General features: G+C 54.5%; 44 protein-coding genes, 1 pseudogene and 1 riboswitch (1 of these 46 running past the window's edge). Of the genes and pseudogenes, 13 read left to right on the top strand and 32 right to left on the bottom strand.

The features are described from left to right. On the top strand, positions 1-736 hold the end of the coding sequence (locus ABF979_RS03380; RefSeq protein WP_415557776.1) for a CHAD domain-containing protein. Its footprint begins 761 nt before the window's first position; only the last 736 of its 1,497 coding nucleotides appear in the window; its start codon lies off the left edge, out of view; it ends in the stop codon at positions 734-736. Between the two features lie 311 nt (positions 737-1,047). On the opposite strand, the gene ABF979_RS03375 is transcribed toward ABF979_RS03380, so the two are convergent. Then, on the bottom strand, positions 1,048-3,165 hold the full coding sequence (locus ABF979_RS03375) for a TonB-dependent siderophore receptor (RefSeq protein ID WP_415557774.1): 2,118 nt from the start codon (positions 3,163-3,165) through the stop codon (positions 1,048-1,050). A gap of 443 nt (positions 3,166-3,608) precedes the next feature. After that, positions 3,609-4,457, bottom strand: coding sequence for a fumarylacetoacetate hydrolase family protein (locus tag ABF979_RS03370; RefSeq protein WP_415557772.1), 849 nt, complete (start codon positions 4,455-4,457; stop codon positions 3,609-3,611). A gap of 187 nt (positions 4,458-4,644) precedes the next feature. Further along, a riboswitch (cobalamin riboswitch) is annotated at positions 4,645-4,847 on the top strand. 90 nt (positions 4,848-4,937) lie between these two features. Between ABF979_RS03370 and ABF979_RS03365 the strand changes: the two genes are divergently transcribed. From ABF979_RS03365 to ABF979_RS03350, 4 genes are read left to right on the top strand one after another with little or no spacing between them, the layout of a single operon-like run. After that, positions 4,938-7,163, top strand: coding sequence for a TonB-dependent receptor (locus tag ABF979_RS03365; protein WP_415557770.1), 2,226 nt, complete (start codon positions 4,938-4,940; stop codon positions 7,161-7,163). A gap of 2 nt (positions 7,164-7,165) precedes the next feature. Further along, positions 7,166-7,924 (top strand): ABC transporter ATP-binding protein, encoded by a 759-nt coding sequence (locus ABF979_RS03360; RefSeq protein WP_415557768.1) that lies wholly within the window; start codon positions 7,166-7,168, stop codon positions 7,922-7,924. Next, complete coding sequence (locus ABF979_RS03355; RefSeq protein ID WP_415557766.1) at positions 7,921-8,874, top strand: ABC transporter substrate-binding protein; 954 nt, start codon at positions 7,921-7,923, stop codon at positions 8,872-8,874. Before ABF979_RS03360 ends, ABF979_RS03355 begins: the two co-directional genes overlap by 4 nt. Next, positions 8,874-9,866 carry a FecCD family ABC transporter permease gene (locus ABF979_RS03350; RefSeq protein WP_415557764.1) on the top strand — a complete coding sequence of 331 codons (993 nt, stop codon included), beginning with the start codon at positions 8,874-8,876 and terminating at the stop codon, positions 9,864-9,866. Before ABF979_RS03355 ends, ABF979_RS03350 begins: the two co-directional genes overlap by 1 nt. 21 nt (positions 9,867-9,887) lie before the next feature. Here ABF979_RS03350 and ABF979_RS03345 read toward each other — a convergent pair whose 3' ends face one another. Both ABF979_RS03345 and ABF979_RS03340 read right to left on the bottom strand, forming a co-directional pair. Then, positions 9,888-10,643, bottom strand: a complete 756-nt coding sequence (locus ABF979_RS03345; RefSeq protein ID WP_415557762.1) for an SDR family oxidoreductase — start codon at positions 10,641-10,643, stop codon at positions 9,888-9,890. A 46-nt stretch (positions 10,644-10,689) separates the two neighbouring features. Further along, entirely contained in the window at positions 10,690-12,030 is a 1,341-nt protein-coding gene (locus ABF979_RS03340) for a gluconate:H+ symporter (protein WP_415557760.1), read from the bottom strand. A 399-nt stretch (positions 12,031-12,429) separates the two neighbouring features. Here ABF979_RS03340 and ABF979_RS03335 point away from each other — a divergent pair, with 399 nt between their 5' ends. Beyond that, a complete protein-coding gene (locus ABF979_RS03335; protein WP_415557758.1) occupies positions 12,430-13,428 on the top strand; it encodes an LLM class flavin-dependent oxidoreductase in 999 nt (332 codons plus the stop codon). Positions 13,429-13,437: 9 nt separating this feature from the next. On the opposite strand, the gene ABF979_RS03330 is transcribed toward ABF979_RS03335, so the two are convergent. From ABF979_RS03330 to ABF979_RS03290, 9 genes are read right to left on the bottom strand one after another with little or no spacing between them, the layout of a single operon-like run. Continuing rightward, positions 13,438-14,640 (bottom strand): tetratricopeptide repeat protein, encoded by a 1,203-nt coding sequence (locus ABF979_RS03330; protein ID WP_415557756.1) that lies wholly within the window; start codon positions 14,638-14,640, stop codon positions 13,438-13,440. Continuing rightward, entirely contained in the window at positions 14,637-15,500 is an 864-nt protein-coding gene (locus tag ABF979_RS03325; protein ID WP_415557754.1) for an alpha/beta fold hydrolase, read from the bottom strand. The genes ABF979_RS03330 and ABF979_RS03325 overlap by 4 nt, the downstream gene beginning before the upstream one ends. Beyond that, on the bottom strand, positions 15,493-16,521 hold the full coding sequence (locus ABF979_RS03320) for a P1 family peptidase (protein WP_415557752.1): 1,029 nt from the start codon (positions 16,519-16,521) through the stop codon (positions 15,493-15,495). The genes ABF979_RS03325 and ABF979_RS03320 overlap by 8 nt, the downstream gene beginning before the upstream one ends. A gap of 13 nt (positions 16,522-16,534) precedes the next feature. Next, positions 16,535-17,311, bottom strand: a complete 777-nt coding sequence (locus ABF979_RS03315) for an ATP-binding cassette domain-containing protein (protein ID WP_415557749.1) — start codon at positions 17,309-17,311, stop codon at positions 16,535-16,537. Beyond that, a complete protein-coding gene (locus ABF979_RS03310) occupies positions 17,308-18,141 on the bottom strand; it encodes an ATP-binding cassette domain-containing protein (RefSeq protein WP_415557747.1) in 834 nt (277 codons plus the stop codon). Before ABF979_RS03310 ends, ABF979_RS03315 begins: the two co-directional genes overlap by 4 nt. Then, positions 18,138-18,971 (bottom strand): ABC transporter permease, encoded by an 834-nt coding sequence (locus tag ABF979_RS03305; RefSeq protein ID WP_415557745.1) that lies wholly within the window; start codon positions 18,969-18,971, stop codon positions 18,138-18,140. The genes ABF979_RS03310 and ABF979_RS03305 overlap by 4 nt, the downstream gene beginning before the upstream one ends. Beyond that, positions 18,968-19,918: an ABC transporter permease gene (locus ABF979_RS03300; RefSeq protein ID WP_415557743.1), complete on the bottom strand. Its 951-nt coding sequence runs from the start codon at positions 19,916-19,918 to the stop codon at positions 18,968-18,970. Before ABF979_RS03300 ends, ABF979_RS03305 begins: the two co-directional genes overlap by 4 nt. Next, positions 19,915-21,393, bottom strand: coding sequence for an ABC transporter substrate-binding protein (locus ABF979_RS03295; protein WP_415557741.1), 1,479 nt, complete (start codon positions 21,391-21,393; stop codon positions 19,915-19,917). Before ABF979_RS03295 ends, ABF979_RS03300 begins: the two co-directional genes overlap by 4 nt. Continuing rightward, positions 21,390-22,718 carry an LLM class flavin-dependent oxidoreductase gene (locus tag ABF979_RS03290; protein ID WP_415557739.1) on the bottom strand — a complete coding sequence of 443 codons (1,329 nt, stop codon included), beginning with the start codon at positions 22,716-22,718 and terminating at the stop codon, positions 21,390-21,392. Before ABF979_RS03290 ends, ABF979_RS03295 begins: the two co-directional genes overlap by 4 nt. 154 nt (positions 22,719-22,872) lie before the next feature. On the opposite strand from ABF979_RS03290, the gene ABF979_RS03285 reads away from it, so the two are divergent. Then, entirely contained in the window at positions 22,873-25,224 is a 2,352-nt protein-coding gene (locus ABF979_RS03285; RefSeq protein ID WP_415557737.1) for a TonB-dependent receptor, read from the top strand. 40 nt (positions 25,225-25,264) lie between these two features. On the opposite strand, the gene ABF979_RS03280 is transcribed toward ABF979_RS03285, so the two are convergent. From ABF979_RS03280 to ABF979_RS03270, 3 genes are all read right to left on the bottom strand, one after another. Then, a complete protein-coding gene (locus tag ABF979_RS03280; RefSeq protein WP_415557735.1) occupies positions 25,265-27,955 on the bottom strand; it encodes a secretin and TonB N-terminal domain-containing protein in 2,691 nt (896 codons plus the stop codon). Between the two features lie 100 nt (positions 27,956-28,055). Then, positions 28,056-28,994, bottom strand: coding sequence for a FecR family protein (locus tag ABF979_RS03275; protein ID WP_415557733.1), 939 nt, complete (start codon positions 28,992-28,994; stop codon positions 28,056-28,058). Next, the gene (locus tag ABF979_RS03270) at positions 28,994-29,482 is read right to left on the bottom strand and encodes an RNA polymerase sigma factor (RefSeq protein ID WP_415557731.1); all 489 of its coding nucleotides are present in this window, start codon (positions 29,480-29,482) and stop codon (positions 28,994-28,996) included. Before ABF979_RS03270 ends, ABF979_RS03275 begins: the two co-directional genes overlap by 1 nt. Before the next feature lie 173 nt (positions 29,483-29,655). On the opposite strand from ABF979_RS03270, the gene ABF979_RS03265 reads away from it, so the two are divergent. Next, entirely contained in the window at positions 29,656-31,251 is a 1,596-nt protein-coding gene (locus ABF979_RS03265; protein WP_415557729.1) for an alkaline phosphatase D family protein, read from the top strand. A 16-nt stretch (positions 31,252-31,267) separates the two neighbouring features. On the opposite strand, the gene ABF979_RS03260 is transcribed toward ABF979_RS03265, so the two are convergent. From ABF979_RS03260 to ABF979_RS03235, 6 genes are all read right to left on the bottom strand, one after another. Then, positions 31,268-32,485 carry a Bcr/CflA family efflux MFS transporter gene (locus tag ABF979_RS03260; protein ID WP_415557727.1) on the bottom strand — a complete coding sequence of 406 codons (1,218 nt, stop codon included), beginning with the start codon at positions 32,483-32,485 and terminating at the stop codon, positions 31,268-31,270. Next, complete coding sequence (locus tag ABF979_RS03255; RefSeq protein WP_415557861.1) at positions 32,478-33,215, bottom strand: DeoR/GlpR family DNA-binding transcription regulator; 738 nt, start codon at positions 33,213-33,215, stop codon at positions 32,478-32,480. Before ABF979_RS03255 ends, ABF979_RS03260 begins: the two co-directional genes overlap by 8 nt. Before the next feature lie 135 nt (positions 33,216-33,350). Beyond that, positions 33,351-34,778: an outer membrane beta-barrel protein gene (locus tag ABF979_RS03250; protein WP_415557859.1), complete on the bottom strand. Its 1,428-nt coding sequence runs from the start codon at positions 34,776-34,778 to the stop codon at positions 33,351-33,353. A 67-nt stretch (positions 34,779-34,845) separates the two neighbouring features. After that, complete coding sequence (gene eat, locus ABF979_RS03245; RefSeq protein ID WP_415557725.1) at positions 34,846-36,210, bottom strand: ethanolamine permease; 1,365 nt, start codon at positions 36,208-36,210, stop codon at positions 34,846-34,848. Then, the gene (gene eutC / locus ABF979_RS03240; RefSeq protein ID WP_415557723.1) at positions 36,207-37,004 is read right to left on the bottom strand and encodes an ethanolamine ammonia-lyase subunit EutC; all 798 of its coding nucleotides are present in this window, start codon (positions 37,002-37,004) and stop codon (positions 36,207-36,209) included. The genes eat and eutC overlap by 4 nt, the downstream gene beginning before the upstream one ends. A 2-nt stretch (positions 37,005-37,006) precedes the next feature. Then, a complete protein-coding gene (locus tag ABF979_RS03235) occupies positions 37,007-38,389 on the bottom strand; it encodes an ethanolamine ammonia-lyase subunit EutB (RefSeq protein ID WP_415557721.1) in 1,383 nt (460 codons plus the stop codon). A gap of 182 nt (positions 38,390-38,571) precedes the next feature. Here ABF979_RS03235 and ABF979_RS03230 point away from each other — a divergent pair, with 182 nt between their 5' ends. From ABF979_RS03230 to ABF979_RS03215, 4 genes are all read left to right on the top strand, one after another. After that, positions 38,572-39,630, top strand: a complete 1,059-nt coding sequence (locus ABF979_RS03230; RefSeq protein WP_415557719.1) for an AraC family transcriptional regulator — start codon at positions 38,572-38,574, stop codon at positions 39,628-39,630. Positions 39,631-39,673: 43 nt separating this feature from the next. Beyond that, entirely contained in the window at positions 39,674-40,096 is a 423-nt protein-coding gene (arfB, locus tag ABF979_RS03225) for an alternative ribosome rescue aminoacyl-tRNA hydrolase ArfB (RefSeq protein WP_415557717.1), read from the top strand. A 16-nt stretch (positions 40,097-40,112) separates the two neighbouring features. Further along, positions 40,113-40,670 carry a DsbA family protein gene (locus tag ABF979_RS03220; protein ID WP_415557715.1) on the top strand — a complete coding sequence of 186 codons (558 nt, stop codon included), beginning with the start codon at positions 40,113-40,115 and terminating at the stop codon, positions 40,668-40,670. Between the two features lie 74 nt (positions 40,671-40,744). Beyond that, a complete protein-coding gene (locus ABF979_RS03215) occupies positions 40,745-42,874 on the top strand; it encodes a M3 family metallopeptidase (protein WP_317214370.1) in 2,130 nt (709 codons plus the stop codon). Positions 42,875-42,878: 4 nt separating this feature from the next. On the opposite strand, the gene ABF979_RS03210 is transcribed toward ABF979_RS03215, so the two are convergent. From ABF979_RS03210 to ABF979_RS03170, 9 genes and pseudogenes are all read right to left on the bottom strand, one after another. Continuing rightward, positions 42,879-44,123: a cytochrome-c peroxidase gene (locus ABF979_RS03210; protein WP_415557713.1), complete on the bottom strand. Its 1,245-nt coding sequence runs from the start codon at positions 44,121-44,123 to the stop codon at positions 42,879-42,881. A gap of 89 nt (positions 44,124-44,212) precedes the next feature. Then, positions 44,213-45,865 (bottom strand): annotated as a pseudogene (locus tag ABF979_RS03205) (phospholipase C). A 1,178-nt stretch (positions 45,866-47,043) separates the two neighbouring features. Beyond that, positions 47,044-47,817: an SDR family NAD(P)-dependent oxidoreductase gene (locus tag ABF979_RS03200; protein ID WP_046901882.1), complete on the bottom strand. Its 774-nt coding sequence runs from the start codon at positions 47,815-47,817 to the stop codon at positions 47,044-47,046. A 23-nt stretch (positions 47,818-47,840) separates the two neighbouring features. Next, positions 47,841-48,944: an ABC transporter ATP-binding protein gene (locus tag ABF979_RS03195; protein ID WP_415557711.1), complete on the bottom strand. Its 1,104-nt coding sequence runs from the start codon at positions 48,942-48,944 to the stop codon at positions 47,841-47,843. Between the two features lie 53 nt (positions 48,945-48,997). Further along, the gene (locus ABF979_RS03190; RefSeq protein WP_086633853.1) at positions 48,998-49,825 is read right to left on the bottom strand and encodes a carbohydrate ABC transporter permease; all 828 of its coding nucleotides are present in this window, start codon (positions 49,823-49,825) and stop codon (positions 48,998-49,000) included. A 1-nt stretch (position 49,826) separates the two neighbouring features. After that, positions 49,827-50,735: a carbohydrate ABC transporter permease gene (locus ABF979_RS03185; protein WP_046901879.1), complete on the bottom strand. Its 909-nt coding sequence runs from the start codon at positions 50,733-50,735 to the stop codon at positions 49,827-49,829. 11 nt (positions 50,736-50,746) lie between these two features. Next, positions 50,747-52,063 carry an ABC transporter substrate-binding protein gene (locus ABF979_RS03180; RefSeq protein ID WP_415557709.1) on the bottom strand — a complete coding sequence of 439 codons (1,317 nt, stop codon included), beginning with the start codon at positions 52,061-52,063 and terminating at the stop codon, positions 50,747-50,749. A 71-nt stretch (positions 52,064-52,134) separates the two neighbouring features. After that, a complete protein-coding gene (locus ABF979_RS03175) occupies positions 52,135-53,781 on the bottom strand; it encodes an FGGY-family carbohydrate kinase (RefSeq protein WP_415557707.1) in 1,647 nt (548 codons plus the stop codon). A 310-nt stretch (positions 53,782-54,091) separates the two neighbouring features. Continuing rightward, on the bottom strand, positions 54,092-55,120 hold the full coding sequence (locus tag ABF979_RS03170; RefSeq protein WP_415557705.1) for an aldo/keto reductase: 1,029 nt from the start codon (positions 55,118-55,120) through the stop codon (positions 54,092-54,094). Positions 55,121-55,379: 259 nt separating this feature from the next. On the opposite strand from ABF979_RS03170, the gene ABF979_RS03165 reads away from it, so the two are divergent. Then, positions 55,380-56,498: a THUMP domain-containing class I SAM-dependent RNA methyltransferase gene (locus ABF979_RS03165; RefSeq protein WP_415557703.1), complete on the top strand. Its 1,119-nt coding sequence runs from the start codon at positions 55,380-55,382 to the stop codon at positions 56,496-56,498. On the opposite strand, the gene ABF979_RS03160 is transcribed toward ABF979_RS03165, so the two are convergent. Continuing rightward, positions 56,477-57,385 (bottom strand): LysR family transcriptional regulator, encoded by a 909-nt coding sequence (locus ABF979_RS03160; RefSeq protein ID WP_415557701.1) that lies wholly within the window; start codon positions 57,383-57,385, stop codon positions 56,477-56,479. The genes ABF979_RS03165 and ABF979_RS03160 overlap by 22 nt on opposite strands. Between the last annotated feature and the right edge of the window lie 286 nt (positions 57,386-57,671).

The raw sequence follows: 57,671 nt of genomic DNA, 5'->3' as shown, positions 1-57,671 counted from the left end.
AGTGGCTCTTCGGCGGCTACGGACAATCCTGAAAGCCTTTCGCCCTCTGTTTCCAAAAGGCGCGTTTGAGAATGAAGCGAGAGTGTTGCAGAAAATTGGACGATCTCTTGGGAATGTCAGAGATTGGGATGTTTTCCTGACCGAGATTGTACCGAACCACATGATCAAAGAGGCTCGGACCGAATTTACCCAATTTGCAGAAGAAAGACGATCAGAAGCTTTAAGGCAGATGCGGCAGAATTTGACTGATCCGCGCATAACTTCCGCACTGCTTTCTTTGGGGCAGAGTACGGAAGATCCCGCTGCTGTCTTTGGGCCAAAACTTACTGGAGCACTTTTGGAAGATCACGCACCTGTTTTGCTGGATAGAATGGCGCGCAAGGTCCAGCATCGGGGGCGTCATATCGGGAAACTATCAGACCGGCAGCTTCATAACGTCCGCAAGGCATTGAAAGGGCTGCGATACAGTATCGAGACTGTTCTTCCCCTTTATAAGGGCCGCCACCTCGAAACCTACATGAGCCATTGCAAGGATTTGCAGGAACTGTTCGGTCGTTTCAATGATGCCGCAACAGCAGATGCCCTGGTGAACCAGGCGATCCGGGAAAGGCCGGATCTAGCCGAGGCAGGGGACGCGATCATCCGGGCTGCACATCAGGATCGGAAGAAAATCCTCAAGAAACTCCCCAAACGATGGAAGAATTTTTCGAAAGATGCTCCGTTCTGGTGCGAGTGAGGTTATTTCCTTGTGTGTAGCGGAAACCCTTGGTCATGCTCTGGCTTATGATTTTCAGAGGCAGCCGACGAATATGGCTGATTGCTGCCGGGAGTGAAGATCATGGAGAGACGCTGGGTTTTTTTGACAATCATTGTCGTGGTTGCCGGACTTATCATGATATTGTTGTGGTCTAGGCAGACCGATCCTGGAACGACCGGACCGGATACACATACCGAAAAAACGGCCCCACAAGCTCTGAACGCGGTAGATCCTTACCTGTGGAGCCCCGCCCATTTGCAGAGAGCTTATGAAGCCGCCTGAAATCTCCCTCAGAAATTTGACCTGAGTGTGAACATGAAGTTCCGCGGCTCTCCATAATAGTTGTAGTAGTAGAGATTGCCCAAGCGCTGATAATAGCGCTTGTTGGCAATATTATTGAGCGTCGCGGAGAGGGAAAGATACTTGTTCCACTGGTATCCCGCCTGAATGGATCCGATGATATATCCACCCTGCGTTACGGTGCGGTTTGTCCCGAAGGTACTGGTCTGCGCATTGAGCCCGCCACCAATGCTCCAGACGTTTTTCTGCGCACCGCGATAGGGTTCGAAACGGTAATGTGTCCAGAGTTTCCATAGATGTTTGGGTGAGTTGCCAGCATAGGTCAGGCCAGACTGTGTCGCGCTACCGTTATTGACGATCCTGTTATCGTTGTACGTATAGCTGGCATTGATGTCCCAGCCCTCCAGAGGCCGCCCGATCAGTTCTGCTTCCGCGCCCTGACTGCGCGTCTTACCTGTGGCGACATAGCAGTCATCTATGCCACCGGGGCCACAGATAGCGCCGATTGTGCCGTTATAAATGGCCTCATTTTTCTGGATGATCTTGTAGCCAGACAGGGTCATACCGAGGTGTCCGCGGAAGAACTCTCCCTTGATGCCTCCTTCAAGCTGATTGCCGCGGACAGGCGCAAGACGTCCCGTTGTGTCAAAGACGGACTGGGGCGAGAAGGTGGAGACGTAACTGGCATACATTGAGATGTTCGGTCGCAAGTGCCAAACCCCGCCAATATAGGGCGTCAGAATGCCTTGCTGATCGATATCTGTGTTGGTTCTGCCCACATAGGGCGAGATTCGACGTGTCTTGCTAACGTACCCGCTAACGCGTCCACCGATCAGGATAGCAAAGCTTGAGATCGGTTTGATCTGCGCCTGACCATAAACCCCCCATTGTGTGGACGGCTCCCAATAGCGATTGGTGATTGTAGGGAGGGCAAGGGACGGGATGGCATTGTTGGCACTGATCGGGATTCCAGCCAGGGCCGTATAGGTGCGAGAGTTTGCACTGGCGCCGCCACCTTCATAGAGGTAACGGTCATAGTTCGCTCCCATCATCAGGACGTGTTTCTGTCCAAAAAGATGAAGAGGCCCAGCGACGTAGGCGTCCAGACCGTCATTGGTCTCATCGTAGCGTGTGTTGGCCGCGACGAAATTTCCGCTCTTTGCACCGGCATTATAAGCGTTGAGATAAGCGTATTGAAGCGTCGTGGCCGCGATCCGATGACGGTAGTTGAAGCGCCCGCGCCAACCATGAGAAAAAAGATGTTCGAGTTGTGCCTCGACTTCTGTCATGGGCACGTCGGACTTACCCCAGTTCGCGCCTATGAAGGTGCTGGTGGGTAAATCAAGATCTGCACCATTGCTGGCTCTGGGAAGGCCCATGTAGCGGGTTGTATCGTTGCTTTGAGACGTTACAGAGACTGTCAGTGTGTCGTGACGCGTCAGGTGCACATCCGTAACCCCATAGATCGTCCATCGCCGATCATAGGCGTTGCTATAAAACTGATTACGGTCTGTTCCTGCGACGACCAGTCGTGCGGAGACGATTTTCGAATTCGCGACGGGGCCGCCAATATCAAAGGTGGCGTGATAATTGCTCCACGAGCCAGCAGAGAATGAAGCATTCCCCTGAAACTGCTCTGTCGGGCGTTTATGAACGAAATTGACACTCCCACCTGGCGTGCTGGAGCCTTGCAGCATTCCATCTGGTCCCCGAAGGACTTCAATCCGATCATAGATGGACAAATCGTATTGCTGGCTGAACGTCAGACCACTCATGGAAGGAACGCCGTCATACTGAGCCTGCAGCGAAAAGCCACGGGCCGTATAGCCACCTGTTCCATCACCGTACATGTTAACGTTGACGCCCGCGACCTGTTTGAGAGCTGCATCAATCGTATTAAGATTCTGGTCCTTCATCTGTTGACTGCTGAGAACAGAGATGGATTGCGGAATATCCATCGGTTTGAGAAGCATCTTGGTCGTGGAAACCGCGGAAACCGTATAGGTTCCGGTGCCGTCTGTGGACGCATTGCGTCGATGTCCCTGCACAAGAAGCTGTTCGATGCTACCAGGCGTATCATCTTCCTGCGCAACGTGTTTGCGCTGCACATTATGAGACTGTGTCGAAGCGGAACGTTTCTCTGCGTTACTCGTCGCTAAAGATGATTTCTTGCGTGTATCTGGCGAACCCTCATCAACTGCAGCGGCGAAGGCACCATTGCATGTGCCAGAGAGGAGGAGCGCCGTAAAAAGCATTGGAGCAAAATTTGTACGTTGAGGAACGTTCGACGCTGGAAGTCTCATGGAACGGGCTAACTGCCTCCGCTGAAATGAATTTTCACGGGAATTTCAACCGAGTTCCCGGCTTTCTTAAAGTTACAAATGATATTCATTCTCAAAAACATCAATCTTTAATTCACTCAAATTCGCAGTTGTTACATTCAGCGCAGCTTTCCTGCCACCTTGAGCGGGCAAGTATTTTCTACAAAAAAAGAATTACGAAAGCGGATGTTTTTTCAAGAATCGCGCTGTGTGAAAGTCTTTCTATCCGTTCAGGCGTGAGTTGACCTCACCATCTGCCTTTGAATTCCAAGCCCTTCGATTTCCAGCTCTACGACATCTCCTGGTTCGAGATAGACCGGGTGAGGCTTGATGCCCATTCCGACGCCGGCAGGTGTGCCTGTAGCAATGATATCGCCCGGCATCAGGGTCATGTAGTTGCTGACATGTGAAATGATGCTGCGGACGTCAAAGATCATGTTGGAGGTATGCCCCGTCTGCCGACGGTGTCCGTTGATATCTAACCGCATGGAGAGTGCTTGCGGATCGGCGATTTCATCGGTCGTCACAAGCCATGGTCCCAAAGGCCCGAATGTGTCGCAGCCTTTGCCTTTGTCCCATTGGCTTGTCTGCATCTGAAATGAGCGTTCAGAGACATCATTGGCGACACAATATCCCGCAACATGCTCCAAAGCCTTCTCCGGGGAGACGTAGGACGCTTTCGTGCCAATAATGACTGCGAGCTCGACTTCCCAGTCCACTTTGGTGGCTTGTTTAGGGATCAGGATACCATCGCTCGGACCCGTCAGGGCAGAGATGGCTTTCATGAAGACGATTGGCTCTGAGGGGAGGGGAAGGCCTGCTTCCTCGGCATGATCCCGATAGTTCAGGCCAATGCAGATGTACTTTCCGGCACCTGAGAACGGAATACCGTAGCGTGGTGCTTCTGAAACGACAGGGAGAGTGTTCGGATTAATGGCCCGTAAGGCGTCAAGCTTATCCGGAGAGAGATAGGCAGCCGTAATATCAGGTAGAACCCCTTTGAGGCTTCGCAGCATGCCAGTGTCATCAATGAGTCCAGGTGTTTCCTGATCCAAGGGACCAAAACGACAGAGCTTCATCCTGCGACACTTTCTGTCCAGAGTGGGGAAGTATGAGATTAGGCATGTTTAGGCGCTCTTTCCAAGGGATTGAGGAGCCTGTTCATGGCCGCTGCCCCAAACGCGAGGCGCCCCCATTGTTCAAGTTGATAACTTCAGTTATTGATATGTTATAACATACGTGTTTGACTATATGGGAGTTTCGGTTATGCCCCTGCTCAATGATGGTTCCCCGGAAGGGGATGAAAAGGGAACGCAGTGAAATGCTGCGGCTGCCCCCGCAACTGTGAGCGGTGAGGCTGATCACGATGGGTTCCGGGAACCCGGCCACTGGGGCGTCAGCCTTGGGAAGGCTCGCGATCTGCCGATGATCCGCAAGCCAGGAGACCTGCCATCGAAAATGGTCATGGACGAAGCGAAAGGGCGGGGTGCACCGGACGCAGCAGGATGTTTATCCTGCTCATCGTAGTGACGCATTGTTGAGTGAAGTTTGCGTTATCCATGAGGAAAATCAGTTTTGTCGGTGTGTTGCCCGTCGCGGCATTGACCGTTTTTCAGCCTGCGTTCGCCCAGACAGAAGACGTCAGGAAGGCGGCTGCCAAAGCGAAAGAAGAACACATTACGGCGCACGGTCGGGCGCAGCCATTGAAGGACAGTGCTGTTATCGGGGGCAGGCTCGGGCTGACGGTTCAGCATAACCCTGCAACCATCAATGTCATTCAGCGCAGCGTGATGGAGCAGCGCGGCTATGCGCATGCTGAAGACGCCGCAGACAGCGCACCGGGCGTTTCTTCCGGTGGATCTCCTGGAAGTCCGGCGCAGATGATGATGCGCGGCTTCAGCGGAAATCAGGTTCTGATCCTGCGGGACGGAATTTATTACGGCCCGACCACGATGGTGAACCGTCCGCTCAACAGCTTTAATCTTGAGAGCGTTCAGGTTCTCAAGGGGCCGTCGTCTGTTCTGTACGGGCAGGGCGCTGTTGGCGGCACGGTGGACATGCGAACGCGTGACCCTGCGTTTGATGGGCCGCATGCCAATGCTCTGGTATCTTATGGCAGTTTCAATACGTGGAATGCTGGCGTGGGTGGTTCGGTTCCCATTACCGACACTTTGGCCATTCGAAGTGATTTCAGTCGTACCTCGTCTGATGGATATGTTGCTGGCGCAGACCCACACAGCAACGATTTCACGACAACGTTGCTCTGGCACCCTTCGAAGAAATTTACAGCCCGCTTTGGCGTCGACTATCTGACAGATCGCTTGTCGACGTACTATGGAACCCCTTTGGTCCCGCTGGCTCAGGTCCATGATGGCGTAGGCGGCCTGCTGTCGTCTTCCAGGGGGTTAGGCGTAAGCCGGTCATCGCTCTGGCGTTATTACAATGCCAAGGATGCAAAAGCTGGCTCGGTCAATGTGACTCCGACGCTCCATCTGACGTGGCAGCCAACGGAGAACATGACGTTCCACAATAAAACCTATGTCCTTTACGCCAAGCGCAACTGGAATAACGCTGAATCCTACAGCTATATCGGTTCAGCCGGGCAGACAGACGCAGCCGGAAATGCCATCGCACCCGGTCGGCTCGGCCGGGATCGGTTCTATGTTTATATGAACCAGCATCAGGTTGGTGACACGCTGGATGGCCAGTTTGATTTCCACGTTTTCGGAATGAAGAACCGTCTGGTCGTCGGTGGAGACGCGTATTATGTGCGGCTCATTCGGAACCGTGGTTTTCCGGATGCGACATATGCGGACAGTGTTTCTCTAAGTAGTCCTGAGAGTACGGCCGTTGGGAGCTTTGCTGGGGAGTATCCATATACGAAATCTCCAACAACCATGGTGGACGCAGGCATTTTTATGGAAGATGTCGTGACCGTGCGGGACGACCTGCGTGTAGTGGGTGGATTTCGCTATGACTGGCTGAAACTGGACCGTCAGAATTATAGCCAGTCCGGCGCGTTCAATCCTGCGACCAGCTTTAAGGGGAACTACAATCCTGCCAACTTCAGGATTGGCCCTGTTTATGATCTCACAGACAACATTAGCCTCTACGGCGTGTATACGACGGCTGAAGATCCGCCGGGCTCCAATATCTTCCTGGTTAATAAAGGGCAGTTTTCACGCCTGAGTCAGTCCAGGCAGGGAGAAATCGGCGCCAAGGGCTCTTTTTGGAAAGGGCGCCTGTCTTCTACACTGTCTCTGTACGATATCCGTCGTACCCGAGTTCTCGTTGCCACCGGTGTGGACAGCGTGGCAACGGCGGGCGTTCAGAAGTCACGGGGTGTGGAATGGCAGGGGGACCTCACGCTGGGCAAACACTGGAGCCTGTCCGGAAATGTTGCCTATACGTGGTCTCGTTATGGATCATTCCATCCCTCAGCGTCAGTGAATGCTTCCGGGAACGAGGTCCCGAACGTTCCGGCTGTCACGGCTAACCTGTGGGGTGTCTGGTCCCGGGTTGCAGATCTGCCGGTCGATCTGGGGGCTGGTATGCGTTACGTATCTGCCCGCAAGGGCGATTACGCCAATACCCTGAGTCTGAAAGACTATGCGCTCGTCAATCTTTTCGCGGCATGGCATGCCTATCGTGGCGTGACGGTTTATGGCCGGGTAGACAATGTGGGAAACAAGCACTTCATCCAGTGGGCTGATACCAGTTATCCGAGTGAAGTGATGTTGGGGGCGCCGCGGTCCTTCTCGATCAGTGTTCAGGCCGGTTTCTGATCGTGTCTGAGGTTGTGCTTCAGACACATGGTGCTGGGTATGACCGCATACTCTCTTTGACGGATTTCTCCGTCAGGGAGGGTGAGCATGTTGCACTCATTGGCCCGAATGGTGCAGGGAAAAGCACGCTTCTGAGGCTCCTCGCGGGATTAATTTCGCCCACGGAAGGGGAGATAGTTCTGGAAGGAACGCTGCTCAGTACCCTGTCCAGACCAGCGGTAGCGCGCGAGATTGCGTGGCTTTCCCAGACCGATGATGTAACTCCTGAATTCGTAGTTGAAGATTATATCGCACTTGGTCGTCTCCCGTTTCGAGGCATTCCTCAGGCGCAGCAGGATACTGCGGCTCTGCAGACGGCGATCCAGTATTTCCGTGTCGAACCTTTTTTAAAGCGGTCGATTGGCAGTCTTTCTGGTGGTGAGCGTCAGCATGTGATGCTGGCGCGATGTCTGGCCCAGACCCCCAAAATACTATTGCTGGATGAACCCACCAATCACCTGGATCTTGCGGCCAGAGCAGAACTGCTAAGTTTATTGCGTGACCTCCCTCTGACAATCGTGGCCGTCCTGCATGACCTGTCTTTCGTGCCTGATTTTGCGCCGCGAACTCTCTTAATGAGGGACGGAAAAATCATTCTGGATGGGGCGTCCTCTGAGGTTTTTCTCTCTTCGGAACTAGGGCATGCGTTCGGCTTGAATGTTCATCCCGTTCAACTGGATGATGGCAGCACGACGTTCGTTTTTAGGCCGCGAGGCGCATGAAAACGCCTGCTTTAATGCTGTTTCTCGGGTTTTGTGGCTTTGCCGTGCAAACGGCCTTCGCCTACCCGGTTACCGTGCAAAGCTGCGGGAAGTCCGTAACGATCACGCATCAGCCAGAGCATGCTGTCATCCACGACGTTAATATGGCGGAAATGGCCTTTGCTCTACATTTGCAGCCCTATATTCGCGGTTTGACCGGGATATCAGGCTGGAACAAATACACACCGGGTTTCAAAGCTCAACAAGGTGATATCCCCGAAATCGCGACCCATTATCCCAGTCTCGAACAACTGCTTGATGCCGGAACAGATTTTTTCTTTGCCGGCTGGAATTATGGGATGCATGTCGGTGGAGATGTGACACCTGAGACCTTGGCAATTCAGGGTATCCCGACGCTTGTTCTGTCTGAAAGCTGCTTCCGGGCCGGGCAATCTACAGCTCTTCCGACGTTAGACCTTCTGTATGGCGACGAAGAAAAACTTGGACAGGTTTTCGGCCGGGAGCAGCAGGCTCGGCAATTGGTTGAAAGCTGGCAAAGGCGCGTTCAGCACATTCAGGATCGTCTCAAGGGCCATCATCCGTTACGTGTTTTTCTCTATGACAGTGGACGCGATCGGCCATTTACGGCTGGCCAATATGCCCTCGCGACAGAGCTGATCCGGCTGGGTGGGGGCGAAAATATTTTTCGTGATTTACCAACAAACTGGGGTGCTGCTTCGTGGGAAAACGCGGGTTTGCGTGATCCTGAAGCTATTTTGGTGATGGATTACGGGGCGGGTGTTTCAGACAGTCTGAAATTTCTGCGAAGCCAGCCATTGCTGACGGAGAGTACCGCCCTGAAGACAAACCGTTTTCTGGTTGTGCGCTATGATGAAATGACGCCGTCTCCAGCGAATATCGATGTGATCGAAAAGATTGCAGCCTTTCTCCATCCGGACGCAGTACCTTGATGAAACGCGTTCTTGGCATCAGCGCTTTGCCGGCTCTGAGTGTGCTGGCATTTTTGGAAGTTACGCTCGGAAGTGCTTCTCTTCCCTGGCCTTCGTTGCAAGCGGGACTTTTGGCCGGTCCAGCCAGTCATGATATTGCCGCCCGGATCATCTGGTCCCTGCGAATGCCAAGGCTGGTTCTGGCCTTCTTGACCGGAGCAATTCTTGCCGGTGCAGGAGCACTTCTTCAGGCCGTAACCCGCAACCTTTTGGCAGATCCGTTTCTCTTCGGGCTATCCTCGGGCTCAGCGACGGGCGCTGTTGCTGTCATCGTATTGTTGGGGGATGTTTTCGGCGTCTGGACGATCGCTTTTGGTGCAGTCGGTGGGGCATTTCTGGCAACCTCAGCACTTCTGTTGCTGGTATCGTTTAGATCCCGGTCTGGCGCACGGGTCTCAACGGAACGGATGCTGCTGTCTGGTCTGGCGATTTCCTTTGTCTTCTCTACTCTGACAAACCTGCTGATCTTCTGGGGTGATCGTAATACGGCGCAATCCGTCCTGTTCTGGACGATGGGCAGCTTTTCTGCCGCTCGCTGGTCGGCTCTGCCACTTGTCGTTCTGGGGCTTCTGCCCGTGATCTTTGGTAAATGGGCCTTTGGCGCTGATCTGGATGCCTTGATGGCCGGGGAGGAAACCGCAGCGTCCCTCGGGGTACAAACCAGAAGGCTACGGCTTTGTGTTCTTGCCCTTTGCGCGTTCAGCTGTGCAACGACAGTGGCATTGTGTGGGCCGATTGGCTTCGTCGGATTGATTGTGCCTCATCTCATAAGGCCCATCTGGGGACGGTCTGTTCGAAATATCCTTATCCCCGCTATAGTCGCGGGGGGGATGCTGACAATCCTCTCAGATCTTGTCAGTCGCTGTCTTTTGCCGTCTCAGGAGCTACCGGTTGGGATAGTCATTTCTGCGATAGGTGCCTGTTTCCTGATGGGGCTTCTAACACGGCGTTGATGTGTCTTTGGCGCGTTTGCTTCAGAGAGACACCGTGATACCGCCGTCCACATACAAAACATGGCCATTCACAAACGAAGATGCGCCGGAAGCAAGGAAAATACAGGCCCCCGTCAGTTCATCAAGCTGTCCCCACCGACCCGCAGGTGTGCGTTTTTCCAGCCATGTTGAAAATTCTGCATCATTTACGAGTGCAGCGTTGAGAGGCGTATCAAAGTAACCTGGCGCGATGGCATTGCACTGAAGGCCATGTCTTGCCCATTCGGTTGCCATCCCCTTCGTCAGATTCCCTACGGCACCCTTGGTGGCCGTATAGGGGGAGATATTCGGCCGGGCGAGGGCCGTCTGGACGCTGGCAATATTGATGATCTTACCTTGTCCACGGCCTAGCATATGTCTCGCAACAGCCTGTCCAACATTGAAAATGGAGGTCAGGTTTGTTTGAAGAACCTTCTGAAACATTTCTGGTGGGAAGTCCTCCAAGGGCGCGCGGTGCTGCATTCCTGCGTTGTTAACCAGAATATCAATGGGCCCGGTATCTTCTTCGAAGCGATCGACTGCAGTTCGAACAGCTGCATGGTCGGTCACGTCAAAAACAAGTGTCTCGACACCTCCCAGTTCCTCGGCTGCGGCCGAGAGTTTGGAAGCATCCCGCCCATTCAGAACGACTTCAGCGCCCGCCGCTTGCAGGCCTTTGGCCAAACTGAAACCGATACCTTGAGACGATCCCGTAATCAGAGCGCGACGTCCCGTCAGGTCAAAAAGAGATACACTCATGGAAAATCCTTCTTCCTTTGCTGTGTCAGCGCTCTGCAAACGCGGATCAGATGAACATTGAAATACCAACGCAGAAGAGCAGTCCCAGAACGGCAATGATCGTCTCCAGAACTGACCAGGTCTTGATTGTCTGCGGAACGGTCAAGCCAAGATATTCTTTCATCTGCCAGAAGCCAGCGTCGTTCATGGGGCCGAAAGCCACGGACCCTGCGCCGGTGGCAATCACCATGAGTTCTGGCGATACGCCCTGCGAGTGCGCGAGGATCGGACCCGCAATGCCGGAGGCCGTACTCATGGCAACGGTAGAAGACCCGCAAGCGACGCGGACGATCGCGGCCAATAGCCATGCCAGCACGAGAAGAGGAACATGAGCGCTGACGGCCGCGTCCGTGATGGCTTTGGAAACGCCACTATCAATGAGTTCACGACCAAAGCCCCCGCCGGCACCAACCAGAAGCATGATCAGGGCTGTTGGGCCAAGACACTCATTGGTGAAGCGAAGAATGGTTTCCCGCGAAAATCCACGAGCCAGTCCCAGCACGTAAAACGACATGACGGTTGCCAGAAGCAGTGCAATGTCCGTGTTGCCGATGAAGTGCAGGAACATGTTTGGTGCGCTTCTCGGAGTCGTAAACATGTCCGCGGAAGAGCCGATCAGCATCAGAATGACCGGGCATGTGATGGTCAGAACCGTAACCGTAAAGCCTGGGAGGTTTGTCGGGATTTCACGCCGTACAAACTGTTCTGCCAACGCATTCTTTTCTGTGATGAGAACACGGGGGCTGATGAAGCGCGCGAATAGCGGGCCCGAGATGGCCGCAATCGGTGTTCCCAACAGAACGCCCCAGAAAATCGTTGTGCCCGTGTTGGCGTGATAGGCCGAGAGGGCGAGGAGCGTTGCGGGGTGAGGCGGGATCATGGCGTGCGTAACGGAAAGCGCCGCACCCATGGGAAGGGCCACTCGCAGCAGCGATGTTTCTGTTCGGGCTGCAAGAACGAAAGCGAGCGGGAAGAGCAGGACAACGCCAACTTCGAAGAAGACTGGCAGCCCCACGAGCAGGCCAATCACCATCATGGCCCAGTCGATCCGTTGACGACCCGCGCGCTCTGAAATTGTCAGGGCAATACGGTCCGCGCCGCCGGATTCAGCCAGCATTTTGCCAAGCATGGTGCCGAGCGCAATGATCGTGCCGACATGCCCGAGGACGTGCCCGGCTCCAGCCTCGAAAGACGCAACAACTTTGTCCGCAGGCATACCCGAGCAGAGAGCCAGCAGAATGGAGACGCTGAAGAGAACGATAAAGGGATTCAGACGAAAACGCGCAATGAGTACGACGACTGCAATGATTGCGGCTGTTGCCAGCAGAATGGCAAAGGTTGTTGTCATATGGAACGCAGCCCTGTCAGAACGAGGAAACAGTTCAGAAGCGGAAACCAGAAAAAACCGTTACGTGAGAGGCTCCTGCAGAGAACTGAAACTTTCTCAGACCCATACGCCGATTGCCTCAAAGAACGGATGTAAAGTCTGCGTCATGATCTCGACAGAAGGCTTCCACCATGGCTCAAGTGCGTGGGTTGAAGAATATGGAAGCTGTCAATTTTTAAATTATTCCTGCATTTTTCGCTCCTGACCCGACATTAAAGAAGCGTCTGAATGACGGGAACTTGAACGCAACGCATCAGTGAAGTGCCGCGTCAGGAGTCTGTACGGTGACAATGGCTACGGCTTTGTCTGTTCGTGCTACGATGCCGTACGTCTGAACGCATTGACCTCAAGGACCACACAATGATCCCGTTTTCCGTTCTTGATCTTTCAATCATCACGCGGGGCGCAGGCCCTCGTGAGGCGTTCAGGAATACAATCGATTTTGCCAAACTAGCGGAAAATCTGGGGTTTCATCGGTACTGGCTGGCTGAGCACCATTCCATGCCGGGAATTGCGTCCGCGGCAACGGCCATTCTGATCGGTCAGGTGGCTGGGGCAACGACCCGTATTCGGGTGGGCTCTGGCGGGATCATGCTCCCAAATCACTCGCCCCTTATTGTCGCAGAGCAGTTCGGAACATTGGAGACGCTCTTTCCGGGCCGCATAGATCTGGGTCTGGGCCGGGCACCAGGTGCTGACCAGAGAACGGCTCGTGCTTTGAGACGCGACCCGTCAGCGCCTGACAGGTTTCCGGAAGATGTGGTTGAGCTTCTGCATTACTTCGAGCCCATGGCGGCGGAAGATACGCATTTGATACGTGCCATTCCCGGAGTGGGCCTGCGCGTTCCGGTCTGGATTTTGGGGTCGTCTCTGTTTTCGGCCGTTCTGGCCGCCCAGTTGGGGCTACCGTACGCCTTTGCATCTCACTTCGCGCCAGCGCAGATGGAAGAGGCCATTGCTCTCTATAGGTCGCGGTTTGAGCCGTCCGAAAGATGCGCGCGGCCTCATGTGATGCTGACAGTCAATGTCATTGCAGCGGATGAGGAAGCAGATGGTAAGCGCCTGGCGACGTCACTATACCAGTATTTTATGGCTTTGCGCCGCGGGCGGCCTATCGCGTTCCCGCCGCCTGTCAATAATATCCTGTCGTCGTGGTCGGCAGAGGAGCAGGCGCTCCTTGAGCAGACGCTAGCTTATACGTTTGCCGGGTCCAAAGAGAGTGTGAAGGGACAGCTGAGACACTTCCTGGAACGTCACAAGCCTGACGAGTTGATGGTGGCAGTCCCGATTCATGATCAGGACAGCCGCAAGCGCTCGCTTGAAATTACAGCCAGGATCAAGGCAGACGTGGGGGCTTGATCAAGCCTCTCACATGCGCCGCTGCAGGTCCTGATGGATTTGAATGAACAGGTCTCTCTGGGCGTGGCTGCCACCAATGTCCTGCAAGTGAGGAAGCGCAGCGTTGAAGAAGAGTAGGGCTGAAGCGTTTTCATTGTGGAGATAGGCGTTCAGCCCACGGGCTAAAGGAATGCCTACCAGATCCCACGCTCGCTGATCTGGCAGGTTTTGCCCGGAGAGGCCCTCGATACGATGCAGCAGATGCTGCCCTTCCGGACGATGGGCACGGAGTAATCCGTAAAGATATTGCAGGGTCAGAAAGGGCTGACTGACATCGTCCTGTCGTGAAGCGAGCCAGTTCGCCAAATCCATCCATCGGTCTTCGACGTCAGCTCCCGCCAGCTCCAGACGGACCAGAAGGGATACTGCGCCAATCTGATCCTGTGAGAAGCTGCGTTCTCTGGTCCAGCAATGCTGGTCATAAACCGAAACAGCGTCGCTTACCCGATTGCGTGCAAGGTAAAAGAGAGCCAGATGCCACCATAGGTGGGTGTCCATGAAGGAGGTGAGCGTTTTCCAGCCAGCAGACCGCTCTTCAAGAAACGCGGTACCTTCATCAATGCGTCCCTGCGTCAGGAAAACATGAGCAAGGGCATGTTGGGCCCATGGCTCTGATGGATCCATGGCAAGAGCTGTGCGGGCAGAACGCTCAGCGGCAGGAAAATCATGGCACTGCTCATAGGCAAAAGCCAGCATACCGTGCAGGGCGGCAACGTCTCCGGCGGCGTCTTCGCTGCGCAGTGCAACGGCCAGCATGTCCTCAAAGCGACCCCGAATGAAATCGTGGTACTGGCGAAGCTTCAAAGTCACCAGATCGCGCGGCCACTGGGCGAGTATACGATCTGTCAGGCGAATAATAGCCTCTGGATCATCCGCAATAGAGGCCTCCAGAACTGAAAACAGAAGCTTTTCACGAGGAAGGGCATTGGTAACGGATTGAGCTGCGCGTTCATGATATCGGCGCGCTTCTGATGGAACATCACCTGTTTCAGATAGCATCCAGAGCAGACCGGCATAGGTGTTCGCCAGGCAGTCTTCTGACTGGTCTGCAACTTCGAGAATTTTGACCAGACGCAGGTCATATCCAAGGTAACCAAGGATAAAATCATTGATGCCAGCGATCGTGGACGCTTGGTCAGCAGAAATATCGTTGTTCAGAACGTCCTGTGTCATGGCGCCTCTCCCGGAGAGGAGGAAAGGCGCTGAAGTTCTCTTTCAATGTACTGGTTTACGATAACAGGCTGTTCCAGCATGATTTGATGACCACAGTCTGGCAGGATATCCAAGGTGCTGATGGGGATAAAATCATGCACTTTTCTGACTTCCGTCAGAGGGACGATGCCGTCGTTCTGACCCGCAAGAATATGCACAGGCTTGTCAAAATGGCGCAGGATTTCCGTATTGACCGGGCCTGCACCGGAGCGGACAGCATTGATCATGAACAGGTTGTTGCGCTTCGTCGCCTGACGCTCGGTTTGGAGTATCTCTGGATCTATGTCTGGAGCCCACGCCAGCTTTTCGAAGCGCGCCTGTAAAACCGGTCTCGCAAACGAGGCGAGCCAAAAGGGCAGACGGTCCATCCAGTTTCCAAACATCGGCCCCTTCAGGGACGTGGCAAGAGATGCCGGCCCCAACAGAATGAGGCCATCAACGGGTATGTCCTCTCCAGCAGCAAGTAATCCGGAAATCCATTCCAACGTGATGCGGCACCCGAAGGAATGAGCGACGATAATGCGTTTGCGGGAGGGGAAAGCTTCTAGAACAGCGGCAAGATCTTGTACCAAAAATTGACTGGAAAAAACCTGTTCATGCTTGGAGCGCGCACTCTCGCCATGTCCAAGCGCATCCCATGCGACGAGATTGACGGGCTCTTTGGAAAACCGGTCCCACTGCAGCCGCCACTGCTGACGGTTTCCGCCCAATCCGTGCACGAAAAAGAGCGTTGTGTCGCTTCCAGTCTGTTTTGAAGAGAGGGCAAGCCTGCGGCCTGGAACGCGGAAGAATGTTTCTGCTGGTGGAAGTGTCTCAGTCATGGCTGGTATTCCTCCCAAAACGTTCTTGCCACGTGGGGCGAGTGGACTCGCCTGGCAAGGGCGATGCCTCATAAACGCCGCGCGCAATCGCTCGGGTTGTGACCTGCGTGGCCGTATGCAGAATTTCGGTCCACGCCTCAATGGAAGCGGGCGCGGGTGCATCGCCTGTAGCGATGCCGAACACTGCGTCTCCGTCCTGCGGAAGATGCGCGGGGAAAACGCCACGTGCGACGCCATCCTGCGCCAGAATGGCCAGCCGTTTGGCTTGCGCTTTCGTCAGGGTGGCATCAGTTGCAATAACGCCGATTGTGGTTCCGGCGACGTAATTCGGCTTCATGCGGAGTTTGAGGTCATCTGCTGTCAGATGTGGCGGGTAACCGAGCCCTCCGAATTCAGCATCCTGTTCGAAAGGCGCGCTCCAGAAGTGAGGTCCGTCTCCAATCGTAGCCGTCCCGACAGTATTGACGACCATAAGCGCTGCGACCGTGTGGCCGCTGGAGGTTATGGCGCTTGCTGATCCAAGTCCCCCTCTTACGGTCGCAGTGGTTGCGCCAGTGCCAGCGCCTTCGGTCCCGAGTTTGAAGGGACCGTGACACGCTGCTTGTGCGGCCTGATAGCCTAGTTCTGCATAAGGCGAGTATCGCCCCCAGTCTTTGTCGCCGCCGTTCACAAGGTCAAAAAGACTGGCCTGCACCACAATAGGCACGCGGACCTGGCCGTTTGGCGGGGGAAGAGCGTCAAACTCTTCTCTTAGCCAGGCCTGCACGCCCGCGGTTGCATCCAAACCATACGTCGATCCACCGGATAGCACGATGGCGTGAATGCCATCCACCAGCATCTCTGGCTCCAAAAGCGCGTTTTCCCGAAGTGCAGGGGCTCCGCCAAGGAAGCTGCCTGAGGCGACAACTGGCCGGTCGAACACAAGCGCAGTAACGCCAGTTCTTTGTTGAACATTGCGCACATTTCCGACGCGAATACCGGGAATGTCCGTGATGAGATTATGGCGGATTTTGGAAGTCATGGCACGTGTGATTTCAGAGGGTGGCGTTAATGAGAGCGCGGGTTGTCGGGTGTTGAGGGTGCATCAAAACGTCCGCTGTGGGGCCCGTTTCGACAATTCTCCCACCATCTAAAACAGCAATACGATGTGAGATGTGCCGAATTACAGCCAAGTCATGGCTAACAAAAATATATGACAACCCATGACGCTCCTGCAGATCCAGCAAAAGGTTCAGAACGATGGCCTGAGTGGAGACGTCCAGCGCCGAAACAGCCTCGTCTGCCACGATAACATCAGGGCGGGTTACGAGCGCGCGGGCGATAGCGATACGCTGTCTCTGGCCTCCGGAAAATTCTCTAGGATAGCGGCTGAAGGCGTCTTTCGGCAGAGCCACGTCTGCCAGAACGTCAAGAACACGACGGTTCCTTTCTTCAGCACCTAAACTGGTCTGATAAAGAGGTTCTGCGACGATTTTTTCAACCGTCTGCCGAGGGTCCAGAGCTCCTTGTGGGTCTTGGAAAATCATCTGGATGTGGGGTCTGAAGCGGTGTCGGGCAGCGCCGGTGAGGGACGTAATATCCTGTTCTTCAAAGAAAATTTGACCACTTTTCGCACCGACTAAACCCGTTAGGATACGAGCCAACGTAGATTTTCCGCTGCCTGAGGACCCAACGAGCCCCAGTGTTTCGCCCTTATCTACGTGAAGCGAGACATCTTGTAGAATGATCTTCGGTTTCTGCGAGCTAAGCAGCGATGTTCCCCGGCCTGCAACATCGTACTGGATATGTCTGGCTTCCAGAAGATGGCTCATGGCTCCACCCCAGACGCCAGATTTTCTGGCACTGGCAGGCGTGTCAGCGGCGGATGGTTCACTCCGTGTAGGGACATGCTCAGTAAAGCACGTGTGTATGGGTGCTGAGGTGCTGAAAAAAGTGTTTCCGTCTTTGCACTTTCCACGAGTGTCCCGTGTTGAAGAACCAGAACATGACTGGCTTTATGGCGGATCAGGCCCAGATCATGGGAAATCATCAGAATGGCCATCTGATTTTCAGATGCCAGATCCTGGACCAGATCCATGACCTCGGCTTGGATTTGGCTATCCAGTGCGGTTGTGAACTCGTCAGCAATCAGCAGTGCTGGTTTGCACGCGATTGCGATAGCCAGGAGCACACGCTGTCGCTGACCGCCTGACAGCGTGTGAGGGTAGTCGTTTGCTGAAACCCCTGCGCGACTGAGGCCAACACGATCCAGAAGCTGATGAACGGCCTCTTTGATTTCGCGACCTGTCATGGCGGTGTGCAGTCGGAACGTATCCCCGATTTGCTGACCAATCCGGCGGACTGGATTTAGCGCGGTCATGGGCTCCTGAAAAACCATGGCAATCTTCTGACCGCGCAGGCTTCGAAACTGGCGCTCCGGAAGAGAAATGAGGTTCTGGTCTTCAAACAGAGCCTGACCTGATGTTTCAAAGCCATCAGGGAGCAATCCCATAAGCGCACGGGCAAGGGTGGATTTTCCCGAACCAGATTCTCCCGTGACAGCGACGGTTTCACCAGCGTTCATGGTGAAGGACAAAGGGTGCAAAATGGCTGTGGAGCCAGCACGAACTGACAAATTTTGAACGGACAGAAGATGGCTCATGATGGCTGTCCTTTCAGTCTATTGAAAGGGCGCTCCAGAAGGTCACGTAGGCCGTCGCCAAGCAGATTAAACCCGAGCACCAGAACCATCACGGTCACACCTGGAATTGCAACAAGCAGGGGATGGTCAAAAATATGGATTTGATAAGACGCGAGCGTTCGTCCCAGATCCGGCTGAGGGGGCGGTGCCCCAAGCCCCAGATAGGATAGGCCGGCTTCTGAGAGAATGGCCAACGCCAGAGAGGTCGAGGCATGAACGATCAGAATAGGCGCGATGTTTGGAAGAACATGCCGAAGGATCGTATTGATAGAGTTCAGCCCTGCCATGCGAGCGGCTGCAATGTAATCGAGCACAAGAATGGAGTGCGCAGCCTGTCGTGTAATCCGGATCTGGGCTGGGATGCCGAAAAGTGCAATAGCGAAAATTTCGCCAGTGGCAGAGGCGCCTTGCGCTGTGACGAGCATGGCGGCGATCAGAATAGGTGGAAAAGCCAGTCCCAGATCTGCTGTGTTCATCACGGCTTTGCCGCGTAAACCGCCGTAAGCCGCGACGAGCCCCAAGGCTGTCCCAATGACTGTCGCGAGTGTCACCGCGATTACGGCGATTACCGTGCTGTTGAAAGCCCCTGTCAGGACATAACTCGCAATGTCACGTCCGAACGGGTCCGTCCCCAGTGGGTGAGAGAAAGAAATCGGAGCGTAACGATGCGCGATATCAATCAGAGGAGAGCGGCCACCCCGCCAGATCCACGTAACTGTTGCCGGGACAAGGCACGCCAGAAGAAGGGTACTTCCAGAAATCAGGCTCCTGTTCGTGCGAAGCCGGGTCATGCCCTTTCTCCTGCAAGGCGCGGGTCCAACCAGCGAACAATGATGGAAAGTGCCAGATTGAGCAGCAGGACACCCGCGACAATCAGCATGACAAGATTTTGTACGACCGGAATGTCACGCTGGTTCACGGCTTCCAGAAGAAGTTTTCCGCAGCCCGGAATATTGAACACGCTTTCGACAATGATTGCGCCAGTCACCAGAACGGGAAGCTGAATGCCGATCAGTGTTAGCACTGGAATCAATGCGTTTGGAATGGCGATTTTCCAGAGAACGGCCGTGCGGCTGTAGCCTTGAGCGCGTGCTGTCCGGATAAAGTCCTGGTTCAGAACATCAATGAGAGAGGAGCGCATGAAGCGTGCCGTGATGGCTGCCTGTGGGATGGCGAGCGCGACTGTGGGGAGGAAAAGAGCTCGCAGTCCAGTAAAAAATCCTGCGTTCCAGCCTGTAAATCCTCCTGCGGGAAACCAGTGCAGTGTCAGGGAAAACAGCAGCGTCATCATCATGGCGAGCCAGAAATCCGGAATGGATTTGAGGAACTGCAACGTCGCCATGACGGCAAGATCAAGACCTTTTCCACGATGAGTGGCTGCGATGGCTCCCGTGGGTAACCCAATGAGAAGAGCGAGGCCCGTAGCCAGCAGGATCAGAGGGAGGGTGCTCTGGAAGCGCTCAAGGATCAGTCCACGAACGGGGACATCATAGGCGTAACTCGTTCCAGCCTCTCCATGCAGCAGGCCAGAAATCCAGCGCAGATACCGTGTTGCGGGGGAAGCATCGAGGCCTAGCTGGTGATGGAGAGCTGCGATGCTGTCCGGGCTTGCATCCAGCCCGAGCATCACTGTGGCCGGATCCCCCGGAAGTAGGTTCAACAGAGCGAACACGATCACACTGGCGACTGCGAGAACCACCAGTCTTCCTGAAATGGCAGAGGCAAGATTTGTCATCATGGTTGCCACGTCACATCTGCCATAGGGCAGGCTGCGATCTGCTGGTCGATCCATAAGCCGGAGATATGTCGGTTCAGAACGGTGTCCCGAGGGCGGGAATATAGGAAAACGTTGGGCTCATCCTGCGCGAGGCGATCCTGCATGGCGATGGAGAGGTGATGCCGATCCTCCGCGTTGTCGCTGGCTTCATACTGCTCGAATAGCTCATGAAACTGCGGGCTTTTGTAATGAAAATAGATGTTATCCCGATCATAGATCCCGATGTCGTGCGGCTCTGTATGGGCAATGACTGTCATGTCAAAAGAGCCCTGCCCAAAAACACGGCCCAGCCATGATGGCCATTCCAACGGCTGCAACGTAACGATCAGGCCAACCTGCTCCAGATAAGCGGCAACGATTTCGCTCGTATCGCGAGCATAGGTGATGGGCGGGTAAGAGAGCGTCAGTTGTGTTCCCGGTTTGATGCCAGCCTCTTTGAGAAGCTCCCGTGCACGTTCCGGATTGTATGGGTACCGATCGGGGAGTGCAGTGTAGTCTGGATCATTGGGAGCCATATGAGATTGCAGGACTGTCCCGTCTCCATCGGCCCCAGCCTGAATGAGGGCTTTTCGATCGATAGCGTAGGCAAGAGCCTGACGTACGCGTAGGTCATTGAATGGCCTGCGCGCATTGTTCAGTGCCAGAATGGCTTTGAACGGGAAGGTCCCGCGCACGACCTTGATGTTAGGATTTCCTGCAAAACGGCCAAGAATTTCAGGGGCAGGGAATGAGGGATAAGCATCCAGTTCTCCCGCCAGAAGCGCATTGCTGGCAGCAAGCGGATCAGGCATGAACCGGAATGTGACAGCCTTTAGTTCTGGCGCCTTTCCCCAATAATCGGGATTACGGGACAGCGTGACATGATCGCCTCTTTGCCAGGCTTGGAAGAGAAACGGACCTGTCCCTATGGGATGGCTGGCGTTCTTGTCTGCTGATGAGGGTGACAGGATGGAGGCATCATTCCACGCAAGCTCATAGGTGAAGCTGCCATGGGCTTTTTTGAGTGTGATATCTGCGTGGGTAGTGTCGGGACAGTTCACATCCGCGATGTTTGTAAAGAATGTACGGTCGGGGTTTGTGCTGGACGTCGCCCCTGCACGCAAAAGGGAAAACCGCACATTTTCACAGGTGAGAGGAGTTCCATCATGAAAATGAACGTTTTCTTGCAAAGTGAAGTGATAAACGCGGCCTTCATCTGAGACAGTCCAATCCCGTGCAAGCAGGGGTTGGACGTGCCCGTCACGGTCCAGCCGGGTCAGGCCTTCAAAGACGTTGTTGTATGTGATTGTGCCGATGGCCTCGCTTGGGCTGCGGGTCGGGTCCAGGCCAGGCGGCTCAATAGAGACGCCAATGCTCATTGTGTCGCGCGTCTGAGCCAGCGCAGACGTGCCCAGACTCAGGCCTGCCATGGTTAAAAGCGCAAAAGTTGACTTCATGGGGTCTCGCCGGGAGCCGGGCGCTTGAGGCCAAGATGCTCGCGCAGGGTGGAGCCTTCATAGGCTGTGCGAAACAGGCCGCGTCTCTGAAGTTCTGGCACCACATGATCCACAAACGTTTCAAGGCTTTGCGGCAGAATGGGAGGCATGACATTGAACCCGTCTGCCGCGCCCTCCACAAACCACTCTTCAAGCTGATCTGCAATCTCCTTTGGGCCACCATAAATGGACCAATGGCCGCGAGCGCCGCTGACTTCGAGGTAGAGGTCGCGCAGGGTCATGTTGCGCTTCTTGGCCATTTCTACGAGCAGTGTCTGGCGGCTACGGTTTCCGTTGAAGTCTGCTGGAGCTTCTGGAAGGGGGGCATCAAGGGGGAGGCCACGGAGATCTGTGCCCGTCATGCCGCCAAGCAGAAATAGCCCGACGTCAGGGTGGGTAAGTTCGTCAAGTTCAGCCTTCAGATCTTCCGCTTCCATCTGTGTGCGACCAACAAGCGGATAGACGCCTGGCATGACTTTCAGGGATGCGGGGTCTCGCCCAATTTCCCTCATACGGCGGTGGAGATCGAGGCGGAAAGCTTTTGCTTCCTCAAGGTCTTGCTGGGCGGTGAAGACCATTTCGGCAGTTTCCGCAGCCAGTTGGCGGCCTGGTTCAGAAGAACCCGCCTGCACAAGAACGGGTCTGCCCTGTGGCGAGCGGGGGATGTCGATCTGACCTGCTGCAGAGAGAAACTCGCCCTTGAAGTCGAAGGGACGTCGGCCTTCTGGCGCAAAAAAGGCGCCGCTTTCTGTGTCTCTCAGGAAGGCGTCATCGCTCCAGCTATCCCAGAAGTTTTCTACAATTTGTGCAAACTCTCGGGCCTGACGATAACGGTCCGCATGCGGGACATGGCTCGGACGTCCGTAATGAATGGACTCCTTGACGTTGGCTGTCGTGACAAGGTTCCATCCGGCACGTCCGCCGCTGATCTGGTCAAGTGAGAGGAACTGCCGCGCGAGGTGATAGGGGACAGAGTATGTTGTGCTGACAGTGCCGATCAGACCAATCTTATCTGTTGTGGCAGCAAGCGCGGCAAGAAGCGTTAAAGGTTCGAAAGATGCTGCATATGTCATTCTGCGGAAGCCATCGATTGTGGCTTCGTCGATGGAGCTTGTAAAATCTGCGATGAACACGGCATCAAATAATCCCCGTTCAGCAAGGCGTGCCTGTTCAAGCTGACGCTTGAAATTGCTTCCTGCATCAGGGGCAGATCCAGCATGACGCCAAGCCGCCGCATGATGGCCGGTAGGGAGAAGAAATGCGGCGAGTTTCATCTGGGAAGCCATGGATCTTGATCTCTTGTTTTCAACGCGTTCAGAAACACAAAAAAATTGTTGCATTCACAACATAACCTGTTGTGAATCGTTTTTCTATCCCTTAAACGCAATTAAATAGTTGTTTTAAAGAACGACGAAGAAACTTAGTTATTAGGCGGAACCGATGCACGACGTCCTCACTGCTCCGTACCGCAGGAATGCCCTCCTTGTTCGTGGGCGTATCGCACTGATTTCCAGCGTTGCATTCCTGCCGCTCTGGAATGTTGCTGCGGCTGCGGAAGAGAATGCTACGAAAAAGCCCACCCAGGCTGCGTCACGGAAGGGAAGCACTGTCCCTACGGCTGCTCATTCCCAGATTGCATCCAAAGTGCATGCGGCTGAACCTTCACGGGTGGAAAATGTTGTCGTGACGTCTGAGCGTCGTGCAGACAGCCCGCAAAACATTGGTACATCAATCAGTGTGGTTTCCGCAAAAATGCTGGAAAACCGAAACATTAACAATGTGTTCGATCTCCAGTATGCCACGCCATCACTTCAGATCCAGCCTTCCTATGGAAGTGGACAGTTCACGTATACCATCCGTGGTGTAGGCTTCAACAACTACTCCAGTAACAATTCCCCAACAGTCGGTATCTATATCGATGAGGTGGCAAACCCGGTTCCGTTCGGCATCAATGGAATGATGTTTGACATGCAGCGCGTGGAAGTTCTGCGTGGGCCTCAGGGCACGCTCTATGGACGCAACACCACGGGCGGCGCCATCAATTATATTACGAATAAGCCCACCGACAAGCTGGCTGGGGGCCTGAGTGCTCAGTATGGCCGTTTCGATAGCGCCAAGATCGACGGTTATATTTCCGGCCCAATCAATGACAAGCTGAAATTCCGTCTCTCCGGCGAAACACAGCAGGGCGGGGCGTGGCAGTACAACCCTGAAGCGCAAGCGCATCTTGGCAACGTCAATCGTGGGGCCGCCCGCTTGTTGGTGGACTATGCACCGTCAGAGAGCTGGAAAATCGAATGGAATCTGCATGGCAGCCGTGACCGGTCTGACGGAACAGGGGTTTACGCCTGGCGCCCGATTACCAGCCTGAGTTCGACTAATCCAATGCCGGCATCTACCAGTCGTTACAACACGCGCTGGGGCACATCTGCGCAGTTTGCCAAGGAAACCGGACTGACACCGGACCAGAAGCCTTACAGCCATATTGATACGGGCGGGAGCAGCTTGCGGGTTGAGAAGCACCTTCGTGATTTCACGATCACGAACCTGGCCAGCTATGACTACATGCAGCGGAATGAATACGACAATTTTGATGACTCATCGCTGTCACTCGCCGATGTAAAATTTAACACGCGCGCCAATGTGGTGGCAAATGAACTGCGGTTCTCATCCAATACGTCTGGGCGTCTTCACTGGATCGATGGCATTTACTACGGGCACCAGTGGTTGAATGATCGCTACCAGTCTGGCTTTGAAGCGCTCTATAATACAGATGGCGATGTCCGTTATTCACAGACGGTCAATACCATCAGCGGATTTGGTCAGGTTACGTATGACCTGACGCCAAAACTGCAACTGGTCGGCGGAATTCGTGTCGAACACGAAAAGCGCACCCTCGACAATGTGTATGCGCATTATCTGGTCGGGGGCGTCGTCACGAACCCGAACAACTCTCTGGCTCAGCAGTCTCAGTCCTATACGCTGCCATCTGCAAAGTTCAGCGTTCAGTATCATCCGTTCAGTCATGACATGACGTATTTCACCTTCAGCAAAGGTGTAAAATCCGGTGGCTTCACGGTGTACAACTCATCTGACGTTACGCAGATGACCAACCCATTCAAGCCTGAGCAGCTTTATTCTTTCGAAGTGGGCAACAAGCTGATCCTGCCGCGGTATAACCTGCGAGTGAATGCTGACTTCTTCTACTATGACTATTTTGACCGTCAGGTTCAGTCCATCGCGTACAGCCCGACCACGGGCTCTGCCATTGGCCTGTTCGTCAATGCGCCACGTTCCCACATGTTTGGTGGGGAATATGAAGTCGAGTGGTCTCCGGTCCCTGGGCTGCATGTGGCGCAGTCTGGCGCTTATGTTGAAGGCGCATACGATGAGTTCAGTGCGGTCACGAGTTCCAGACGAGTTAATGGTGTCTGGGTTGGCGTGAAGCAGGACGTCTCCGGACGTGGCATTGAAGTCCCGCATTTCACAGCCAATGGTTCTGTGGATTATACGTGGCGCGTCGGCAAATACGACCTCGTTTCTGGTGTTGATTACAGCCTGCGTACGACGAGTACGGCCCTGAACTCTGCCAATACGATTCCGGGATATACCCTCTGGGGTGGATATATCTCTTTTGCCCCGCATAAGGGGCACTGGAAGATCGAGGGCATTGGTCGCAACATCACGGACAAGCATTATGACGTGACGCGCGGCTATTTTGTGGGTGGCGACAACATTGCAGTTGCTGGCCGGCCAGCAACCTGGGAAGTGCGCGTTCGCGCAGACTTCTGAAAAAGCGAGGGATGGCGTTCTTGCCATCCCTCTGATTTTTTCAGAACGAGGCCGCCACCGTGCCAAAGAACATGCGTGGCGGTGTAGGATAACCCACATACGTTGAGCCATCTCCCGCGGTGATGGTGGACCAGGAGCGCGTATTCGTCAGGTTGCTGACGTTGAACTGGAGTTTGAGGCTCTGCATGTGCGGGATATGCTTGAACGTATAACCAGAGCTGAAACCAAGCTGGAACCTTGGTGGCACCATGACGGTATTGGTAATCGTACCTGGACGAACACCCATATAGGTTCCGAAGAGCTGAGCGTTGAAGCCTGCCTGATTGTAGTTGATGGCGAACTTGTCAGACCAGACAGGAATAGCCGGGACTTTCTCGCCTTTTGTCGCGTAAAGCGTGGTGCCGTCCATGAAATCGCTGCCGTAGATGCTGCTGACATAGGATACGGCATCATAGATTGAGAAGTGCTGCCCGAACCGGAGTGTGAATGACAGATCCATACCATTTGTCGAAACGCTGCCCAGGTTGGCGACAGTGCCACCAACGCCGGAAATTCCCTGATTAGGTGGCTTGATCGAGCCAAGGCGATTGAAGAAATCGACATGATAATATTCAAGCTGACCACTGATCCCCGTGAGTGGGCCAAGAAACAGCGGTCGATTGGTTCGAATACCAGCTTCATAGGTCCAGGACGTTTCTGGTTTTCCTGTTTTCTTGAAGTCTTCAAATGCATCCTGACTGGTCACAGCCCAAGGTGACGTGCTGCCATATCCGGTCTGGGCAAACGAATTCATGTTTTCCTGAATGTTGGCGAATAACTGCTCATGTGGCGTGAAGCTCCACAAGGCACCGAAAGCGGGAAGGAAGGGTTTGTAAGACGGGATCGTTCCGCCAGCCACTGTGTGGGTGCTGGTATCGACAATCGTTTTTGCACCTTTAACAGATGATGCCAGAGACTGCGGCAAAGCAGCGACGGGCAACGTGCCGTTGGTATAAACCATCTCGGACTTGAAGCCTGCTGTCAGGGTCAGATGGGGCGTTACGCGCCAGCTATCCTGCAGGTGTGTGACAAACGTGTTCGTGTAAAACGCATTCATCCACTGAGTAAAAAGAGGATTGGTCGCGCGCTTATACGGCGTCAGCGTGTCCGTTGCGGTGAGCGGATACCAAAGACGCCCTTGTGTATTGTTGTTGCGTTCGTACCATCCGCCAACCTCAATATTATGGTGGCCCAGATGATAGTGCAGGGTGCTGGTCAGGCCTCCGCGATAGTCTTCATACTCCGTCGTACGAACAGCAAAACCTGTTCCGCCGGTTGCATTCCAGACCTTCGGATCAATTCCGGCATTGCTATACGTAAACTGACCATTCTTGATGTATTTGGATCCAGTAGGGTCCAGGTAGCTTCCAAGGATTGTCAGGATAGCGTTGGTGCGAATAGACGTTGCGACCACGCCCGCGCCATCGTCATAGTGAAAGTAAAGCTGGTTATCCCACGTTAGGTTTGGAGAAAATTTGTGCGAAATTTTCAGATAGGTGAGGTAATCGGTTCGCTGCGCTGCTGAGTAATAGTATTTATTATTGGGCGTTCCTGGGGCTGCGGGTTTGGAGGTCATGGCAGGGTAGTTGGCCATGGCAGCGTTCAAATCAGGGAAAAACGCACCGCGAGCATAGAGGTCTGTGGGCGCCGTTAGTCCTTGTGTGTTGGGCTCTGCCTTGTCCTGCCAGTCAAAATACGCCGTGATGGTGGTGTTTTTACCTTTATGAACAAACTTGCCATTTACCTGATAGCCACCCTGATTGTTTCCTGCACCAAGATTCCAAGGTCTGGCATCTTGCCGTGAGAAAGAAACATAGGCCGCGTTTCCGTTGCCAAAATTACCAGTGTCTAGACGGGCATAGGTGCGAAACGTGGAATAGCTGCCGAAAGTCTGCCGGATTGTTGCGCCGGCTTTTGCTTTCGGGTCCCGCGTATTGAACTCAATTGTTCCGCCCAGGTTACTGGTGGACGCTGTTCCGAGTGCGCCCGCCCCAGAGGAGAGGGACGTTTGGCCGATATTTTCGCTGATGGCGGCTCGTTGCGGAGAGAGGCCATTATAATTGCCGTAAGCGCCCGCACCGAGCGGCACACCATCAAGGGTGTAGCCAAGCTGGCTGTTGGAAAAACCGTGAACGTAAATGCTTGAGTTCTGCTCGTTGTTGCCCCACGGATCAACATTGTTGAATGTCACGCCAGGTAGAAGATCCAGCGCCTGCATCGGGTTCTGACCCGGCATCATTTCCTGCATCTGGTCGCCGCTGATGCTCAACACAGACCGTGTCCGATGGCCTGTCGCAACAATCTGCTCAATGTCGCGCTCATCACAGGTCCGCGATGCGCGTATGCGCTTTGGGGGGCGTTTTGTAGAGGCACCACGTCGAATGACCATTCCGCCGCCTGGAGCAACCTCGGCAACCAGGCCGATCCCACTGAGCAACCGCGCTACGGCTGCCTCAACTGACAGGGCGCCATTAACGGACGGAGCCTGAAGGTGGTCCACCAGTTCAGGAGAGAAAATGACACTCTGGCCGGTCTGTTGGCTCAGGGATTCCAGTGCCTGTGCCATTGGCTGACGGTTAATGTGAATATTCGCTGTGGCTGACGGTGTAGCCAGAGCAGAATGGGTCAGAATGGTCGTCCCTACAGTCAGAAGCAGAACTGCGCGAAGGGGGCACCGGACGTTGACGGCCATGTATTCTCTATCCTGTTGGTGATCGCAGAAGGCGATCTCAACAGGAAGACAAATGAAAACTGAAAAACCTCAGCATTGTTCAACGGTTTTCATGAAACCGTCATAAAGCACGAAAGATGAAAACGTTTCCCTGTTCCTGGAGCGTCAAGGGAAGAAGGCGCGGAAGCATCCGCAAAAACATCTCGCCCTGCGACACAAAATAAACCCCGCTTAACCGCATATTTGAAACAGTTGGCGACGCCAGGATGATCTGACGTTGGCTATACCGTCGGATTTCTGAAACAGCCTCCTGCAGAGGCGTATTGCGGAAAATCAGACGTCCGGTCTGCCAGGAAAGAAGCGCTTCGATGTTGGGATAATCGATGCTCACCGCACCATCCTGGGCAATTCGAAAGCGCTGCCCCGTGCGGATCCAGATATCATCTGCGGCAGTTGTTCCGCTTCGGAGCAATATCCTGCCCCGAAGTGCCGTGATGTCTGTGCAGTTCTGTTCCATGCGGACATTCGCTGAGGTCTGTCGTGAGAGCCGAACTGTGACGTTTCGAACTGAGAGGTGGAAATCTGATGAGCTTTCAGGGGAAAGCAGCACTTGCCCGTGCTCCAGTCTCGCGCGGTGCCCATCTTCAGACAGCGTCATCCGGCTTCCTGAATCCAGGAGGCATGTGCCGTAATTAGGCAATGCAATGCGAAGAGTATGCCCAGTCGATGCCTGCAGAACACGGGATGCTCTGGCAGTCTTGTTCATCGGCACAAGTGCGATGAGAGCAGCTGAGGCAAGGGCCAGTGCACTTCTACGCCCTAACGAAAAACCATGCGTATCTAAGCGTTTTGCGGGCGTTGCAGGAATGCTTTGTGTTGGAACCCCGCCGCCAAGCTCCCAGTAATCCGTCAGGAGTTCAAAAGTATTGGCGTTACAGGTGTCCTCACGCATCCACTGTACAAAGCGGGCACGGTCCGTGTCGTTACAATCATCAGCGTGCAGGCGCGCAATCCAGAGGGCGGCCTGTTCTCGAACTGCGAACTGCTTTTCGGAAGGCATTAATGGTCCATCCAGGAAGCAAGAAAGACAAGGGCTTTTGCAATATGCTTTTCCACGCTGCTTTCGCTCATTCCCAGCGTTAAAGCAATCTCCCGATACTTCATTTTTTCAACACGATTGAGAAGAAAGGCCTGCCTTGTCTTTTCGGGAAGCTGTCTGCAACCCTCGTGAAAGCGACCCATTCTTTGGCCTGACGCATAAACGTCTTCCTGGGATGGCCCAGGATCTTCTATTTCTAATGTAATATCCCGATCATCGCTGAAAGATTGTAGGCGCGATGAGGCTTTTTTCAAATCATTGAGATGCAGGTTGAGCGCACTTCTGGCGATGTATGCTTCCGGATGCGTCACGTCGTCTTTGGCGCGTTCATAATAATTCGCCAGCGCCGTCTGCAGATGATCCTCCGCATCGTCGCGATGTGTCAGGCTTTTGATGCGGCGGCAAAGGCGCAGCCATTCCTGCTGACAGGGAAACCAGTTTTCCGCCAAAGCTTCTATCATCCTGTTTTAAAGATGGACTGCCTGCAGCGCTCCATTACGGATTTTGGCGGGATGGGTCTGTGACAGTTTCATGAAAAGAGGCTGAAGGGCATGGGCAAACGCTCTCATTCGCTGTCTTGGAAAGAGTGCGACCGCTCGATTTCAGCGAAAGATTTTCCATCATGCTTTTAAACCGCCGACGGGTATTGACAGGTTTGGGAGCAGGGCTCCTGTTTTCCTACCGCCTGAAGCAGTTGTCTGCTGCCGCCCCGCATAATCTGGACAAGACTCCTGAGTTTGATGCATCGCCCTTTCAGTTGGGTGTAGCATCCGGAGATCCGGCACCAGACGGTTTCGTAATATGGACACGCCTTGCGCCGCACCCGCTGGAAGAAGCGGGAGGAATGAAGCGCCTGAAGCCTGTTCTGGTGGACTGGGAAATTAGCGAGGATGCGCGTTTTTCAACACGCCTGCGGTCGGGGCAGACCATTGCTCACCCAGAACTCGCTCATTCCGTTCATGTTGAAGTTGATGGGCTCCAACCAGATCGGCCTTACTGGTATCGTTTCCATATTGCCGGACATGAGAGCCCGATGGGTCGCGCCCGTACTTTGCCGTTGCCCGGTGCAAGCGTGCAGCGTGTAAGGTTCGCCGCCGCAGGGTGTCAGCACTACGAATTTGGGTATTACAGTGGCTGGCGAGCTATCGCGAACGAGAACGTCGATTTTGTTTTCCATTACGGGGACTATATTTACGAAGGAGCCGATATTGGGGCAGGCGTACACACCGTTTATGGAAAGCCATTTACGGCGGTCCGTCGGCACATCGGGCCAGAAATCTATTCCCTCGACGAGTATCGCCGCCGTTACGCGCAGTACAAAATTGACCCGGACCTACAGGCTGCTCATGCCGCTGCGCCATGGCTGGTAAGCTTTGATGATCATGAAGTTGATAATAACTGGGCAGGGGATACCGATCAGGACGGTACTCCGGCGGATATTTTCCGTCTGCGTCGGGCATCCGCCATGCAGGCCTATTACGAACATATGCCCCTTCGTATCAGTTCTCTTCCAGATGGCAGTCACATGCAGATGTACCGAAGCTTCCGCTTTGGTGATCTGATGAATACGTTCGTGTTGGATACCCGTCAGTACCGGAGCGATCAGGCTTATGGTGATAAAGACGTTCCGCAGGGACCGGATGTCTGGTCACCCGAACGCACAATGATGGGACAACAGCAGGAGGCCTGGCTTTTCAACGGGCTGGGACAATCTGACACGCGGTGGAACCTGCTGGCGCATCAGGTGATGGTTATGGATCTTGCTCACCGTAAGTCAGCCCATTCGGAACTGCTTTACAGCATGGATCAGTGGTCCGGTTATATGCATAGCCGTAACCGACTGCTTCAGTTCATCGGAGAGCACTGCCCCGGAAACGTGGTCAACGTGACGGGCGACGCACATCGGCATTATGCGGGCAATCTCGTGATTGATCCCGCCAAGCAGAAGCCGGTCTCCGTGGAATTTCTGGCGACGTCCATTTCTTCAGGCGGTGATGGCGTTGGAGATAATGACGCCCATAGCCAGTCGGTTCGGCGTGAAAACCCGCATCTTAAGGCAACGACAGACAAGCGTGGCTATGTGTTGTGCGATGTTGGCCGGGATGTCTGGCGAGCAGATCTTAAAACTCTGGATCAGGTGAGCAATCACGAGGGACAGCTCTCAACCTACGCCAGTTTTGCAGTTGAGCGTGGCAACCCAGGCCTTCAAAAGGCCTGAGCGGATATGTCGACCATCAGGGCGTTTCGTCCTGATGGTTTGAAGTCATGCGAAAGCAGGTCAGCAAGCCTGCGAGAGAGGTAAAGAACAGAACTAGTCCCATCGGTAAGGCACTGGTTTTGCTCAGCCCGACGAGAGGAGCAGCAACGCCGCCAACCAGGAGGTTGAGAGAGCCGAGGATGGCACTCGCACTTCCTGCACGGTGGCCTTGCTTGGCAATGGCGAGAACAAATGTAGCCGTCAAAATCATGCCGATGCACGTCATGTAAAGGAAGATGGCTGCCACCAACAGGAAGAGCGGTCCTTTCAGTGTCGCATTAAGCGTGATCAGTGCGGCTGCGGTTGTAATGCAGATCACGGATGCCCGGAGCATTGTATTGGTGCGCGCCATGCTGCCTGCACGGCCAATCAGCCAGCTCCCCCCGACGAGTGCCAGACCATTGATTCCAAACAGAAGACTGAATGTCTGGGGCGAGACGCCGTAGATGTCCTGATAGACGAAGGGCGTGCCGGCCACATAGGCAAAGCTGCCGCCATGGATCAGCCCCACAGTCAACGCATGCCCAATGAATTCCCGGTCCGTCAGGAGGCTATGGAATGTCTCTAGCGTCGAGCGTGCTGAATTGGGCAGGCGGCGGTGTAATTCAAGAGTTTCATTCAGGCGCCCGCCGACCAGACCTAGCGCCACGATGCCAAAGCCGGTCAGGAACCAGAACATGGTGCGCCATGTTGCTGATGGCAAAGCCAGAATGGCTCCACCCATCATTGGTGCCACCATGGGGGCGACAGCATTGATGATCATCAAGCGAGAAAAGAACCGTGCGAGGTCCGGCCCATTAAACACGTCCCGCACCACTGCCCGCGACAGAACCAATCCGGCTGATGCGGTGAGGCCCTGGAGAAAGCGGGCGACGATGAACGCTGTGATGCTGGATGAAATGGCGCAGAACAGGGATGACAGCGCAAAAAGCGCCATCGCTGCCAGGAGCGGCCCTTTCCGGCCGCGTGAGTCGCTGAACGGTCCCACCATGAGCTGTCCCAGCGCCAGCCCGATCAGGGTGCTGGTCAGGCTGAACTGAACTGCGGTCTCTCCAGCGTGAAAATCATGCCCGATACTGGGGAAACCCGGCAGGTACATATCGATGTTAAGCGGACCGAGACACGTCAGCAGTCCGAGGATGAGGATAAGATCCCGTTGGGCGGGACGTGATGTCTCGGTAGTGGGATCAGTCATGGACTGGAACCTTGATAATGGTGACGCCAGAGGCCGTCATGCGGGTGAGCTCGTCTGTTGGGGCATCATCGGTAACGATCAGGGTCTGGACAGTTTCAAGAGGGGCAACGGGGAAGCGCCCCCCGGACCCGATCTTGCTTGCTTCGGCCATGATCACCACGCTTTCGCTCCGGCTCAGAACCTCACGTTTGAAGGCGGCTTCTTCATGATCCCAGACACTTGGTCCTTCGGCGGAAATGGCCCAGACGCCCAAAGAGCAGAGATCAAAACGGTAATGCTGAAGGGACTGGACGGCGACTGACCCTGTCACGCCACCCGTTGTTCCTTCCAGACGCCCGCCAATCATAATGGTTTCAATCTGGTCTGCGTCGCTCAGGGCAACAGCAACGGCGGGACTGGGTGTGACCACAGTCAAAGGTGTATCGCGGGGAAGCGATCCAGCCAGAGCAATATTGGTTGAGCCAGTGTCGATGAAGACAACCTGCCGCGGCTTGAAAAGCGTTGCGGCCTGCCGTGCGAGGGCGTTCTTCAGTGGAACCTTTTCGCCCATTCTCGCCCGGATATGAGACGCATTGGGCTGTAGCCGCAGTGCACCGCCATAAACGCGGCGACATTCTCCTGCTTCAGAGAGCTCACGCAGATCGCGCCGGATCATATCGACCGGGACGGTCCATTCCGTGGCCAGATCAGCCGCGACAACACGCCCGTGGCTTCGCAGACGGGCGCGAATGTGGCTGAGACGTTCGTCCTTGAGAATGGGACTTTCTCCGAAACGGGTTAAAACACGCGCAAACCGTCATAAACGCGCATAACCTGTCAAGAAGTTTTGCATGTCCCTCCGTTTTGAAAGGGAAGGTGTGGCAGATCAGAAACTCAGGACAGCATCCAGATTGAACCACAGCATGTTGTTCGTCCCGTTATTCACCGTTCTGGAAGAGACTGTGCCGGATTGATTGAAGGGGTGTGTTCCATTCAGGGATTTGTCCAGACGGATTTCAGGTCGGAGGGTCAGGCTGGCTGGACCCAGATGTCGGTTGATGAAGGTGGGCCGGTACGCCACCCCAACTGTCAGGTCTCCGTATGTGGTCGGCAGGGCGTTATAATACTCGAACGGGCGGTTTCTCAGCGAGTTTGTGTAGGACATGTCGCTGGAATACTGGTTGATGATGCCGCCAGTGTTGTCTCGGAAGATCTCACCTCGGACGTTGAGTGTGAGGGATGGCCGGATGTCCCACGACAGATATGAAGAAACGCCATAAGCATCGTCGCGCGACGCATCGTCGTGCAGATAGAGGGCTTCTGCCATCACGGACAATGCATCTGTCACGTGATAAGTGGCGAGAAGGTCCGCGTTATACTGCATGAGATCGTTGGCGGATCGCCCGATGCCTGCACTGTTCCATCCGGCGGGTGAAACGATCGTGCGGCCATTATTTGCCTGCGGGCCGAAATGGCCAATAGCATGGACATTCAGCTTGCCGCCCATCAGATTATTCCACGCAAAGCCAAAGTAGCCTTTGGGGCGGCTATTGTTTCCAGCGCCTCCGAAGGTTGTGGAATTGCCTGTATCGATGCCCAGGATCCAGTCCATGTGATGGCTTAAATGCATCGTGGCCACGACGCCTACCGTCTCGAAGGGAACGATATAGTCGGCGGCGTAATTGAAAGAATAGAACGGACGGGCGAGGGCTGGTGTGCCTTCAGCGCCCATCAGGCCGTACATTTGACCGGCCTGGAAATCGATGCCGTGATGGAAAATCCATGGCGTGTGGATGTCGATATGGGCCTGTGTGGGTGCCCACTGGTACAAGCCGCTAATCGTGCCGTCGCCCATTCCGATCGTTGGGTCGAAACGTGAGTCAGATCCGTACATCATCTCTACGACAAACCCGATCCCGTAACCGCTTCCGATGGAGGTGACGGGATGCGACAGAGAGCCCATGATCTGGTTAAGGGTCACGGTATTCGCGCGATCCAGATAAAACTGCCCGAAATTCCGTCCAGATTTAGTCCACGGGTTCCCGCTGATACCAGCTTCGACCGTGAGATGTCCGACCAGCCCATCCCAATAAGTAAGGGGACGTCCTGCTTTGGGAGAGAAAAGATTTCCGGCTTTCAACGCCGGAAGATCAGGATCTCCGGCATCGTTCGTATGGGATGCTGTTGGCGATGGGGTAGGGTGATTGGGATTGGGCGTGCCGTTTGGCGTGATCGTCGTGTTTGAAGAGGCCGCCGCCTGCGCATAGGCGAAAGACGGCAGGGCGGTTCCGGCTAGCAGACAAAAGACTGCCATGACGTGTTTTTTTGACACGCGAAATTCCGTTCCTGAAGGTTTCGGAAGGGTCGTGAGGAAAAACGGATCAGATTTCTGAGGCTGCCTGCTTCTGCCCGTTCTGGTATTTCCGCATGAAGAAGAGGCTCAGTATCGTCATGAAGGCCATGTAAATCAGGCAGACTTCCGGGTTGTAATACGTGACGGCGACCAGAAGGATCACTGCGCCTGCCAAGGCAATACCCGGAAGAACGGGGTAGAGCGGTGCACGATAACTCCGCGCAAGATCTGGCTCCATCTGGCGTAGGCGAAACAGGCTTACCATGCTGAGAATATACATCGTCAGCGACCCAAAGACGGCCATGGTGACAAGCGTTGCCGTCAAAGACTGGCCGTGGATCGAAATGACGTCATCAGAGAAAATGGCAGCAATGCCAATAACGCCACCGGCAATGGTCGCGGTGTAGGGTGTGTGGAAGCGGGGATGCACTTTGCCGAGAACAGCGGGCAGAAAGCCAGCCCGCGCCATTGCGAAAATCTGGCGAGCATATCCCATGATGATCCCGTGCAAAGACGCGACAAGTCCAAACAGACCCAGCCAGACCAGCATATGCAGCCAGCCGCTATGTGCGCCGACAACATGCTTCATCGCCTGAGGCAGGGGATCATTCAGGTTGGCCAACGCATGCCAATCCCCCGCACCACCAGCAAATACCATGACGCCAAAAGCCAGTGCGACCAGCGTTAGAACCCCTGCAACATAGGCGATGGGGATGGATCGGCGAGGGTTGCTGGCTTCTTCCGCCGCCATGGCGACGCCTTCGATCGCCAGGAAGAACCAGATGGCAAAAGGAATGGCCGCGAAGATGCCACCCATGGCCTCCAGTCCGAAATGAGGTGCAACGCCCCATCCATCGTGCAGGAAGTTGTCCCATGAAAAAGCGGGAGCAACGACGCCCATGAATACCAGCAGCTCAATGATTGCGGCGATTGTGATGAACAGTTCGAACGTGGCGGCAATATGGACCCCCACGATATTGAGCGCCATGAAGACGATATAGGCGCCCAGTGCTGCCACCTTTGGGTTCAGATGAGGAAACTGAACGTTCAGATAGGCTCCGATGGCAAGCGCGATGGCTGGTGGTGCGAAAATGAATTCAACCAGTGTGGCCAGACCGGCAATCAAACCACCCCAGCGGCCAAGCGCACGCTGGCTGTAAGCAAACGGGCCCCCTGCCTGCGGGATGGCACATGTCAGTTCCGTGAAGCTGAAAATGAAACTGGTATAAACGAGCGCGACAAAAACTGTGGCAATCAGAAAGCCTAACGTCCCCGCTGTTGCCCAGCCGTAGCTCCATCCAAAATATTCACCCGAAATGACGAGACCAACCGCAATTCCCCAGAGATGAAACGCACTAAGGGACTTGTTGAGATGCGTCGGAGCAGTGCTCATTGGTCATTGTCCTTTTTCAGGGTGGGAGTGGTGTTTTCAATCAGAGGGGCATCTGGCGCCGCATCTTTGAGGCCGACGCCAGTGAGTTTCAGATGGCGGGCTTCACGCATGAGCCAGGCCAGTTTTGTCGCGGCGGCGGGAATGGTCATGCCATGAGCATGAATGTTGGAGAGGCAGTTCCGTGCTGAATCCGGGCAGCCCACAAACGGCGCATATGTCAGGTACACGCCCAGACTATCCGCGACGCTGAGACCGGGACGTTCGCCAATCATCATCACAACCATTCTCGCTCCGAGAGTGACGGCAATTTCGTCCCCCAGAGCGACGCGTGCCTGTGTTGCAATAACCAGCGGGGCGATTTTCCAATCCGGAAGGCGGCTCTTCATGGCCCGAAAGAGCGGAGTAGCATTTTGCTGGGTGGCAAAAGAAGACAGACCATCGCCCGCGACGAATACTACGTCCCAGTCACCTTTTGTGAGAGTGCCGAGCGTTTCTGGGGCCAGCCGGCGGCCAAGATCGGGGCGACGCAAATAGGTGGAACGGTCTGATGCGCGGCTATGGACGATCAGATAGGGCTCAGGCCCTAAAGTCGCTGTCAGGGCTGAAACGTCTAGAGGTGTGTGGACCGCGTCCCGGGCTTGGGCGTGCGAAGCCTGAAAATCGAGCACATCCTCGGTTTTCAACGCGTTTCCTGCGCGACCCAGGCCGATCCGGGCACGGGTCAGACGCCGCAAATCCTGCCAGAGGTCTGCTGCGTGCGGCGGAATAGAGGGCGCGTTGCGGTCATCCGTCATGTTCAACGCGCCATTTCACCAAGAAGGGTCTGGCCGGGTGGAATATCCAGCATGCGCTCCGTTTGCGGATCATAGAGGCCCATTTTATCCAGCCAGCCAGCAAATTCCGGAGCGGGCTTGAGGCCCAGAAGCTTCCGAAGGCTCAGAAGGTCATGGAACGACAGGCTCTGGTAATTGAGCATGATGTCATCAGCTCCCGGCACCCCGATGAGGAACGTGATCCCAGCAGCTCCCAGCAGCACCATCAGGTTGTCCATATCATCCTGATCAGCCTCGGCATGGTTGGTATAGCAGGCGTCACACCCCATCGGGACGCCCAGCAACTTCGCACAGAAATGATCCTCCAGCGCGGCACGGATGATCTGCTTTCCATCATACAGATACTCCGGCCCGATGAACCCGACGACCGTATTGACGAGAAGGGGGTCATAGGCGCGAGCCACAGCATAGGCGCGGGCTTCTACAGTCTGCTGATCAACGCCATGATGGGCATCGGCGGAGAGTGCAGCGCCCTGACCCGTCTCGAAATACATGACATTTTTGCCGATGGTACCCCGGTTCAGCGCTCGGGCGGCCTCATGGGCTTCCTTGAGAATTGAGAGGCTGACTCCGAAGCCTTCATTGGCTTTCTGGGTGCCTGCGATGGACTGAAACACCAGATCAACCGCGCCGCCACGGTTCATGATTTCGAGTGTGTTGGTGACGTGCGTCAGAACGCATGTCTGTGTGGGAATGTCATAGCGCTGGCGGGCTTGGTCCAGCATTTCCAGCAGGGCAAGACCATTGGAGACGCTGTCTGTTGCCGGGTTGATGCCAATGACGGCATCGCCCATGCCACGCAAAAGACCATCAAGCGTAGAAGCGGCAATACCCCTCAGATCATCTGTAGGATGGTTGGGTTGCAGACGTGTGGACAGACAACCTTCGAGGCCGATGGTATTGCGAAATTTTGTGAGGACGCGGATCTTGCGCGACACTGTAATAAGATCCTGATTTCTCATGATCTTACTGACAGCAGCGGCCATTTCCGGTGTGATGCCTGGAGCTAAGGCTGCCAGTGCTTCTGTCGTGGCGTCTTCGGACAGCAGCCAGTCCCGGAAGCCAGCAACAGTCAACGATGAGAGCGGGGAGAAGGCGCTCTGGTCGTGTGTATCCAAAATCAGGCGCGTCACGTCATCCGTTTCGTAAGGGATGAGTTCTGATTTCAGGAATGTGTCGAGGGGGAGGTTTGCGAGAGCGTAACGGGCGGCAACGCGTTGAGCATCGGAAGAGGCAGATAGGCCCGCGAGTTCATCACCAGAGCGGGCAGGAGACGCTTTGGCCAGCAGCGTCTTCAGATCATCAAAGGTATACTGTTCCCCTCGCAGGGTGCATCTGTAAGCCATGGCCAGAGTCCTCTGCCTTTGCTCATCCCGAAAGTCGCATTTGGGAGAATCAAGGTTTTGTCCGTTATCGCAATTATATCTCTTTCGGACCGAGTTTGACTTGACCCGAAACAACAACGTTTTGACATTTGACGACAATGCGGCCAACACTCGTGTCAAGTGAGCAGCAACAGGAAGACACCATGTCATCCTTTCCAAAGTCTTCCGGATCAGACGTCTATGTCCTGGCGGCCGCCGCTGCCGGTGTGGAAAAATTCCTTACGGAGCAAGGCGGAGACATGGACCGGATCGCAGGGCGGTCGGGTCTTTCAACGCATCAATTCGCCATGCCAACAGATGCATTGAATCTGGGGGCGTACTGCCGTCTGTTTTCCGAAGCCGAAACAGATACGCAGGACGGAAACATCGGTCTGCATTTCGGGCAACAGTTCAGACCACGACAACTCGGCCTGATTGGTTATATCGCGCTTTGTTCGGACACAGTGGAGCTGGCGGCACGAAATCTGACGGCTTATTTCGGATACCATCAGGCCCAGACTATTACACGATTTGTTGAAACGGATGACCTCGTCCGGCTCGAATATATGATTGCGGACACAGCAATTCAGGACAGACGGCATGATGCCGAACTGACGATGGGCATGTTTGCGAATATTTTGAGAGTTGGTCTCGGTACGGACTGGTGCCCGCAGGAAGTTCTCTTCGCTCATCAGCAACCGGAACAGGCTTCTGAGCATCGAGAGGCGTTTCAGGCCGATATACGCTTCTCTGCCGGGATGAATGCTCTTGTGTTCCGGAAAGAGCAGCTGAGAACGCCCATGCCAGACGCCGATGCAGCTCTTCTAGAGGTGATGAAATCTTCACTTGTGACTTTGGCGCGGGGGGCGGGGCACACAGTGCCCGAGTCAGGTCCAAGCCTTAAAGAGCAGGTTATGATGCATATCCGGAAATCAATGCCGCAGGGTGGCTGTGAGTTCTGGGACGTGGCAGAAAAACTGTCTCTCTTGCCTTGGACTCTTCAACGTAGACTTGCCCAACTCGGCCTTTCTTATTCCGGACTACTGGATGAAACACGCCAGATAGATGCCTTGCGATATCTCGCAGAGCCGGAGAGAGATGTCAGTGAGATTGCGTCTCTCCTTGGATATACCGAAACCAGTGCTTTCAGCCGTGCGTTCAGAAGATGGTTTGGGGTCTCCCCGCGGGTCTGGAGACAGCAGAACAGCGTTTCAGCGAGCTAACTGATGGTCGCACGTTCATCCGTCCGTGTGGTATGGAAGAGGAATGAGTGTTGAAGTCATGCCCGGCCTGTCCCTGCGGGAAGAGGACCTAAAAGTTACCTATATTCTGGCGTCTGGCCCAGGTGGACAGAACGTCAACAAGGTTGCGACAGCCGCGCAACTTCGTTTCGATGTCGCTGGTTCTGCTGTTCTGTCGGAGCGGATACGAACCCGTCTTCTGGAAATCGCGGGTAGTCGGGCGACCCGGGATGGGGAAATTGTGCTGACCGGGAGGCGCTTTCGAACGCAGTTACGCAACCGCGAAGACGTCATTGAGCGTTTGGCGGAAATGATCCGTGAAGCCGCGCATCGACAGGCCTACCGGGTGCCGACACGCCCCGGAAAAGGAGCACGGCAGCGCCGACTGGATGGAAAAGCCCATAGGGCCGGGATCAAACGCAATCGTCGTATCCGGCTTGATGATTGAGAGGGAGAATAGATACATGACGTTCCAGCTTTCTGCCCTGGAATGGGGCGCAGGACCCAAGGTTCTTGAAGTCTTTCTGGAACCGACCTGCCCATTTTCCGTCAAGACCCTACGTAAAATACCAGATCTCCTTCAACTTGCGGGGCAAGACCGTCTGACGGTTCGCGTGCGGCTCCAGTCCCAGCCGTGGCATATGTTCTCCGGCGTCATTGTACGGGCCATTCTGGCTGCATCTTCGCTGGACGAGGGCCGGGACGCTGCGTTAGCCGTCATGACGGCTGTTGCAGATCATCGGGAAGAGTTCGAATTTACCGATCATTGCCGTGGACCGAATATGGACACTACACCGGCAGACATTCTACAGCGTATTGAGGTTTATAGCGGTGTCCCACTTGCTGAGGCCTTTGTTCGTCCCGAGGTGACGGCAGTAGTCAAATGGCATGCTCGTTACGGTCGCCAGAACGGTATCCATGTCTCGCCAACCTTCATGGTGGATGGTCTGATTGATCCAGCCTTCAGTAGTGGCGACAGTGTGGACGAGTGGGGAGACAAGCTGTTTCCCGTAAAGGACTGACGAGACAGAGAGATTGGACGTTATGCGGCTTCTTCAATACAGTCGCCACAACGTTTAGCAGTCAGGACTTTTCAATGACTTCCAACCTCTGGACCAGAGCGGCTTTCGCACTCTCGTTTGCCGCGCTCGTTGGCACTGAAGCACATGCTGCCGCAGAAAATCCGTTCTTCAGCGCCAGCACACTCCCGTATCAGGCTCCCCGCTTTGACCTGATCAAGGACAGTGATTACGCGCCCGCTTTTGAGCGCGGTATGGCAGATCATCTGCGCGAGATCACAGCGATTGCCAACAACAAGGCCGCTCCGACATTCGAAAACACGATTGTCGCCATGGAGAAGTCAGGTCGTCTGCTGGATCGTGTGCAGGAGACGTTCTTTGGTGTTTATCAAGCCAATAGTGATGCCGAACTGGACAAGGTTGAAAGCCGTGAAGCGCCACGTCTGTCTCAGCATGAAGATGAAGTCTATCTGAATGAGCGCCTGTTTGCGCGCGTAAAGGCAATCTACGATGCTCGCGCAAGCCTCAATCTGAATGCAGAGCAGGCGCAGCTTCTGGATGTTTATTACCAGCAGTTCGTTCATGCGGGCGCCCAGCTTTCCAAAGCGGACAAGGTCAAGCTGAGGGCCATCAACACGAAACTTGCTAATCTTGAATCTGCCTATCAGCAGAAGCTGATTGCCGCTGCAAAAAATGGCGCTCTGGTCGTTGATAGCAAGGAGGCGCTTGCAGGACTGGATGACGGGACGATCGCCTCCGCGCAGAAAGACGCTGAAAGCCGCAAGCTTTCCGGTAAGTGGGTTCTGCCGCTCCAGAACACAACGCAGCAGCCAGCGCTGGAAAACCTGAGCAAGCGCGAGACGCGTCAGGCCTTGTTCGATCAGAGCTGGAACCGTGCAGAGAAGGGCGACAAGAACGATACGCGGTCCACAATCGCAGAACTCGCCCAGCTTCGGGCGCAGAAGGCGGCCCTGTTCGGCTACCCGAGCTTTGCGGCCTACACGCTGTATGATCAGATGGCGAAGACGCCGGAAGCTGCCGAAAATTTCATGAAGCAGCTTGTTCCTGCGGTTGCAGCTGAACAGAAGCGAGAAGCTGGTGTGTTGCAGGACGCCATCCATCGGGATGGTGAGAACTTCACACTAAAGCCCTGGGACTGGAGCCGTTACGCGGAGCAGGTCCGCCATGAGAAGTATGCGCTCAACCAGGATGAAGTGAAGCCATATTTCGAACTGAAGACCGTTCTGACAGACGGTGTTTTCTTTGCCGCCAACCAGCTTTACGGAGTGACCTTCAAACAGCGCACTGACATCCCGGTTTATAACCCTGATGTCATGGTGTTTGAGGTTTTTGATAAGGATGGTTCACAGCTTGGCCTGATGTATTTTGATTACTTCAAGCGTGATACCAAGTCGGGCGGCGCATGGATGTCCAATTTCGTTGGTCAGTCCACCCTGTTGGGCACGAAGCCGGTCATCTACAACGTAGCCAATTTTACAAAGGCCGCACCAGGTCAGCCGCAGCTCATCACGTCTGACGACGTGACAACCATGTTCCATGAGTTTGGGCATGCCTTGCATGGACTGTTTGCCAGCCAGACATATCCTTCGATTTCAGGGACCAGTGTCGCACGGGATTTCGTTGAGTTCCCGTCTCAGTTTAACGAGAACTGGGCGCTCGATCCGAAGGTGCTCTCCCATTACGCTCGGCACTACAAGACTGGCGCTCCGATGCCGCAGGAACTGGTCGCCAAGATCAAGAAGGCTGCCCGTTTCAATCAGGGCTATGCCCTGGGTGAGATCGTCGCTGCAGCAGAGCTGGACATGAAATGGCATGCCCTCCCGGCGTCAGCACCACGTCAGGATGTGGACAAGTTTGAAGCTGACGCCCTGAACAGCATGGGACTGGACGTGGCCAACGTGCCACCGCGTTACCGTTCGAGCTACTTCCTGCATATCTGGTCCAATGGCTATTCGGCCGGATACTATGCATATCTGTGGACCGAAATGCTGGATCAGGATGCCTTTGCTTGGTTCACGCAGCATGGTGGCTTGACGCGTGAGAATGGTCAGCGTTTCCGCGACATGATCCTGTCCAAAGGGCATACGATGGATTATGGCCCGATGTTCAGTGCATTTTACGGGAAAGACCCGGATATTGAGCCGATGCTGGCGCATCGCGGCCTGACGGCTGATAGCCAAAAGTGAGATGTTACGGGCGGGTGGGAGACCAGCCGTCCGTAAGTGTCTTTAGAAACTGGATGATTTGACTGCGCTCCTGAGGCGTCAGGGCAGGTGGGTCATTTGGTTTTCGATCCATCGGTGCGTCCGTGCGATCAAGGTTAGAGCGATACTGAGGCGGGATATCATCCGGAACCTGAAGATGACCGTGTGCGTCACGGCTGTAGAAGCGTTCTGGGTGGATGTCGCGTAGGACGTAGAAGTCCAGAACCTGATGAAGGTCATGAAACACGCCATTGTGGAAGAATACCTTGCGCTTTGCCACATTGCGGAGGGTGGGTGTCGCGAACATACCGCAATAGGCCGATGACGTTTCGACACCTCCCGGCATGACTTCACACAATCCCAGATCGAAATGCCCCGTGTCGTACGGCCCCATCAAAGCCTGATTGCGCGGGGCGCCCAATGCTTCGTATTGGCGATCCGTGAGAAGTGGTGGGAGATTACCGGGAAGCGGACGATCCAGGTGACAGGCTGCGCAGTTGCCTTTTGTTGGATCGTTGAAGAGCCGATATCCGGCACTCTCTTCTGGTGTGAAACGGGCTTTCCCTTCAAGCCAGGCATCGAACTTGCTGTCATAGGCATGAAAAGATGGATCTTCGATCTGGTAGCGCGCAAGAGCAAACAAGGCTTCAGACAGCAGCAGGTCTGGGGATGCGTCAGTCGCGGGGCCGCCTAGAGCCTTCAGCCGTTGGATATACTTGGCATTTCCAAGCCTATGAAGCGCAATCTCCGGAGTAGAGGCCATTTCAGCCGGATCATAAAGGGGGCCTGAAGCCTGCTGCTGGAGCGTATCGGCCCGACCATCCCAGAACATTCCTCCTTGAGGCACCATACTGATCGTTGGGGACGCGGCTGCATTCTTTGGTGACCGACTAGCATCGGGTGCTGCCGAAGCCAGAACGGGTGCCGTCTCACTTTCTGGATTATCCGGACCAATGCTGAAATTTGGCACGTGCTCCAGATATGTCAGGGAAGGAATGGCTCTGCGGCCATGGCTTGCCAGTGTTGGGCCTCCCAGAAACACGGAAGCAGCACCGGCAGGCCCGTAATGATGTTTTGGGCTGTGACAGGATGCACAGGACAGACGTCCTGACCCTGAGAGCAAGGGGTCGTAAAAGATTTCACGCCCGATCTTCGCCATCTCGGAAAGAGGTGCATGAGCCGGCCGATGTAATTCGACCGGACATGGATTGCTGCCGTCCCGGGTTGGCAAACATTGATCCGAAGCGGCGGCTTGACTGGCTAGCATGGCGGACATTAGGCCGCCAGTCAGCGCCGCTTTGAAAGAACGGAATAAAACGGTCAAAGCGATGTAGCAGGAGCCTGTTGAACAGGTTCACCTGTCTCCGGATTCAGAAAAACGGGTGTGAGGTGTGGTGTCTGCTTGAAGTCGAACAGATCAGATAGATCGGTAGCCTCTGCGTCAAACGATCCTTGCCCAAGACGCTTACCGTGAAGCCAGTTATCTTCAATGAAGCGGGTGATGGAACTCTGGGTAATCTGGGTATGACTGACGTAATTATGCTTGGCCCATGGAGACAGCACGATTAGAGGAATTCTGGTTCCCGGACCACAACGACCGTTGACCGGCTGACCAGATACACCGGTTGAAGCTGGTGCCGTACCGCAGCGTCCGGGTCCATTGAGCTGATCTGCCGGATTATCATAGGAGCCGTGGGTTGGCGTGACATAAGCATGATCGTACCAGCCATCGGAATCATCGTAAGCGATTATAATGGCCGTATCGTGCCATTGCGGGCTTTGCTGAATGAGATTGATAGCGTTCACCACGCCCTGCTGTTCGTCCAGTGGGTTCGAATAGCCGGCATGGCCATCCTGAAAGGCTGGCATTTTCAAAAATGATACGGCAGGAAGATTTCCTGCCACGGCGATTTTATAAAAATCTTCCACGTCATATTGATGGTTAGCCGGATCCCGGTGGATACCATCCTGCTGAAACGTACGCCCGATGGCGCTTAGCGATGATGGCCTCGCATGCGTCGGATTGGACGTTGTGGCGTAATACTGGAACCAGTTGTGATGAGGAATGTAATCAACCACATTCTGGGCCACGACAGAAGAATAGGTTTGGCGCTTGCAGCCTGTCGTGCCGTCAGCGTTATGAGCGGTCAGATCAAACCCACCCATAAACCCCCCCCCAGTCAGGGTCGTTTAGTTCAGCAGGTAGCCGATTTTCCGGCTGGTCCTCATTACCTGTTCGGTCGGAACAGAGCAGACATCTCCAGCCGGATCGATATCATTAACCATGGTCCAGCCACCTTGCCCGTCCGGAATGAACGGTGACTGGACAGTTAGGGTGGACCGCCCCTGCGAGCTTTTAACGATCTTCATGCCATTGGTTTGCCCGGAGACCACTTCCAGAGCACCAGGAGTGGAGGGGCCATAAGTGTCCGTATAGGTGGCGTCACTCATGGCGAAATTCTGAGCGTAGTTCCACAAAGCCGTAACGGTGTTACCGTCAAAATAGCCCATCACCTGGCCGCGCGTTGAGAAAGCTCCGACGCCCCCCGGCGCACCACGACCGGTGTGACGAGGGAACAGGTCTGCCAGCCCATGATGATAAGCCTGTTGCTCAGCCGTGTAGGCGTGGTTCTGATCAGCAGTGCTGGCCTGTGTTCTGTCTAGACGGAAGGGCAAAGACGCATCTCGGCCGTTTTCAGCGCGAGTGTTAGGGTTTTTTAGCAGAAGAGCGGCCGCGATGAGCGTATTGGCGTTCGGCGTGGCTGCCGCCGCATGAAAAGCAGGCTCTCCGGCAGGGTTCGCTGCCGATGGATACGTTCCGAAGTAATGATCGAAGGAGACGTTCTCCTGATAGATCACGACCAGATGATGAATTGGAGTTATTGCCTCCGGAGGCTGCGTTTCAGCGGCATGGGCCGGGGCGTGCAGGAATGGGAGGAGCGTGGTGAGGAGGAGAGCTGAACGTAAAGTCATGCAGGCAGAAATCTAGCTTCTCTGGTGAGACTGGGAAGTGCGGCGTTTGTTATCTTGTTCTGTACTGGCAAACAGGAGGTGGAGGCTAGAACTTTTGTCCTGTGCGATCCGGTTGTTCCAGGCGGTCATGAGTGTTTCCCGCCAGAGTTCGTGAGGCTGCTTTAACGTGGACTGGTTCATTGGAAAGCCTTCTTGATGAAGCAGGCGACAGAGCCAATGGCACCATAGCGGACGAATGAGCGGGGAAATATTATGGTTTGATTAAATAGAAACCAAATATACTTTTATTTTGGTATGACATCTAAAATTCTGCACTTTGCCATTGCGTCAACAGGGTCGATCATTGCGTTTGGGGTGTGCTTTTTTCTGGCCCATTTGTTTGATCTTGCCAATAGCTTCCATGTACTGAAAATGCTGGTGTGACGGTCATTGGCATGAATTCTCTCAAGCTGAAGAGCGCAGTTGTCTGGCCCGGCCTGATGAATCTTCTGGGTTTGTTGCTTGGCAGTATTGCAGTTGCTTACACCTTGGTAGAATTGTTGCTACACAATGTTCGATCGTCCCAAAACTCTGGCGCTCGAATGATGGTCGCCCTGTTTAGTAAGGATCTCCCCTAGACTCTGCCAACGTGATGGTTTGGTATCTTCTCAGTTATGCTGGATTATACAGTTTGCGGATGCTTACTCCTCAATACTGCGCCCGGGTTTGGTGAAAATCTGTTCTTGAAACGCGAGATATTTTTTCTCAGTATTCGGACATAGGACCTGAAACCGTTTTCAATCTAAATCACTATAAATAAACAGGTTATTTGATTATGTTCGGGTAGCGGTAGCAATTCGTCATTTGGATAAAAAGTGTCTACACATTCTTCAATAACTGAAGAAGCCTAATACGTTGATCCGATAGGGTTAAAATGTAGAATTTCGTAACACCAGACACTATTCCGGGGTATAGGGTGGCAGCGTACGTCTTGTACCTTACTATACCGGTTATTTAATAGTGCTGTACCTGTGAGGTTGGAGACGTCACACTTTTGTCCGTTCACTGGAGGTGTCTTCTGGTGCGATCTGACACTGACCAGTCGAAATGGGGCTGCCGAGGAAGACAAACTTTCTAATTGCTCGTCATTCCAAAGGAACAATTGGGCCTGCTAGGTAGGCCCAATTGTAGAAGGGTATTTACCAGACGGTAAAGCCTGCATCGACGTTGACGATGGCACCGGTCATGAGGCTGGCGGCATCAGAAGCGAGGAATTGAACGACGGACGCCACTTCATCCGGTTGACCCACTCGGCCCATTGGGGTTCCGGCGATCCAGGCATCATAGAGTTCCGGCTTTTCCATACCGAAACGCGTCAGGGTTGTCTCAATGTAAGTCGGGGCTACGGCATTGGCGCGAATGCCATGAGGGGCCCATTCTGCGGCCAGCGAACGAATATACTGATGTACGCCCGCTTTTGAGGCGTTGTAAGCAGCCTGTTGCTGCGGGCGATTGACGATTTGTCCGGACATGGAGCCAATCGCAACGATGGCGCCCTTTTTCTGCTCGATCATGATCCGGCCAACAGCCTGACAGCATCGGAACATGCCGTTCAGGTTGATGTCCACCTGTTTGAGCCACTGCCCATCCGTCATATCTTCTGCTTTGACCTCTGAAATACAGATACCGGCACAGGCAACCAGAATATCCAGATGCCCCTCTTTCTCGTGAAGGGTTTTGATTGCGGACTGAACGCTCTCCGTGCTGGTGACATCCATCCGGATGCTATCCACATTCAGGTCCTGCTTGCGCAGATCTTCCGCGGATTGTGCAGCAAGTGTTTCATCCAGATCTGCGATGATGACGCGTGCGCCTGCTTCTGCCAGAGCCGTGACGCAGGCGAGGCCAATATTCTGGGCACCGCCTGTGACCACTGCGACGCGACCGTCAAGGCGGAGTTTTTCCATGTACATGATGTCTATTCCTGGGAAGAAAATCAGGCGGCAAGGGGATGACGACGGCAGGCTTCGAACGCCAGGCCATCAGGGGCGAAAAGGTGGCAATGCTGCGGAGGAAGCTTTAGGCTGACCTGCGTGTCGACTTCGAGGGTTGTGAAACCGTCTGTCTGAACAACGATGATCTGCCCATCGGCACAGCGGACATGAACCAGCGTGATGGCGCCTAGGCGCTCGATAACCTCCACGATCCCCCTATCATCACTCGCGGGAGCCAGCTCAACGTGTTCTGGGCGAATGCCGACTGTAATCTTGGTTCCGGGCAAAATATCTGGTGGCGAGACGGGGACTTGAAGAAGAGTACCGTCCCGGAGCTGAACACTCGATCCGTCCTGCCCGCCATTCTGGAAGATCGCGGAGAAGAAGTTCATGGGAAGGGAGCCGATGAATTTGGCGACAAACAGGTTACGCGGGTGGTGATAAAGCTCCAGCGGTGAGCCAATCTGTTCCACAACGCCTTTCTGGAGAACCACGATCTTGTCCGCCATTGTCATGGCTTCCACCTGGTCATGGGTCACATAGATGGTGGTCGCGTTCAGCTTGCGATGGAGGGCCGAAAGCTCCACTCGCATCTGGCCTCGCAGGGCTGCATCCAGGTTTGAGAGAGGCTCGTCAAACAGGAAGACCTTCGGGTTACGCACAATGGCGCGGCCGATAGCAACACGCTGCCGCTGACCGCCTGAGAGCTGACCTGGCTTATGATGCAGGTAGGGTTCAAGCTGAAGCGTGGCGGCAACATGCTTGATCTTCTCGCTCCGTTCTTTCTCCGACACTCCAGCAAGCTTGAGGCCAAATTCCATGTTCTTGTAGACGTCCATGTGCGGGTAGAGCGCGTAGGACTGGAACACCATGGCAAGGCCGCGTTTTCCCGGTTCCACGTCATTAACGCGCTGACCGTCAATCAGAAGGTCTCCGGAAGTGATGTCTTCAAGGCCTGCAATCATACGAAGCAGCGTGGATTTTCCGCAGCCGGACGGGCCGACAAAAACCACGAATTCACGGTCCTCGATCGACAGCGAAATGCCTTTGATAATTTCTTCCGTAAGATAGGTTTTACGGAGGTTTTTGAGTTCAAGCGTTGCCATATATCAGGTCCCGTTCCTGAGCGTTTGGGGGACGGAGAATGCGAGGGTAGCCATCATTTGACGGCTCCGAAGGTGAGGCCCCGTACGAGCTGTTTCTGGCTGATCCAGCCCAGAACAAGGATCGGAGCGACTGCGAGTGTGGATGCGGCGGACAGCTTGCCGAAAAACAGCCCTTCCGGTGAGGAGAAGGAAGCGATGAATGCCGTGAGTGGAGCGGCATTGGAGGAGGTGAGATTGAGAGACCAGAAAGCCTCATTCCAACACAGGATCAGCGACAACAGGGCTGTGGAGGCGATCCCTGGCAGGGCAAGGGGAAGCAGGACCATTGTCATTTCCTGCCAGCGTGTTGCCCCATCCATGCGACCGGCCTCAAGAATTGGGGCAGGAACTTCCCGGAAGAATGTGAACAGCATCCAGACGATGATGGGCAGGTTCGTCAGCATGTTGACGATGGCCAGGCCTGTGCAGGTATCCAGAAGGTGGGTGCTGCGGGCCAGAAGATAGATTGGCACGAGTACGCCGACAGGAGGCAGCATGCGTGTCGACAACATCCACAGCAACGTTCCGCGTGTGCGCTTTGAGGGCATGAAGGCCATCGAGTATGCAGCCGGAATGGCAAGCAGGAGTGCCCCCACAGTAGCTCCGACCGAAATAATGACGGTGTTGAAGGTGAAGTGCCAGTAACTTGCGCGCTCGAACACTTCCGCGTAGCTGCTGAGGGTCGGCGCGAAGATCAGTTTGGGCGGTGTTGAGACCGCCTGAACTTCGCTCTTGAAGCCCGTCAAAATCATCCAGAAAATGGGAAAGAAGAGCCATAGCGCAATACCCCAGCCCAGACAGGTGACGGCGATTTTTGTGCTGCGTTTTGTCTTGATCGCCATCTCACACCTCCAGGTTGCGTGCGACGGAGCGCACGAGGAACATCGCGGCGACATTCGCAATAATGATCGCCAGGACACCACCAGCAGACGCGCCGCCGACATCAAACTGAAGCAATGCGCGGGAGTAGATGAGATACGCCAGGTTGGTGGATGCCACTCCAGGGCCACCTGCCGTCGTGACGGAGATCTCCGCAAAGATTGTCAGCAGATAAATCGTCTCGATCATCACGACGACGCTGATAGCGCGGCTGAGGTGAGGGAGGATGATATGACGGAACTGTGCGATCGGACCGGCACCATCCATCCGTGCGGCCTCCTTCTGCTCGCTATCCAGTGACTGGACGGCTGTAAGGAGAATGAGGACGGCGAATGGCAGCCATTCCCAGCTGACGATCATCATGACTGTCAGGAGCGGAAACCGGGCAAGCCAGTCAATTGGCGTCAAACCGACAGCCCGCATCATGGCGGAATAAACGCCATAGATCGGGTGCAGCATCAGGTTCTTCCACAGCAGGGCAGACACTGTCGGCATGACGAAGAACGGAGAAATGACCAGAACACGTGCAATGCCGCGCCCGAAGAACTCCTGATCGTAAAGGATGGCTAAAAGTGTGCCACCTCCTACGCTGATGATCAGGACGCCAACGACCAGAATAACTGTATGCAACAGGGAATACAGAAAATCTGGATCAGTCAGAAGGTACCAGTAGTTGCTGAAGCCAGCGAAGCCATGAAGCGTCGGGTCAATCAGATTGTAGTTGATCAGCGAGTACCAAAGCGTCATCGCCAGTGGGACGAGGGACCAGACGAGAAGAATCAGAACGGCAGGCGAAAGGAGCAGAAGCCCCGTTCGCTTGCCTTTGCGTTCTGATGCCCCTTTTGGGGGGCTGTGTTCTAGAACTGCCTGCATGGCACTCTGCCTTACTTGGCGCGGCCAGACTGGCGCAGCGAACGGGTGACAGAAGATTGTGCTGCAGTCAGTGCCTGATCCACGGTCATCTGCCCGGAAAGGGTCGCGGCGACCGTCTGCCCGACCTGAGTACCAACTGCCTGGAATTCAGGAATTCCGACAAACTGCGCTCCGGTATAGGGGCGCGGTTCTGCTGTTTGTCCACTCGGATCGGCAGTCTTGATCGCGTTCAGAACGAACGACGCAAACGGGGCTGCTATCTGGTACTCGGGGGCAGCATATGTTGAGGCGCGGGTTCCAGCGGGAACGGCAACCCACCCCTTTCGGTCCGCAACCAGCTTCACGTATTCCTTGGAGGTTGCCCATGTGATGAAGGTCTGGGCGTCCGTGCCCTGATGAGAACTGACGGGAACGGCAAGGCTCCAGCTCCACAACCATGTTGGTCCCTTGCCATAGGGGCCTTTAGGAGCCGAGGCGAAGCCGACCTTGTCGGCTACCTGAGACTGTTTCGGATCGAACAGAAGACCGCCGGCAACGGTGGAATCAATCCAGATGCCGCAATGTCCGCTCGCGAAGAGCGCCAGATTTTCATTGAATCCGTTGGATGTGACGCCCGGTGGGCCGTCTTCCTTCAGCGCCGAGACGTACCATGTCAGGGCTTTTTTCCATGCGTCTGACGTCAGCATTGGCTTCCAGGACATGTCGAACCACTGGGCACCGTATGTATTCGCCAGCGACGAGACATAGGCCATGTTCTCACCCCAGCCAGGCTTGCCACGAAGACAGATGCCATAGACCTGTCCTGATTTGTCTGTGATCTTGTCAGCAAATTGCCGGATCTGATCGTAGGTAGGTGCGTCTGGCATCGTCAGACCGGCTTTCTGGAACAGATCCTTGCGGTAGTAGGTCATAACGCTCTCGGCATAGAAGGGGAGGGCGTAAAGCTTGCCGTCTGATGTCAGGGCTTCCCGAACCGATGGCAGCACATCGCTAATATCGTATGCTGCGTCCGGCTTGATTTCTGTGAGCCATCCCTGTTTCGCCCAGATGGGAACTTCGTAATTCCCGATCGTCACAACGTCGAACTGACCGGTTTTCATGGCAATGTCGGTTGTGACGCGCTGGCGTAGAACATTCTCTTCGAGAGTCACCCAGTTGAGATGAATATCGGGATGAGCTTTTTCAAACTCCTGCGATAGCTGACGCATGACGATCATGTCCCCGTTGTTCACGGTTGCGATTGTCAGGGTGCCTGCGGCTTGCGCAGTGGAAAGAACTGAACCGCTCAAGAGAACTACAAGGGTGCAGGCTGTTTTCAGACGGGACATGGAACTCAGACCTTTGAAAAAAGAGCCGCGAACGGAGTTACGCACGACAGCTTGGGTTTTCGGGAGGCAGATCAGTGAGTGGACGTTATTTCTAAAGCATCCTGCATTTTCTGACGCCATGCGAGCTGGCTTTCTAGCATGTCGTGACAGATGGAACGTTTGGCAGCGTGGTAAGTCTTCGTTTTCACATCTGGCAGGATTTCGCTGCCAGCATGGCTCATTTGTGCCATAGCTGCGCGCAGAGTGGCATATTGGCCGCTAGCGACAGCTCCCAGAATGGCCGCCCCGAGAAGAACGGAATCAGGCTCTTTGGGGAGGAGGATACGACAGCCGGTTGCATTTGCATGTTCGCGCAAGAAGATCGGGTTCTTGGTGCTTCCTCCCGTGGCCAGAATTGTGTCGATCCGGTAGCCTTGGGCGTTGAGAGCATCAATGATGTCCTGCGTGCCGTAAGCCAAACCCTGGAGGGTAGCCAGATAGAGCTTGGCGAGATCATCCGGCGTCGCTGACAAAGCGAGGCCGCTGATAACGCCCTTCAGATCCGGGTCTGCATGGGGAGAACGATTTCCATGGAAATCTGGCAGCAGGTGAAGATTGGCTGTACTGCTTCCTGGCAGTTTCCGGGCTTCCAGCTCTTCAATCCGGGTATTGAGGAGGGCATAGATATTACTGCCTGATTGCTCAGCCTGCTGTTTGAGCCCAGGGCCCGCGGCATGGTGAGAAATCACGAAATCAATCAGCGCTCCGGTTGCTGACTGACCTGCTTCATTCAGCCACATATCCGGGACCATGGCGTTCCAGTAAGGCCCCCATACTCCGGGCACGAAACGGGCCTCCTTTGACGCCGCCATATGGCAGCTGGATGTGCCACAAATTAAAGATATTGAGCGCTCAAGAACGGCATCAGAAATTGTGCCTTCCGCTTCGATACCCAGAATGCCAAGCCCACCAGCATGAGCATCAATTGCTGAAACACCAACGGGAATACCAACTTCTAACCCTAGTTCCGCCGCTGTCTGAGGGCTCAAACCATCCCCGACGACACCCCCAAGCGGGCGAATGTCATTGCCGATCCGGGCGTAGTTGTCAGCCGTGAGGTCTTCCAGACCAATAGCCTTGAAATATGTGTCATCCCATCTGTCTTCATGGGCCAGATAGGTCCATTTGCAAGCTGTTGAACAGGCTGAACGGGACAGGGATCCGGTTGCGCGCCAAGTCAGGAAGTCGGGGAGGTCAAAGAAATGGCCGGCTCTGGCGAAAATGTCGGGAAGATTACGCTTCAGCCACAGGAGCTTCGGCGTCTCCATTTCCGGAGAAATTCTTCCCCCGACATAGCGCAGGACATCGTATCCACCGTTATTAATTTCGGCAGTTTCTTTCAGTGCACGGTGATCAGCCCAAAGAATAATGTCCTGCTCTGGTGCACCTTGCGGGTCCACCGAGAGCGGCTTGCCGTTCCTATCAAGTACGACAAGGGAACAGGTGGCATCAAAGCCGATCCCGATGATGCGGAAAGGTTCAGTGAGCGTAGAAAGCGCAGTGCGGGTGGCTGTACAGACCGCAGCCCAGATGTTTTCGGACGACTGCTGTGCGAAATCCGGGGCCGGTGACCACGTTCTGGTTGGCTGCACCGCAGAGGCCATTTTCTGCCCGGTCAGGGTGAAAATGCCAGCGCGTGCACTGCCAGTCCCAACATCAATTCCAAGAACCAGATCCATACAGCACACCTAAAGCTGACAAACACACATAAAACACGCTGTTGGTGGGGATAATCCAGAAAGAAGGACCGTCAAATCTCAAAGCGAACATTCTGAAATGTTACGTTCAATAAATCTGAGGTGTGCTTCTTTCGGCAGGAATAACGGCCACACAACAACATATAACGTTATTCATGTTACATATATCATTTTCACTGTCCAGCATACGAGATGGGATTTTCATCAACCAAAGGTCGGTCTCGCTAAAAGATGATATTTTAGCGCTCAGGATTCTCCGAGAACGCCAGGAAAAACCCTGAGCAGACAGATATTAGGATTGAGCCAGTGCAGGCACTGGAGCACGTTCTGCAAGCAGGCCTTTTGACTTGAGTTCAGCCCAGAAGTCTTCAGGGATAGGCTGAGCAAACCACTCCAGGTTCTGCTTGAGTTGGGTCACATTTCGTGTGCCCGCGCAAAATGAAGAAATCGAGGGGTGTGCCACCACAAACTGAAGTGCAGCGGCAGGGAGTGAAACGTCATAATCCTCGCAGACTGCCTCAATTTTCTTGACGCGATCCAGAATGTGTCCGGGCGCAGGGGAGTAATTGTACTTCGCGCCCGGAACCGCTCCTGTTGCCAGAATTCCTGAATTGAAACCTCCGCCAACAATAAGGGTGGCGCCTCGCTGTTCACAGAGAGGTAGGAACTCGTTCAGGGCGTCCTGTTCCAGCAAAGTGTATCGACCTGCCAGAAGGAAGCAGTCGAAATCACGTTGCTGAAGAGCAGCATGGCAGACTTCCCATTCATTCACACCAACACCGACGGCTTTAACGACACCTTCTGATCGAAGTTTTTCCAAAGCGCGCCAACTCCCGTCCATTGCCTGCCGAAAGGCTTCTGGCTGATCGGGACCATGCGTAAATCGGTCGATATCGTGGATGAAAGCGACATCGATGTGCTCGAGCGCGAGCCTTTGAAGGGAGTCTTCAAAAGCTCGCATCGTTCCGTCGTAGCTGTAGTCAAAGGTCATTTTGTTGGGGGCGGCATTAACCCAAGGAGCAAAGTCAATCTCGGTCCTGCGAGCAGAATGCAGCGTTCGCCCAACTTTTGTCATGACGACGAAATCATCTCTATTTTTCCAACGGAGGGAGTGCCCGAGCCTGAGCTCTGCCAGCCCATGGCCATACATGGGGGACGTGTCATAGAGGCGAATGCCAGCAGTCCAAGCCTGTTGGATCATCTCATCTGCCTCCTGATCTCCAACCTCCTGAAGAAAATTCCCCAGAGGGGCAGTGCCGAAGGCAAAAGCTGTAACGCTAAAGTCTTTTCGTCCGAATTTACGACGCTCTGAAGGGTTCATGGTCGCTCCTCCTGATGGGATGATCGTGCTGTGCGTGGGATCGTGATGGGGAAAGACCGCTGGTCACAGCAGATCATCAGGGGGCTTCCGAACATCTGCAGTTTACGTTGTGATGAGGGGCTCGTTCGCGTGAGCACAGAAATTTTATTGCCGGGAAGGTTAAACTGTTGGAGTGGTTTTTAATGCTTCGGTTTTTGCTGTTAGCTGGAATGCGGAACTGGCGATTGCTGTTTGGCGCTCTTCCTGCCATTCAGGGCCCATGACGAATAACAGGCACTTTGAGATCTTTCTTGCTGCTCCTCCGGGACTGGAAGAGACCCTTTGCTCCGAAGTCCGGATGAAGGGCTTTCGCCAGCCAAAAGTCGTACCCGGCGGGGTGACACTGCGAGGAGGGTGGCCTGAAGTCTGGCGAGCCAATCTCTGGATCAGAGGAGCTAGTCGGGTACTGGCACGCGTGGCGCAGTTCAAGGCGGAGTATCTGTCTCAACTTGAAAAACGCGCACGGGAGATTAAGTGGTCGGAAGTGCTGCGTCCGGATGTTCCGTTCAAGGTGGACGTCTCCTGTTCGTCTTCACGGATCTATCATAGCGGTGCGGCGGCAGAGCGTATTTCCAAGGTTGTGACGGAAATCTTGGGTGCATCTGCTGAAGCTGATGCTGATGTAGTTCTACGTGTCAGAATTGATCAGAATTTCTGTACCGTCAGTGTCGATACGTCGGGGGATCTTCTGCACAGGCGCGGGCATAAAGAGGCGGTCAATCGCGCTCCCATGCGAGAAACCCTGGCTTCGCTTTTCCTGAGGAAATGTGGATACGATGGTCAGGAAACCGTAGTGGACCCCATGTGCGGTTCGGGGACCTTCGTGATTGAGGCTGCCGAGATCGCGTCTCGCCTCAATCCTGGGCGCTCAAGACACTTCGCCTTCGAGCAACTCGCGACGTATGACGAAGCTGCGTGGCAGACAATGCGCTCCGTCAAAAGTGAGCGTGCACCCGGTTTCTGCTTTTACGGAAGTGACAGGGATGCCGGTGCGATTGCCATGAGCGAGGCTAATGCCTTGCGGGCTGGGGTTGCGGAGTGCACGGAGTTTCGTCAGGCCACAATCAGTGAAATCAGCCCGCCTGATGGAAGTGCTCCCGGATTGGTTATTCTAAATCCTCCTTATGGGACACGTATCGGCGATAAGGCGAAGTTATCTGCGCTGTATCGTGCTCTGGGGCAAAGACTTAAAGAACACTTTAAGGGATGGCGTGTGGGTATTCTAACGACAGAAGTTTCACTGGCCCACGCAACGGGGCTTCCGTTTCTTCCCATCGGGGCTCCCATTCCGCATGGTGGTTTGAAAGTGTTTCTTTTTCAGACAGAAGCGCTCGTGTAATCTTGGAGAAAGTACTCTACCCGTTCAATGAAGAGCGCGGTGAATGGATTGGAAATCTTGGACCGCGCCACGATTGAGAGGGTCTGGGGTTGGGTCCCGTGCTCGTTGAGAGACAGGAACTTAAGCTTTCCTTCGGCTTTCTCCTGAATGATGTCCAATGGTGTCAGGAAAGTGATATGCCCAGGGGAAAGAGCCATCTGGCGCATTAGCTCAATCGAGTTGGTCTCGATGGCCGGCGTCAAGGTCAGATTTCGAGCTGCATAGAGATCTTCGAGGTGGGGTCGAATAGCCATGCTGGCATCAGCTACGGTTAGTGGCCACGCGTTGCATTCTTCGAGGGTAATGGATTCCTGATGGGCGAGGGGGTGATGGACGCTCATCACCACGCCTAGGGGAACCGTGCGCGACGTCTGCACAACGAGGCTGTTGTCCACGGGAATATCAAACCCGATGCCAATATCGGCCTGCCCATTTTTGACAGTCTCGACGAGATCATGCGTGCCGTAAGTGCTGACATGAATGCGAACGTTTTGGTGTGTGTTGTGAAAATCAGCCAGAGCAAGCGGCAAAAAGGTCGAGATGGGACCTACCATCGTAGCGATAGAAAATTCCCCGCGTTTGAGACCTTTCAGATCTTCCAAAACTTGCCGCGTGAGGTTCATGTTTTTGAGCGTCTCGCGGACGTGAGCAAGCAGGATTTCTCCCGCAGCCGTCAAAACCAGTTTGCGGGGAAGTCTCTGGAATATGGGAGTGCCCAGATTATCTTCCAGCGTCAGGATCTGCCGATTAATCGCAGTTGAGGCAACGTTTAGCTGTTCGCCTGCCTTTCGGATGGATCCGCAGCGGGCAACCGTATCCAGATAGATGAGAAGGCGGCTATGGAGCATCGTAGTTTTCGTACCGAAAAGATGCAGACTAAGAACGTTCCGAAGATCTTTCAAGGAAAGATGGAAAACATCTCTAACACCTCTGGTAGCGACAGTTTTCGTAATTGGAAGAGAACGTGTTGCATTAAGAACACACCTTGGGAACCGTTCGCCTTATGCCGCCATTATGATTGTGATCAGCACACATCTGATGCGAAAAACAGTAAAAATTTTAGAGCTAAAAATTCCTATAAGGAATTGAAATAAAACATATATTTTAAAAATAGAAGAGCAAGGTATGATCTAT

The sequence above is a fragment of the Gluconobacter sp. genome (assembly GCF_047723935.1).
Taxonomy (GTDB): domain Bacteria; phylum Pseudomonadota; class Alphaproteobacteria; order Acetobacterales; family Acetobacteraceae; genus Gluconobacter.
The sequence above is the reverse complement of the archived record's forward strand: the minus strand, read 5'-3'. Positions and strand labels throughout refer to the sequence as shown.

Excerpts from the sequence above, each read along its gene's own strand:
- ABF979_RS03320 (WP_415557752.1), bottom strand. The coding sequence starts at position 16,521 with ATGACTTCCAAAATCCGCCATAATCTCATCACGGACATTCCCGGTATT.
- ABF979_RS03330 (WP_415557756.1), bottom strand. The coding sequence starts at position 14,640 with ATGACACAGGACGTTCTGAACAACGATATTTCTGCTGACCAAGCGTCC.
- ABF979_RS03195 (WP_415557711.1), bottom strand. The coding sequence starts at position 48,944 with ATGGCAACGCTTGAACTCAAAAACCTCCGTAAAACCTATCTTACGGAA.
- ABF979_RS03300 (WP_415557743.1), bottom strand. The coding sequence starts at position 19,918 with ATGATGACAAATCTTGCCTCTGCCATTTCAGGAAGACTGGTGGTTCTC.
- ABF979_RS03295 (WP_415557741.1), bottom strand. The coding sequence starts at position 21,393 with ATGAAGTCAACTTTTGCGCTTTTAACCATGGCAGGCCTGAGTCTGGGC.
- ABF979_RS03305 (WP_415557745.1), bottom strand. The coding sequence starts at position 18,971 with ATGACCCGGCTTCGCACGAACAGGAGCCTGATTTCTGGAAGTACCCTT.
- ABF979_RS03290 (WP_415557739.1), bottom strand. The coding sequence starts at position 22,718 with ATGGCTTCCCAGATGAAACTCGCCGCATTTCTTCTCCCTACCGGCCAT.
- ABF979_RS03165 (WP_415557703.1), top strand. The coding sequence starts at position 55,380 with ATGACGAATAACAGGCACTTTGAGATCTTTCTTGCTGCTCCTCCGGGA.
- ABF979_RS03230 (WP_415557719.1), top strand. The coding sequence starts at position 38,572 with ATGTCATCCTTTCCAAAGTCTTCCGGATCAGACGTCTATGTCCTGGCG.
- ABF979_RS03310 (WP_415557747.1), bottom strand. The coding sequence starts at position 18,141 with ATGAGCCATCTTCTGTCCGTTCAAAATTTGTCAGTTCGTGCTGGCTCC.
- ABF979_RS03185 (WP_046901879.1), bottom strand. The coding sequence starts at position 50,735 with ATGCAGGCAGTTCTAGAACACAGCCCCCCAAAAGGGGCATCAGAACGC.
- ABF979_RS03265 (WP_415557729.1), top strand. The coding sequence starts at position 29,656 with ATGCTTTTAAACCGCCGACGGGTATTGACAGGTTTGGGAGCAGGGCTC.
- ABF979_RS03170 (WP_415557705.1), bottom strand. The coding sequence starts at position 55,120 with ATGAACCCTTCAGAGCGTCGTAAATTCGGACGAAAAGACTTTAGCGTT.
- eat (WP_415557725.1), bottom strand. The coding sequence starts at position 36,210 with ATGAGCACTGCTCCGACGCATCTCAACAAGTCCCTTAGTGCGTTTCAT.
- ABF979_RS03340 (WP_415557760.1), bottom strand. The coding sequence starts at position 12,030 with ATGACAACAACCTTTGCCATTCTGCTGGCAACAGCCGCAATCATTGCA.
- ABF979_RS03365 (WP_415557770.1), top strand. The coding sequence starts at position 4,938 with ATGAGGAAAATCAGTTTTGTCGGTGTGTTGCCCGTCGCGGCATTGACC.
- ABF979_RS03200 (WP_046901882.1), bottom strand. The coding sequence starts at position 47,817 with ATGTACATGGAAAAACTCCGCCTTGACGGTCGCGTCGCAGTGGTCACA.
- ABF979_RS03335 (WP_415557758.1), top strand. The coding sequence starts at position 12,430 with ATGATCCCGTTTTCCGTTCTTGATCTTTCAATCATCACGCGGGGCGCA.
- ABF979_RS03285 (WP_415557737.1), top strand. The coding sequence starts at position 22,873 with ATGCACGACGTCCTCACTGCTCCGTACCGCAGGAATGCCCTCCTTGTT.
- ABF979_RS03345 (WP_415557762.1), bottom strand. The coding sequence starts at position 10,643 with ATGAGTGTATCTCTTTTTGACCTGACGGGACGTCGCGCTCTGATTACG.
- ABF979_RS03235 (WP_415557721.1), bottom strand. The coding sequence starts at position 38,389 with ATGGCTTACAGATGCACCCTGCGAGGGGAACAGTATACCTTTGATGAT.
- ABF979_RS03260 (WP_415557727.1), bottom strand. The coding sequence starts at position 32,485 with ATGACTGATCCCACTACCGAGACATCACGTCCCGCCCAACGGGATCTT.
- ABF979_RS03215 (WP_317214370.1), top strand. The coding sequence starts at position 40,745 with ATGACTTCCAACCTCTGGACCAGAGCGGCTTTCGCACTCTCGTTTGCC.
- ABF979_RS03180 (WP_415557709.1), bottom strand. The coding sequence starts at position 52,063 with ATGTCCCGTCTGAAAACAGCCTGCACCCTTGTAGTTCTCTTGAGCGGT.
- arfB (WP_415557717.1), top strand. The coding sequence starts at position 39,674 with ATGAGTGTTGAAGTCATGCCCGGCCTGTCCCTGCGGGAAGAGGACCTA.
- ABF979_RS03280 (WP_415557735.1), bottom strand. The coding sequence starts at position 27,955 with ATGGCCGTCAACGTCCGGTGCCCCCTTCGCGCAGTTCTGCTTCTGACT.
- ABF979_RS03250 (WP_415557859.1), bottom strand. The coding sequence starts at position 34,778 with ATGGCAGTCTTTTGTCTGCTAGCCGGAACCGCCCTGCCGTCTTTCGCC.
- ABF979_RS03175 (WP_415557707.1), bottom strand. The coding sequence starts at position 53,781 with ATGGATCTGGTTCTTGGAATTGATGTTGGGACTGGCAGTGCACGCGCT.
- eutC (WP_415557723.1), bottom strand. The coding sequence starts at position 37,004 with ATGACGGATGACCGCAACGCGCCCTCTATTCCGCCGCACGCAGCAGAC.
- ABF979_RS03370 (WP_415557772.1), bottom strand. The coding sequence starts at position 4,457 with ATGAAGCTCTGTCGTTTTGGTCCCTTGGATCAGGAAACACCTGGACTC.
- ABF979_RS03220 (WP_415557715.1), top strand. The coding sequence starts at position 40,113 with ATGACGTTCCAGCTTTCTGCCCTGGAATGGGGCGCAGGACCCAAGGTT.
- ABF979_RS03160 (WP_415557701.1), bottom strand. The coding sequence starts at position 57,385 with ATGCTCCATAGCCGCCTTCTCATCTATCTGGATACGGTTGCCCGCTGC.
- ABF979_RS03315 (WP_415557749.1), bottom strand. The coding sequence starts at position 17,311 with ATGAGCCATCTTCTGGAAGCCAGACATATCCAGTACGATGTTGCAGGC.
- ABF979_RS03355 (WP_415557766.1), top strand. The coding sequence starts at position 7,921 with ATGAAAACGCCTGCTTTAATGCTGTTTCTCGGGTTTTGTGGCTTTGCC.
- ABF979_RS03190 (WP_086633853.1), bottom strand. The coding sequence starts at position 49,825 with ATGGCGATCAAGACAAAACGCAGCACAAAAATCGCCGTCACCTGTCTG.
- ABF979_RS03275 (WP_415557733.1), bottom strand. The coding sequence starts at position 28,994 with ATGCCTTCCGAAAAGCAGTTCGCAGTTCGAGAACAGGCCGCCCTCTGG.
- ABF979_RS03325 (WP_415557754.1), bottom strand. The coding sequence starts at position 15,500 with ATGACTGAGACACTTCCACCAGCAGAAACATTCTTCCGCGTTCCAGGC.
- ABF979_RS03350 (WP_415557764.1), top strand. The coding sequence starts at position 8,874 with ATGAAACGCGTTCTTGGCATCAGCGCTTTGCCGGCTCTGAGTGTGCTG.